The following is a 57,671-nucleotide window of genomic DNA, read 5'->3' on the forward strand; positions in this document are numbered from 1 at the left end:
GTCGGCCATGGCGTACCAGGCGACCACCTCCTCGAAGGGGAAGCCGCGGAAATAGAACTGCACCGGGGTCCAGCCGACGTCGGCGAAGCGGCCGTTGATATGACCGATGGTCTGCTCGATCTGGGTCTGCAGCTCGTTGTAGATGGTCATTTCCCGGGCGGCAGGCACGCAGATGCTGACCAGCGTCACCTTGCCGCGTAGTTCGGGGTTCTCGTCGAGCAGAAGCTCGTAGGCCTGGAGTTTCTCGAGGATGCCCTTGGTGTAATCGAGTCGTTCCACCGACAGGATCAGCTTGACCTTGCTGAACTCTTCTCGCAGCTCGGCCATGCGCGAGCTGGCGCCTTCCTGATTCAATGAATTCTTGATCCGATCGATATCCAGCCCGACCGGATGCGCGCCCAGGCGGACGACGCGGGAGCCGGTATCTACGGCCGTGGTCATGGTCTCGAGGCCGACGGCGCAGCCGTAGGTCAGAAACCGCGGCGCGCAGCTCTGTCGGGACAGCGTGCTCAGCGGCACGACACCGCGGGCGACATCGACGAAGTTCTCGACCTGGCGCGGGATATGGAAGGCGACATAGTCGCACTGCAGCAGGCTGCCGATGATCTCGCGGCGCCACGGCAGCACGTTGAAGACATCCGCCGAAGGAAAGTAGGTGTGATGGAAGAAGGCGATGCGCAGGTCGGGACGCATCTCGCGCAGATAGGCCGGCACCATCCACAGGTTGTAGTCGTGAATCCAGATCAGCGCGCCCTCGGCGGCCTCTTCTGCAGTGCGTTCGGCGAAGGCGCGGTTGACCTCGCAATAGACTTCCCAGTCATCCTCGCGGAAATGCGCGCGTTCCCAGAACGTGTGCAACGTCGGCCAGAACGCCTCCTTGGAGAAGCGCTTGTAGAAGGTATCGACCTGTACCTTGGTCAGCGGCACGCGGGCGGCGGTCAGCAGTGGGTACTGTTTGGCGTCGACACTGGTGTGGGTCACGAAATCCTCGGCATCGTCCTCCTCGTGGATCGACCAGGCGATCCACGAGCCCCGCTGATTGGCGAAGAAGCTCAGCAGCGTCGGGATGATGCCGTTGGGAGAGGTCGGGCGGCGACGCTGGATCTTGCCGTCGACCCGGTACTCTTCGTAAGGCAGCCGGTGATAGACCATCACCAGTTCGGCCTTGCCGGTCTGCGTCTCGTCGCGACGATTCTCCGCCGCCATGCCGTGAGCCCCGAGGAAACCGAAGTGGGCGAACGCTTCGATGATGCCGGCACAGCCCGCTTTTTCGGCGTGCATGACGCGGGTCTGATTCTGTGTCTGCTCGAGCAGGGGCGGTTCCGACCCGCCGACGCAGACCGACTTGAAGCCGGCGGTAAGCATGGCGAGATCGTTCATGGTATCGCCGGCGACCAGTACATCCTCGCTGTCGATCTCCAGCCATTCGACCAGTTTCTGCAGACTGCTGCCCTTGTTGACGCCTTTGGGCAGGAAATCCAGATAGCGCCCGGCCGAGTAGAGCATCTCGCAGCCCAGTTCCGCTGCCAGCCCGGCCAGCGCTTCGTCCCTGGCGCGCTCGGGTGGGCAGTAATAGGAGCAGCGGCGCAGCTGTGGCTCGTCCTGGCGCACCACGTCCGGGAAGCGTTGCATGGCGCTGGCGACACGTGATTCGCCCGGCCAGCGGGTTTCGATTTCGTTCTGCAGTGGCTGGATCGGCTGCAGGCTGTCACCGAAGTAGAGGCTGGCGCCCACGTCGGCGACGATATAGTCCGGTTGCGGTAGCGTGGGGTCGGACAACAGCGGCAGAATCGCCTCCAGGCTGCGGCCGCTGATATAGGCCAGCTTGATGTCCGGATGCGCGGCGATGGTCTGATAGAGACTCAGGCGGGCTTCGGCGTCACCGCCGAGAAAGGTGCCGTCGAGATCGGTTGCAAGTAGCATGTTTTCCTCCTGCCCGGCCTTCGGTGCCGGGGCGATTTTCCCTGCGCGAGCGGTTCGTGCGTTCGTCGAATGACTTGGCATAGGGTCTGTCGCCGTTCCGGCGCGACCGTGCATGAAACGGCAACAGACCCTGGATTCAGGATCAGGCCTTGCCGGCCATCTCGACGATTCGCTGGCGTTCGTGCTCTTCGTAGAAGCTGGGGTCGGCGAACAGATCCTTCTGAATGTCGTCGTACATCATTTCCAGGGCCTGGCTACTGGTCGGTGTCATCGGTTCGAAGTGGGCCGTGTCGCCGCTGACCAGAACCGAAACACGGCGGCGGCGATAAATGGCGTAGCCTGCGAGAAGAACCATGATCGCGGCGATGTAGAGCGGTAACCCCTGGTCGCCGATGTTGTGCATGATCACCCCGGCCAGGATCGGAGCGACGGCGCTACCGGCACCCTGAACGACCAGCATATCAGCTGAGCCGGCCACGATTTCGTCGGGATGCAACTGATCGATCAACTGGGCGACAGCAATCGGATAGATCGAGAACGACAAGCCGCCCCAGATGAAATATAGCCCGAGCAGCGTTATCTGATTGGGCGCGAACGGCATGGCAGCGGCAGCGATCGCGGCGAGCATCACGACATAGGTCATGACGCGGGGACGATCGTGAGTATCGGAGAACCGGCCGATGGGGATCTGCAGCAGGGCGCCACCGACGATGGCGCAGCTCATCACCACGCCGACACCGGCGACATCGAACCCGACACTGCGGGCGTAGACCGGCGTCAGCGTCCAGAACGCGCCCATGGCAAGCCCTGACATCGCCGAGGCAGCAACGGCCAGCGGGGCGAACCCCAGCAGTGCCTTGAGACTGCTCTTGGGTCGGGCGGGGATGACGGGCTGGCTGCGCTTGGTGATCGTGATCGGCAACAGCGCCCAACTGATCAGGATCGACGCGAGCGCGAACAGCAGGAAGCCATCGGGGCTATCCAGGCGCAGGATCTGCTGGGCGATGGCCAGCGCGCCCAGGTTGACCACCATGTAGATGGCAAACACTCGGCCACGCTGATGGCTGGCAGCCTGGCTGTTGAGCCAGCTTTCGATCACCGTCATCAAGGTGATGAAGGAAAGGCCATAGATCACTCGGAGGCCCAGCCACACCCAGGGATTGATGAATATCAGGTGAAGCAGCGCAGCCGAGGCACAGAGCCCGGCACAGAATGCGAAGGTACGGATGTGGCCCATGCGTTTGATCAGCCGGCCGCTGATCCAGGTACCGCCAATGAAGCCGATGAAGTAACCAGACATGATGATGCCGATCAGGCTGGTCGAAAAGCCTTCGTCGGCGCCACGCAGTGTCAACAGGGTATTGATCAGACCGTTGCCGAGCAGCAGTAACGCTACGCTCCCCAGCAACGCGCGGATGGGTCGTAACAACGACCACATGGCTTTCTCCTTGCGGTTGCCCGAGTCATTCCATGCAGTAAGCGTGCCAGGGACGAGGGTGTTCGGGGAAATCGCATTTATTATAATACGATATTATCGAATTAAGATTATAGCCATGACCAATATTATTGGATGGCGTGCACCTGGATGGTGCGCTCTAGCTGACCCGATTCAGCTTAGCAGCCCGACGCCGTGCTGACCGCGACGAATCAAGGCACGCGACGTGTCCACGCCTCGCTGGCGAACTTGTCCTTCGCCAAGGTGTGTGCCGCATCCAGCTCGTCTTGCGTGAGCGATTCCGACATCAGTGTGAAACGGGCGGCGAACGAGTCGATCATGCGCTGAATGATCTCCTCTCGCTCGAGACCGGTCTGGCGCTTGAGCGGATCGACCCGCTTGCCGGCGCTGGCGGTGCCTTTGTCGGAAAGCTTTTCGCGGCCAATCCGCAGCACCCGGGTGAGCTTGTCGGCGTCGATATCGTAGGCCATGGTGACGTGGTGCAGCACCGCGCCGTTGATTCGCTTCTGGGCGGCACCGGCGATCTTGCCGCCCGGCGAGGTGATGTCGTTGATCGGCACGTACCAGGCATTGATACCTATGTCGCCCAGCGCCTGAATGACCCAGTCGTCGAGAAAGGCGTAGCTTTCGACGAAGGTGAGCCCTTGGACCAGCGTTTCCGGCACGATCAGCGACCAGGTGATCGTATTGCCGGGCTCGACGAACATGGCGCCGCCGCCGCTGATACGGCGAACGACCTCGATACCGGCGTCGCGCGCGGCATCGAGATCGACTTCGTTGGCCAGCGACTGGAACACGCCGATGATGATCGCGGCGCGATCCCACTCCCACACGCGCAGTGTCGGGCCGCGGCGTCCCGCCGCCACTTCGCGCGTCAGCACTTCGTCCAGGGCCATGTGAAGGAGCGGTGATTCCGGCTCGCGGTGAATCAGGCCGAACCGGTGATCCCGCCAATCCGAGGTTCGCGAGAGGGCACGACGGATCACGGTAGCGATGGCCGGCACGGACAGCCCGACCATTTCGGTCTGTGACGGAAGCGCGGATTGGATTCTGGCGATCAGGGTATTGGCATCGGCATCGATTGCCGCGCCCTCGAGGGCACCATCGATCGCCTCCAGCGCCTCATCGGGCTCGAGGAAGAAGTCGCCGGACAACTGCACCGAGGCCAACCGACCCTCTCGGACGGTGACGTCCGCCACCAGCAATTTACCGCCCGGTACCTTGTATTCACCATGAAGGATCGCTTCGCGATCATGATCCGACTGCACCATTCTGTCTCCTGGGCCAAGCTGTTCGATGTCGACAGTATAGCCACAAGGTATCTGGCGCCTGACGTGACCGGCGCTCGTTGTCAGAAAGGTGGAGGACTCACGTTGGACCCGGGTGACGGTTCGATGCCCGGGCAGGCGGATCGGCCGGCTTCCCGCCTGCCCCGAGCTGGATTCGACCAACCTGCGGCTTTATTTCCCGATGCAGAAGCTGCCGAAGATCTCCCCGAGCAGATCGTCGGCGGTGAATTCGCCGGTGATCTCGTTGAGGGACTGCTGGGCGTCGCGCAGGTCCTCGGCGAGCAGTTCGCCGGCGGCGGCACCTTCGAGCTGTGCGGTGCCGTTAGTCAGGGCCTGGGCGGCGCGTTCCAGTGCGTCGAGATGGCGGCGGCGGGCGGAGAAGCGCCCCTCCGTGGTGGCATCGAAGCCCATCACCGCCTTCAGATGGGATTTCAGGTTATCCACACCCGCGCCGGTTTCCGCCGATATCCGGATGACCGGAGGCGTTGTGGACAAGTCGAAGTCGCTGCCTTCGCCGCTCTGGTCGATCTTGTTGCGCACCAGGGTCAGCCGGCCGGGATCGGGCAAGCGTTCGACGAATTCCGGCCAGATCTCCACCGGGTCGAGCGACTCCGTCTCGCGACCGTCGACCAGCAGCAGCACGCGATCCGCCTTCTCGATCTCCGTCCAGGCGCGCTGAACGCCGATCCTTTCCACGGCATCCGGCGTGTCGCGCAGCCCGGCGGTATCGATCACGTGCAGCGGCATGCCGTCGAGATGGATGTGCTCGCGCAGCACGTCGCGGGTAGTGCCCTCGATCTCGGTGACGATGGCGCTGTCGCGCTCGGTCAGGCGGTTGAGCAGGCTGGACTTGCCGGCATTGGGACGACCGGCGATGACCACGCTCATGCCCTCGCGCATCAGCGAGCCCTGATTGGCGGCGGCGCGGACGGTCTCCAGCGTCTGCCTCAATGTCGCCAGCTTGGCGGCGACCACGCCGTCGGCGAGGAAATCGATCTCTTCCTCGGGGAAGTCGATCGCCGCCTCGACGTAAAGACGAAGTTCGATAAGCTCGCTGACCAGTTGTGAAACGCGCTGCGAGAATTCGCCCTGCAACGAGCGCAGGGCATTTTCCGCCGCGGCGCGGGAGCTGGCATCGATCAGATCGGCGATCGCCTCGGCCTGGGCCAGATCGAGCTTGTCGTTGAGGAAGGCGCGCTCGGAAAATTCGCCAGGCCGCGCCAGCCGCGCGCCCAGTTGCACGCAGCGTTCCAGCAGCATGTCCATCAGCACCGGGCCGCCGTGACCCTGAAGTTCCAGTACGTCCTCGCCGGTGAAGGAGTTGGGGCCGGGAAAGTAGAGCGCGATGCCTTCGTCGATGACGTTGGCGTCGCCATGAAACGGACCGTAGTGCGCGTAGCGAGGCGTCGGCTGATACCCGAGGATGGTCTCCGCCAAGGCTTTGGCCGACGGCCCCGAGACGCGGACGATACCGACGCCGCCGCGTCCGGGCGGCGTGGCCAGGGCGGCAATGGTGTCCTGTCGGTAGAGCGGCATGTTCATGGCAGTCTCCGGTCTGGGGATCGAGGGTGGCCATTGCCGTTCGGCAAGCCTGGCCGAGTATTGTCCGGGGGCAGGTATCAAAACGCCAGACCCCCGCCGGGGCGGGGGTCTGGAAGTGCGACGAACGTCAGCGTCAGCCTTTGGCTTTCACGGCCTTGCCGCCGCCGGCGTCTTCCTTCAACACCTTGTTGGTGATGAACCACTGCTGAAGGATCGAGATGCTGTTGTTCACGATCCAGTAGATCACCAGGCCAGCCGGGAACCACAGGAAGAAGAAGGTGAAGACGATCGGCAGCATCTTCATGATCTTCGCCTGCATCGGGTCCGGCGGGGTCGGGTTGAGGAATTGCTGAAGCAGCATGGTGCCGCCCATGATGATCGGCAGGATGAAGTACGGATCCTTGGCCGAGAGATCGTTGATCCACAGCATGAACGGCGCATGGCGCAGCTCGACCGACTCCATCAGCATCCAGTAGAGCGCGATGAACACCGGCATCTGAATGACCATCGGCAGGCAGCCGCCCAGAGGATTGATCTTCTCCTTCTGGTAGAACTTCATCATTTCCTGCGACATCTTCTGGCGATCGTCGCCGTACTGCTCCTTGAGCCGCTGCATCTCCGGGCCCATCTTGCGCATCCGCGCCATCGACTTGTAGGCCTTGGCGGCGAGCGGGAACAGCACGATCTTGACGCAGACGGTCAGCAGGACGATGGACCAGCCCCAGTTGCCGATCAGGCCATGGATCTTCTCGAGCAGCCAGAACAGCGGATTGGCCAGGAACCACAGCCAGCCGAAGTCGACGGTCAGCTCCAGATGAGGCGCCACGGCTTCGAGGCGATCCTGCACCTTCGGGCCTACGAACAGCGTCGCGGCGAGTGTCGCCTGCTGGCCGGGCTCGATGGTCTGGTTGGGGCCGGCGAAGGCGGCGACCGTGCGATCGCGATTGTCGACGCTGCCGTAGTAGAGGTTCTGCTGGTCGGCGTCCGGAACCCAGGCAGAGGTGAAGTAGTGCTGGATCATCGCGACCCAGCCGCCTTTCACGTCACGGTTCTGGAAGTTGCCACTGCGAATGTCTTCGAAGTCGACCTTGCTGTAATTCTCGTCCGGAGAGGAGAACGCCGCACCCAGGAAGGAGTGCATACCGACGCCGGAGCCGTTGGTGGGGTCTTCGCTCTGATCACGCGCCAACTGGCCGATGAAGCGTGCGGTGACCGGTTGCTGGCTTTCGTTGTCGATCAGATATTCGACCTTGATGGCGTAATCGTCGCGATTGATGACGAAGCGCTTGATGATGTCGACACCGTTGACGCTACCGTGCAGATCGACGTTGATCGAGTCCTGACCTTCACTGAGCTGGTAGCTGTTCTGATCGGCGGTGAACGGGATGCGACCCGAATGCCCCTCGATCTGCAACCCGGACTTGGCCACGTAGCTGCGCACGTTGTTGTCGCTGAGCAGAACGAAAGGCGTATTGGAATCGAGCGCCTGATCATGGCCGAACAGCGCGGCATAGACGATATCGCCGCCGTTGGGATTGATGCGCAGATCCAGCACGTCGCTCTGGACCTGAATCAGGTTGCTGCCTCGGGCCGGATCGGCGCCGGCGGGCATGTCATCCTGGATCGGCTTGGCATTGCCGTTGCTGTCCGTCGGTGCGGACAGGGCGCTGCCTTCACCATTGTCGCTGTTACCCGATGACGCTGCCATCTCCGGCGCCGGGTTGTTCACGACGTTCTGACCATAGTCTTGATTCCACTGCATGATCAGCAGATAGGCCAGCACGGCCAGCGGAATCACGAAAAGGAGTCGTTTCAAATCCATATAGAGGTCTGCCCGGTAAGGGAATGGGTCAGTGGGCGCCGGGCATCGGCAGTCGACCGGCAAAATTCGCCGGTACGCCCCGGCTTTCGGCGCGGGGGAGTCCGATCAGGATGACGAAGCGTCTTGTCGCGTCTGACGAGCGGACTTTTCCAGGCGCTTCCACATGCCATTGAGCTGGCGAGAGACGCTGGCGTTGTCCAACTCGTGTACCCCTCGCCGAGCGAGTATCACGATATCCACGGCCGGTAAACGATGCTGCTGATGGCGGATGGATTCGCGCACGAGGCGTTTGAGACGGTTGCGGTCGACGGCACGACGCACGTTCTTCTTGCTGAAGATCAACCCGATCCGCGGATGGCCCAACGCGTTGGGACGAGCCAACGCCAGCAATCCTTTACCATGGACCTTGTAAGGAGCGTGGTCGAAAACGTGCTTGTAGTCCCCGGCATTCAGCAGACGCAACTGCCGGGGAAAACGCTGATCGGACACTCGGCGTCCGATCAGGCGCTGAGACGCTTGCGGCCTTTGGCGCGGCGACGAGCAATGACCTGACGGCCGTTCTTGGTGGCCATACGGGCGCGAAAACCGTGGACGCGCTTACGCTTCAGAACGCTGGGCTGGAAGGTGCGTTTCATAGCTGCTAATTCCCAATTAGTTGATTTCTAAAGAAAACGGGTTGAAGCGGGGTGCCCGACACGTTTGCAGGAAGCGGGCTCACTCGACTCAAGAGCGGGAATTCTAGTGAATCCGCGGTGCCGGTGCAATTTTTCCGTGAATTATCCACACCCTGTTACGGGTCAAGCGCGGGCCCTGACGTGTCGGGTCGGATACTCGTGCCGCAACGGATCCGAACTGGGCGACCCCGCGATGATCGGCCTTGGAGGCGTACCGTGGATGACCGTTTCCGAAGTGGGCTTGTCGCTCATGTGGTTAACAACGGGGATAATGTTTGTGGATAAGCTGTTTTTTCCCCTTTATAACAAAGGCCTATGTGTTGATTCAGGTTGTGGGGAAGTTGCGCATTAGCGGTGGGCGGGATGGATGCCTTCGAAGATGAAGGCAAGCGCCTGCAACAGGTTATTCGCAGCTATCACCAGAAAATCCACAGATTTCGGCCTGAAGGACGGCAACTTATCCACAATTGCCTCGAATTTACCCTCGTGTGGATAACCTGGCAGGTCGACGCTACAATGTGCGCCCGTTTTTTCCATTCTCGTTTTCTCAACGTTCGGTGAGGTCGTGTGTCGGTCGCTCTCTGGCAACAATGTCTGAACTCGCTGCAGGATGAGTTGAGCTCTCAGCAATTCAATACCTGGATTCGTCCCCTGCAGGCAGAGGACGGCGAAGTGGACGAACTCTGTCTATTGGCGCCCAACCGTTTTGTCCGTGACTGGGTCAGCGACAAGTACCTGAAGCGAATCAACGAACTGTTGCGTGAGGTCGCGTCCAGCAACAAACCGCCCAAGGTGCGCTTGACGGTGGGAAGTCGCCGGGCAGCCGCGGTCTCTCCGCGAGATCTGGGTGCCCCCGTTTCCGCGCCCAGTCGGCCGCCGCAACGGCCATCCTCGCCCAGTGTGCAGACGGCGACGCGGTCTGACGAGGCGGCCGAGGAAAGACAGGTCGACCGCTCGCGGGAACGGGAAGAGAACGGCCGGCGCGGAGGGCAGCGTCAGGTCCAGGTCGAGGGCAGCCTCAAGCATGGCAGCGGGCTCAATCCCAATTTCACGTTCGAAACCTTCGTCGAAGGCAAGTCGAACCAGTTGGCCCGCGCCGCCTCGCGCCAGGTGTCCGAAAACCCTGGCGGTGCCTATAATCCGTTGTTTCTCTACGGTGGCGTGGGTCTGGGCAAGACCCACCTGATGCATGCGGTGGGCAATCATCTGGCAGGGCTGCGCGACAACGCCAAGATCGTCTATCTGCACTCCGAGCGCTTCGTCGCCGACATGGTCAAGGCGCTGCAGCTCAATGCCATCAATGATTTCAAGCGCTTCTACCGGAGCGTTGATGCCCTGCTGATCGACGATATCCAGTTCTTCGCCGGCAAGGAGCGTTCCCAGGAAGAGTTCTTCCATACGTTCAATGCCCTGCTGGAAGGCGGCCAGCAGATGATCCTGACCTCGGATCGCTATCCCAAGGAGATCAGCGGGGTCGAGGAGCGGCTGAAATCCCGCTTCGGCTGGGGCCTGACGGTGGCGATCGAGCCGCCGGAGCTCGAGACGCGCGTGGCGATCCTGATGAAGAAGGCGGATCAGGCCGAGGTCGATCTGCCCCATGATGCGGCTTTCTTCATCGCTCAGAAGATCCGGTCCAACGTGCGCGAGCTGGAAGGGGCGCTCAAGAAGGTGATCGCCGACTCCCACTTCATGGGCAAACCGATCACCCAGGATTTCATCCGCGAGTCGCTCAAGGATCTGCTGGCGCTGCAGGACAAGCAGGTCGGCATCGAGAACATCCAGCGCACGGTGGCGGAATACTACAAGATCAAGCTCGCCGATCTGCTCTCCAAGCGCCGGTCACGCTCGGTGGCGCGTCCGCGTCAGGTCGCCATGGCGCTGGCCAAGGAGCTGACCAATCATAGCCTGCCGGAAATCGGCGACGCCTTTGGTGGACGCGATCACACCACCGTATTGCACGCCTGCCGCAAGGTCGTGGCCCTGAAGGAAGAGAGCGCGGACATCCGCGAGGATTACAAGAATCTGCTGCGGCTGTTGACGAGTTGAGTCGGCATCCCGCCAACTTCCGCCACCACAGGGATTGCGGGTGGCGCCCGCCGAGGCAAGAATGGGGCGGCGCGGCCCGACGGCTCTCGCCGTCTATTCTCATGATCAGGATCGATCCACCGGTTACTGGATTCGACTTCAGGCTTATTGAACCAACAACGGAGCCCCAATGAAATTTTCCATCTCTCGCGAAGCCCTGCTGCGCCCGCTGACGCTGGTGGCCGGGGTGGTCGAGCGCCGCCAGACGCTGCCGGTGCTCTCCAACGTACTGATCGAAGTGCAGAACGATCAGCTGGCGCTGACCGGTACCGATCTCGAGGTGGAACTGATCGGCCGTGCGACGCCGGAGTTGGTCGACGAGCCCGGCTCGGTGACGGTGCCGGCGCGCAAGTTGATGGATATCTGCAAGTCGCTGCCGGATCAGTCCGCCATCAGCTTTTCGCTGGAAGACGGGCGCGTGGTGCTGCGTGCCGGACGCTCGCGCTTCACGCTCTCCACGCTGCCGGTGGCCGAGTTCCCCAACATCGAGGATGGCCAGAACGACACCACGCTGTCGCTGCCGCGCGGGACGCTGAAGTACTTGATCGACGCGACCTCGTTCGCGATGGCGCAGCAGGACGTGCGCTATTACCTCAACGGCATGCTGCTGGAGCTGGCGAATCACCTGGTGCGCACGGTGGCCACCGACGGGCACCGTCTGGCAGTCTGCGAACGCAGCGCCGATATCGAGATGGAAACCTCGCGCAAGCTGATCGTGCCGCGCAAGGGCGTGCTGGAACTGACCCGCCTGCTCGACGGCAGCGACGAGCCGGTCGAGCTGATGCTGGGCTCCAACCACATTCGCGCCAACACTGGCGAGTTCACGTTCACTTCCAAGCTGGTCGACGGCAAGTTCCCCGACTACGACCGGGTCATCCCCAAGGGCGGCGACAAGGTCTTCATCGCCGAACGCAGCGAGCTGCGCCAGAACCTCGCCCGTACCGCGATTCTTTCCAACGAGAAATATCGCGGTGTGCGCCTCCATCTCGAGGAGAACAACCTCAAGGTGATGGCCAACAACCCCGAGCAGGAAGAGGCCGAAGAGAACGTCAGCATCGAATACAGCGGCGACGCGCTGGAGATCGGCTTCAACGTCGGCTATCTGATCGACGTGCTCAACGTGCTGGATGCCGATCGCATGCAGATGACGCTCTCCGACGCCAACAGCTCGGCCTTGATGGAAGAGCCGGGTGGTGGGGATGCCCGTTACGTTGTCATGCCGATGCGCCTCTGATTAAGGGTAATGCCTGCGCGTGCGAACCACTTTGTTGCACGCCGCTCTCAAAGCTCGCCTAACCCCGTTGTTATGTCTCGCTTTTTGAGCGTCGTGCGCCGCGTGTTTCATCACGCTCGCCGATTACCCGCGAGTGATGGCGAGCTTGGCCATCGCTCGCCAGTTTCTTTGACGTCGGAAGACGGATACCCTCCATGTCGGCTTCGATCCAACTCCCTTTCGCCCTGCAATCCGAGTATCCATGCCGCTTGATCGGTTGAGTTTTCACGGCTTGCGCAACCTGCGCGCCTTCGAGATGGCCCCCGGGCCGCATATCAACCTGATCAGCGGTGCCAACGGCAGCGGCAAGACGTCGCTGCTGGAGGGTATTCACGTCCTCGGCATGGCGCGCTCCTTTCGTACCCAGAAGCTCAAGTCGCTGATCGATCATGACAGCGACGAGATGACGCTGTTCGGGCGGGTGGCCGGCGATCCGCCACTGCCGGTCGGGGTACGCCGCCGCCGCGATAGCGCCGAGCTCGATATCCGGATCAGAGGGGAGCGTGCCGCGCGGATCACCCAACTGGCCGAAGCGCTGCCGCTGCAGTTGATCAATCCCGATGCCTTCCGTCTCCTCGAGGGTTCGCCGGCCGCCCGCCGCGAGTTTCTCGACTGGGGCGTTTTCCACGCTGAACGTGACTTTCTGGACAGCTGGAAGCGGGTCAGAAGGGCCTTGAAACATCGGAATGCGCTGCTCAGACATGATAGAATCGACCTTCAGTCGATACGCATCTGGGAGCGTGAACTCGCACACTGGAGCGAGCAGCTGGATGGTTTGCGGGAACGCTACATGACGCGTTTCGTGCCGGTGTTCGAAGAGACCTTGGCGGCATTGTTGCCGCTGCCGGATCTGACCCTGCGTTATTCGCGAGGATGGGATCGTCAACGGGCGCTGCTGGAGGTTTTCGAGGCCGGGCGCGATACCGATCGCCAGATGGGCTTCACCCAGCAGGGACCACAGCGTGCCGATCTGCGCATCCGCGTCGGCCGCCACCCTGCGGTGGAAGTGTTGTCGCGGGGTCAGCAGAAGCTGGTGGTCAGCGCACTGAAACTGGCCCAGGGGCACCTGCTCGAACAGTTGACGGGGCGCACCTGCCTTTATTTGATCGATGACCTGCCGGCAGAGCTCGACGGCAATCACCGGCGGATCTTCTGTCAGTGGCTCGAGCAGCTCAATTGTCAGGTCTTCATCACCAGCGTCGATCAGGAGGCGCTGGCCGGCGTCTGGCAGCCAAGCACGGATGTGATGGCATCGACACTTGCCGACGGACGGCTGCATTCGGAATGATTTCACCATGGAGTGAGCAATGAGCGAACAGGCCTACGATTCATCGAGCATCAAGGTCCTCAAGGGATTGGACGCGGTGCGCAAGCGTCCCGGCATGTACATCGGCGATACCGATGACGGTACCGGGCTGCACCACATGGTGTTCGAGATCGTCGACAACTCCATCGACGAAGCGCTGGCCGGTCATTGCAGCGAGATCCGGATCGTCATCCATCCGGACGAGTCGGTCACCGTTTCCGATGACGGTCGCGGCATTCCCACCGACATCCACGCCGAAGGCGTCTCCGCGGCGGAAGTCATCATGACCGTGCTGCACGCCGGCGGTAAGTTCGACGACAATTCCTACAAGGTCTCCGGTGGTTTGCATGGCGTCGGTGTCTCGGTGGTCAACGCGCTTTCCGAGCAGCTCAAGCTGACCATCTGGCGCAACAACCAGGTGCACGAGCAGATCTACCATCACGGTGTGCCACAGGCGCCGTTGAGCGTGGTCGGCGAGACCGAGAAATCCGGTACGCAGATCAGCTTCAAGCCGTCGAGCGACACCTTCGCCAACATCGAGTTTCACTACGACATTCTCGCCAAGCGCCTGCGGGAGCTTTCGTTTCTGAACTCCGGCGTGGCCATTCGTCTGGTCGACGAGCGCGACGGGCGGGAAGAGCTGTTTCATTACGAGGGCGGTCTCAAGGCGTTCGTCGATCACCTCAACGTCAACCGCACCGCGCTCAATCCGGTGTTTCACTTCGAGGCGCAGCGCGAGGATGGCATCGTCGTCGAAGTGGCGATGCAGTGGAACGACACTTTCGCCGAGAACGTCTTCTGCTACACCAACAACATTCCGCAGCGCGACGGCGGTACCCACATGGCGGGTTTCCGCGCGGCGCTGACGCGAACGCTCAATAGCTATATCGAAGCGGAAGATATCCAGAAGAAGGCCAAGGTCGCGACGGCCGGTGACGATGCCCGCGAAGGTCTCACGGCCATCATTTCGGTCAAGGTACCGGATCCCAAGTTCTCTTCGCAGACCAAGGACAAGCTGGTCTCTTCCGAGGTGAAGACGGCGGTGGATCAGGAGTTGAGCCGGCAGTTCTCGGACTACCTGATCGAGCATCCCAACGAAGCCAAGGCGATCGTCAACAAGATGATCGACGCTGCGCGCGCCCGTGAAGCCGCGCGCAAGGCCCGTGACATGACACGACGCAAGGGTGCGCTCGACATCGCCGGGCTGCCGGGCAAGCTGGCCGACTGCCAGGAGAAGGATCCGAGCCTCTCCGAGCTCTACCTGGTCGAGGGTGATTCGGCCGGCGGCAGCGCCAAGCAGGGCCGTGATCGTCGTACCCAGGCGATCCTGCCGCTCAAGGGCAAGATCCTCAACGTCGAGAAGGCGCGCTTCGACAAGATGCTCTCGTCCGCCGAGGTCGGTACGCTGATCACCGCGCTGGGCTGCGGGATCGGTCGCGAGGAGTTCAACCCGGACAAGCTGCGTTACCATTCGATCATCATCATGACCGATGCCGACGTCGACGGTTCCCACATCCGCACGCTGCTGTTGACGTTCTTCTTCCGTCAGATGCCGGAACTGATCGAGCGCGGCCACGTGTTCATCGCCCAGCCGCCGCTCTACAAGATCAAGCGCGGCAAGCAGGAGATGTACCTGAAAGACGAGCAGGCGATGACCGACTATCTCACCACCACGGCACTGGATGGCGGCCGCCTCTACGTCAATGCCGATGCGCCGGGCATTGCCGGCGAGCATCTGGAAGCGCTGGTCAATCAGTATCGCGACGTGATGAAGCGCATCGACCGTCTGTCGCGGGTCTATCCCAACGCCGTGCTGCGCAAGATGGTGCATGCTCCCAAGCTCGACGAGAGCAATCTCGACGATCGGGGCACCATGCAGACCTGGATCGATGCGCTGCAGGTCGAGATGGATTCGCTGATCGCCCACGAAGGCGGCCCGCGCTATACCTTCCAGCTCCAGGAAGATACCGAACGCGGCCTGTGGATGCCGAGCGTGGCGCTCACCGCCCATGGCGTGACCACGGATTATGTCTGGGGTATCGACTTCTTCCGCAGCGCGGATTATCGCGCGCTGGCCAATCTGGGCGAGACGCTCGATGGCTTGATCGAAGAGGGCGCCTATATCGCCCGTGGCGAACGTCAGAAGCCCATTGCGAATTTCTACGATGCGCTCGAGTGGCTGATGCTGGAAGCGCAGCGCGGCCTCAGTATTCAGCGCTACAAGGGGCTGGGCGAGATGAACCCGGACCAGCTGTGGGAAACCACCATGGACCCGGGCTCTCGACGCATGCTGCGTGTCTCCATCGAGGATGCCGTCGCCGCCGATCAGATGTTCAACACGCTGATGGGAGACGAAGTCGAGCCGCGACGCGACTTCATCGAGCGTTTCGCGCTGGTGGCCAATCTGGACGTGTAATGTTCCTTTGGCCAATCGAGCCTGATCAACAAAGAGCGGCTCATCCTTCGGGATGGGCCGCTTTTTTGTGCGCTGTTGCAAGGCGAGAGAGGTAGGGTGCGAGAGAAAGATCGAGGAGTTCGGGCCTCGTGATATAGCGCATTAGTCGATACGACTTAGGACGTAGCACCAGGCAATAGTCACCCATAAACCGCATTGCATGCGTGGCGGCGTTATCGAACCGGGATCACAGCGATCGAGTGTGCGTCCATGGTTGTATTGTTAGGTAAACGCAGTTAGGTAATAGTCTTAATTATCCCACTTGGTGCGCCAAATGAGGTGGGTCGTTTCGTAAAAGAACTAGATGTTGCCCCACAAAAAGAGGAATTAAGGGATGCACAGCAATCACAATAGGGCCCTCGTCAATCGTCTGGGATTTGCGCTACTTCCATTCGCTTTGGCGCTATCCACGAATACGATGGCGGCTGATACTTCAACGGATAATCAGGTCGAGGTTCTCAACTGGTGGACCTCGGGTAGTGAAGCCAAGGCGCTGGGCGCATTGAAGGATGGCCTGTCGGATCAGGGCATCGGCTGGAAGAACATGCCGGTAGCTGGCGGTGCCGGTACCAACGCCATGGCTGTGCTGCGCTCGCGTATCACCTCGGGCAACCCGCCGACGGCAGCGCAGGTACTCGGCTACGACGCGCAGGACTGGGCCCAGCGCGATGCGCTGAGTTCGCTCGACGAGGTTGCCAAGGCAGGAAACTGGAACGAAGTCTTTCCGCAGCCGCTGCAGGAATTCGCCAAGTACGATGGCCATTGGATCGGCGCGCCGTTCGAGATCCATTCGACCAACTGGGTCTGGGCCAACAAGTCGCTGATGGACGAATTGGGCATCGAGCAGCCCAAGACCTGGGACGATTTCATCGCCTCGATGAAAAAGGCCAAGGACGCGGGTTATATCGGTCTGGCCTACGGCGGCCAGCCATGGCAGGACTCTACGGTGTTCGAGAACGTGGTCCTCGCGACTGGCGGTGCCGATTTCTATCGCAAGGCATTGATCGATCTCGACCCGCAGGCGCTCGATTCCGCCACCATGACCCAGGCCTTCGATCATCTGCGCGAACTGTTGAAGTACAAAGACGACAATTCTCCCGGCCGCGACTGGAATCTGGCTACGGCGATGGTCATCAACGGCAAGGCGCTCTATCAGATCATGGGTGACTGGGCGAAGGGCGAGTTCCTCAATGCCAACCTCGAGCCGGGCAAGGACTTCATGTGCTTCCGGACGCCAGGCACGCAGGATGCCGTGACCTTCAACAGCGATCTGATGATCATGTTCGATACCGATGACGCCGAACAGCAGAAGATGCAGCAGACCATGGCCAAGATCATCGGCTCACCCGAGTTCCAGATCGCCTTCAGCCAGATCAAGGGCTCGGTGCCGGCGCGCATGGATCTTTCCGCCGACAAGCTGGATGCCTGTGCCCAGAGCGGTTACGAGCAGGTTCAGGCTGCCGCGAAGAACCACACGCTGATGGGCAGCATGGCGCATGGCTACGCCGCGCCGGCGTCCGTCAAGAATGCCGTCTTCGACATCATTTCCTCCTTCGTCAACAGCGACATGCCCAGCGATGTTGCCGCCGAGCAGCTGGCCGCGGCGATACAGAGCGCCACGTCCTGATGATCTGCCCCGCCTCTCGGCGGGGCTTCTCATTCACGAATCGAGAGTGATCCGATGTCCAATGCTTCCCCGGATCGGGACGGTGGAGCGCGGGAGCGCCTTCAGCGCTGGCTGCCGAAGCTGGTGCTGTCGCCATCCTGCGTCCTGGTCCTGTTCTTCGTCTACGGCTTCATCGCCTGGACGAGCTACATCTCGTTCAGCGACTCCGGCATGATGCCGGACTATACCTGGGTCGGGTTGCATCAGTGGTCGCGGTTGTGGACCTCCTGGACCTGGGGCATCGCCCTTCACAATATCTGGGTCTTCGGGCTTCTCTATATCGTCAGCTGCATCGTGCTGGGTCTGATACTGGCGATCCTGCTCGACCAGCGCATCCGAGCCGAGGGCGTGCTGCGCACCATCTATCTCTATCCGATGGCGCTCTCCTTCATCGTTACCGGTACCGCCTGGCAGTGGTTTCTCAATCCCGGCCTGGGATTGGAGAAGACCATGCACGACCTGGGCTGGCAGAGTTTCAGCTTCAACTGGCTGATCGATTCCAACATGGCGATCTATACGGTCGTGATCGCTGCAGTCTGGCAGGCGACCGGTTTCGTCATGGCGATGTTTCTAGCGGGGTTGCGCGGTATCGATGGCGAGATGATCAAGGCGGCCCAGATCGATGGTGCTCCGGCCTGGAAGATCTACGCGCGCATCATCATCCCGCAGTTGCGGCCGGTCTTCCTGAGCGCCGTCGTGGTACTGGCGCACCTGGCGATCAAGAGCTTCGATCTGATCGTGGCGATGACCGGCGGCGGGCCGGGCAATGCCACCGCGGTGCCGGCGACCTTCATGTACTCCTACGCCTTTTCGCGCAACGAAATGGGCATCGCCGCGGCCAGCGCGGTGTTCATGCTGGCGGTGATCGCAGCGCTGATCATCCCCTATCTCTACTCCGAGCTTCGGGAGCCCAGATCATGAGTGCCGCATCTCCTGCCGCACGCCGAGGCGCTGCCACGCGTGTCGTACTGTACGCCATTCTGCTGGTCTTCGCGGTCATCTATCTGATGCCGCTCTATGTGATGCTGACCACATCGTTCAAGACGCTCGAGGAAATCCATCAGGGCAACATGCTGGCGCTGCCCGGCGAATGGACGTTGGCACCCTGGCGGGAAGCGTGGGGAAGTGCCTGTATCGGGCTCGAATGCAACGGCGTCCACGGTTACTTCTTCAACAGCATCAAGATCGTGATACCCGCGGTACTGATCTCCGGCCTGCTCGGCGCCTTCAACGGGTATGTGCTGACCAAGTGGAAGTTTCGCGGCCACAAGATCGTGTTCGGCCTGATACTGTTCAGTTGCTTCATTCCGTTCCAGATCATTCTGTTGCCAATGGCCCGCGTACTGGGGATTCTGCATCTGGCCAACAGCACGGGTGGCCTGGTGCTGGTTCATATCGTCTACGGTATCGGGTTTACCACGCTGTTCTTCCGCAACTTCTACGCCAGCTTCCCGGACGAACTGGTGCGGGCGGCGCAGCTCGATGGCGCCGGCTTCTTCACCATCTTCTTCCGGATACTGCTGCCAGCGTCGGTGCCGATCATTGTGGTCACGATCATCTGGCAATTCACCAACGTCTGGAACGACTTTCTGTTCGGCGTCTCGTTCGCTTCCGGCGATAGCGCACCGATCACGGTGGCGCTCAACAATCTGGTCAATAGCTCCACCGGGGTGAAGGCCTACAACGTCAACATGGCAGCGGCGATGGTGGCGGCCGTGCCGACACTCATCGTCTACATCCTCGCGGGCAAGTATTTCCTGCGCGGGCTGATGTCGGGATCGGTCAAGGGCTGAGGATCACATGAGCTTTCTGCATATCAACAACGTACACAAGCGCTTCGGCGAGACTCACGTCCTGAAAGGGGTCGACATCGCGATCGAGCAGGGCGACTTTCTGGTACTGGTGGGGCCGTCCGGCTGTGGCAAGTCGACGCTTTTGAACATGATCGCCGGGCTGGATTCGATCAGCGAGGGCGAGCTATTGCTCGATGGACGGTGTATCAATGACGTACATCCTTCCCGGCGCGATATCGCGATGGTCTTTCAGTCCTACGCCCTCTATCCGAGCATGACGGTGGCGGGCAACATCGGCTTCGGGCTGGAAATGCGCAAGGTGCCTCGCAAGGAGCGGCGCGAGGCGGTCGATCGGGTCGCCAAGCTGTTGCAGATCGAGAACCTGCTCGATCGCAAGCCGGGTCAGCTTTCCGGCGGGCAACGTCAGCGTGTGGCAATGGGACGGGCGCTGGTGCGCGACCCGCAACTTTTCCTGTTCGACGAGCCGCTCTCGAACCTGGACGCCAAGTTGCGGGTCGACATGCGTAGCGAGATCAAGCAACTGCATCAGCGACTGAAGACCACCATCGTGTACGTGACGCACGATCAGGTCGAGGCGATGACGCTGGCGACTCGCATCGCGGTCATGCGCGCTGGTGAGTTGCAGCAACTGGGGACGCCCCACGAAGTCTACGACGATCCCAACAACCTGTTCGTTGCCGGCTTCATGGGTTCACCCTCGATGAATCTGGTGAAGGCGCGAATCGTCGAGCACGATGGTGTACTGGTGGCACAGGTGGCAACGGGCGATACGACACTGGCACTGCCCATCGTGCGCGATCGTGAAGCGCTGAGTGACTGGTGTGGGCGCGATGTCATCCTGGGATTGCGGCCGGAGGCGATCACCGATCCGGCCAGCGCCAATCATCGCGATGGCAACATTCACGAAGCGGAGCTGCCGGTCGATCTGATCGAGCCGACCGGGGCGGACCTGTACGTGGTCACCACGCTCGGCGACGCCAGCGTCAACGCGCGCATGCGTCCCGGCACACCGTTGCGGCCGGGAGAACGGACTCGATTCGCTTTCGACGTCTCACGAATGGTGGTGTTCGATCCCGAGTCCGAAAGACGAATCCGCGATGAACAAATGATCGATTCGGCGCTAGAGGAGACGGCCTGACAGGGAAAAGAAGGCGGAGGGAAGGAGAGGCATCGCGAGTTCAGTCAGCGCTGTTGCCCGACGAATTCGCGAATGCCCTCGGCCAGGCGCCGGCCCTGGCGTTCCAGTGATTCGCCTTCGACCATGCCGACGCCCAGTATCAGGCCGCGTCGGTGATCGCCGGTAGCACAGACCCGGCTCAGCGGACGGGTGATCAGATGCTGTCGAGTCAGCAGCGCTTTCGACAAGCGCTCGTCGTCCAGCGTCGGCGAGAGCGCCAGGCTCAAGCTGATGTTGCCGGCCGGTGGTGAAACGCCAATGACTCCGGGCGTGCCGACGAGCAGATCATGTAGCCGCTGTTGACGCCGAAGATATTCGCTCGCCATGCGGCGGCACCAGCCATCCAGATCGCCATCATCGATGAACGTGGCGAGCACTGCCTGATCCAGCAGCCGACCTTCGCGAAAGACGCCGGTACGTACCCGGTTGATCGCGTCGCTCAGGCCTCTCGGTACCACCAGGTAGCCCAGCCGCAGACCCGGAAACATCAGCTTGGAAAACGATCCGATCAGGATCTGGTTGCCGGCGTCGGGGTCGAACGCCAGCTCCCGGTGATGGCCGTCACCGAATTCATAGTCGTCCTCCAGTATCCAGTCCGGTCCGAGGCGTCGGATGAGATCATGTTTGTGAGCGTTTACTGACCTCACGCCCAACGGATAATGGTGAGATCCGGTGAAGTAGAGCAACCTGGGACGAGTCCGTGGCAGGGTCCCGGCGTAGCCTTGCTGCGGTTCCCAGATGGCGTGTTCGATGGCGAGGCCGCCGGCCTGGAAGACGTTGCGAGCGCCCCAGTAGAACGGCGAATCCATGACTACGCGATCTCCGTTATCGGCCAGTGTCAGCGCGCACAGCTGCAGGCCATGGTGGGCGCCTTCGGTGATTACGATCTGATCCAGCGCGCAGTCGATACCTCGCCATCGCGCCAGGTAGCCGGCGATGGCGCGTTTCAGGGGACCATAGCCACCCGAGGCGTAGGAGAGCAGCAGCGTATTGTGGGGCACGGTGATACGCGAGTAGAGCTGGCGCCAGCGGGCGATCGGGAAATGCGCGATATCGGGGACGCCAGGCACGAAGGCGCCGCTTTGCAGCGGGCTGGCACCGACATCGCCGAGAATGTCGTTGGCACGGCGAGAGGTCGGACCGATATCGGCCATCTCTCGCTCCCGCGAATGCAAGCGTTGACTCACCCAGGTGCCGCGGCCGTGGTCGGTAACCAGCTGACCTTGGCGGGTCAGGTTCTCGATGACACCGGCAAGCGTGTTGCGAGCCACGCCGAGTTCGGCGCATAGCGCCCGATGGCCAGGCAATCGCTGACCATCCTGCCACTCGCTGTCGATCAGCCTCAGCAAGGTCTGTTCTAGGCGGCAATGCTTGGTCAGATGACGCGGCTGGGCCTGATAAACCTGCGCGATGCGATCCAGCGCCCGGCGGCGGTCGTCCATGGTCTCTCCCTCGCGGACGCGGAAAGGTTCGGATTATGCGTGGGGAGCGGTAGGTGGTCTACAGTCGTGGAGAAGTGGTCTAGTCCCGGCGAGGCGCCGGGGTGGTAGCGTGGCGTCAGGGCCGAGCACTGGGTTGCTCCAGAAACGATCGGCTTATCAATAACAACCTGAAGAGAATTCCGTCATGTCGAACGCTTCTCAACCTCCGGAGTTCGTGCGGGTCCTGGCTCGTGCGGACGTTCTGGCGCTGGCCTTTGGCGCCATGATCGGCTGGGGCTGGATCGTCCTTACCGGTAGCGCCATTCTCGACGGCGGCAGCGTGGGCGCCATGCTCGCCTTCGTGATCGGCGGTATTGCCGTGCTGCTGGTGGGACTGACCTATGCCGAACTGGCGTCTGCCATGCCGCAAGTCGGTGGCGAACACGTCTACAGTTATCGTGCGCTCGGCCATTTCGCCTCGTTCGTCTGTACCTGGAGCATCGTGCTGGGCTACGTCAGCGTGGCGTCGTTCGAGGCGGTGGCGCTACCCACGGTGTTCGAGCATCTGTTTCCCGGTTACGCCGTCGGTGATCTGTGGGCCATCGCCGGCTGGGAGGTCAAGGCAACCTGGGTCGCGGTCGGTGTGATCGGCTCGATCGTGATGATGGCGGTCAACTATCTGGGGATCTCCACCGCCGCGCTGCTGCAGAAAGTCGTCACCGGGCTGATTCTGGTGGCGGGGGTGATGTTCGTGACCGGGTCGCTGTTCACCGGTGATGGTGGCAACATGCAGCCGCTGTTCGCCAGCGGTGAGCATGGCGCCTTCGGCGGCATCGTGGCGGTACTGGTGCTGGTGCCGTTTCTGTTCGTCGGCTTCGACGTCATTCCCCAGGCGGCGGAAGAGATCAACCTGCCGTTCCGGGACATCGGCAAGGTGCTGGTGCTTTCGGTCATCATGGCGGTGTGCTGGTATACCCTGATCATTCTCGGTACCAGCCTGATGCTCGACAACGAGGCGCTGCAGGGCAGTTCGCTCAGCGTACCGGACGCGATGACGGCAGTATTCGATGCTTCCTGGGCCGGCAATCTGATGGTACTGGCGGGCATTGCCGGGATCATTACCAGCTGGAACGCGTTCTACATCGGTGGCTCGCGGGCGATCTACGCACTGGCCCATTCCGGCATGCTTCCCGCCTTCCTCGGCAAGCTGCATCCCCGCTACAAGACACCGACCAACGCGATCATCCTGATCGGCGTGCTCTCCACCGCTGCCCCCTTCTTCGGCCGCCCGGCGCTGGTATGGCTGGTCGATGCCGGCGGGCTGGGCATCGTGCTTGCCTATCTGTTCGTGGCGCTGTCGTTTGTGATTCTGCGCTATCGCGAACCTGACATGCCGCGTCCTTACCATGTCGGTGCCGGCAAGCTGGTCGGCGTGCTGGCGGTGCTGCTGTCGCTGGGCATGACCTGTCTCTACCTGCCGGGCAGCCCGTCGGCGCTGACGCCTGTCGAGTGGTCCATCTTCGGCGCCTGGATGATCGCCGGATTGGCCCTGTACGGATGGGCTCGACGGCACTACGGTCGAGAGATGGGCGATCGTTTGATCAAGGCGGCCTACGACAACCAGTCGTAGGTCGGCATCCCGATTTTCATGGCGCGCCGCCTGCCGAAGCCGACGACGACGCGCAATCCACGTTAGCGGCACGAGGTGCCGCGTCAGGAGGAGTGTTCCATGACGAGTAAATCCATGAGCAATGCGGAACTCAACGAGCTCAAGCAGCGCTATGTCGCCAACGGGGCGGCAAGCCCCGCCGGCCAGTTCGCCGCTCGTGCGGAGAACGCCGAGCTGTGGGACGAGGATGGCAAGCGTTTCATCGATTTTGCCGGTGGTATCGGCGTGCTCAACATCGGCCATCGTCATCCGAAGGTGGTCGAGGCGGTCAAGGCGCAGCTCGACAAGGTGATGCATACCTGCCAGACCGTCATGCCGTACGAGGGGTACGTGCGGGTGGCTCAGAAGCTCAGCGAATTGACGCCGGTACGCGGCCACGCCAAGGTGATGCTGGCCAACTCCGGCGCCGAGGCACTGGAGAACGCGGTCAAGGTGGCACGCGCCGCTACCGGCCGTTCCAGCGTGATCTGCTTCACTGGCGGCTACCATGGCCGGACGTTCATGACCATGGCGATGAACGGCAAGGTGGCGCCGTATCGTAACGACTTCGGTCCGATGCCCGGCCAGGTCTATCGCGCGCCCTATCCGGTGCCGTCGATCGGCGTCAGCGAGGAAGAGGCGCTGCGCCATCTGAAGATGACGCTGAAGACCGACGCCAACGTCAACGACACCGCGGCGATCGTGATCGAGCCGGTGCTGGGCGAGGGCGGCTTCCATGCGGCTCCCGCGAGCTTCCTGAAAGCGATCCGCGAGATCTGCGACGAGCACGGCATCCTGATGATCGTCGACGAGGTGCAGTCCGGCTTCGGGCGGACCGGCAAGCTGTTTGCCATCGAGCACAGCGGCGTCGAGCCGGACATCATGACCATGGCCAAGAGCATGGCGGACGGCATGCCGATCTCCGCGGTCGTGGGGACGGACAAGGTGATGGATGCGTCCGGCGGCAACTCGCTGGGCGGCACCTATACCGGCAGCCCGGTTTCCTGCGCTGCGGTGCTGGCGGTGCTGGAAGTGTTCGAGGAAGAGCGCATTCTGGAGAAGAGCCAGGCGCTGGGCGAGAAGCTCAGGGCACGTTTCGACAAGTGGCAGCAGGAGTACTCAAGCGTCGCCAACGCGCGCAACCTGGGCGCCATGGCGGCATTCGATCTGGTCAGTGGCGAGAGCGGTGCGCCGAACGCAGAGCTGGCCGGCAAGCTGTGTCGCGAGGCGCGCGAGCGTGGCCTGATCCTGCTCTCCTGCGGTCTGTATGCCAACACGATCCGCTTCCTGATGCCGGTCACCATCAGTGACGAGGTGCTGGAGGAGGGGCTGGACCTGATCGAAAAGATGCTGAGCGAATTCGGCGCCTGATCGACAGCCGCCGTCCGTTGACGGGCGGTGGTGGTCATCACAAGAAACCGACACTGGCGACCAGTGTCGGTTTTTTCATGAAGGCCTGCCTGCACGCGGATGTCAGTGACCGCTTACTTTTCCTGCTGGCCGGCATCCCGCTGCATGTCGATATGCGGGATGCCGTCCTCCACATAGATCTCGCCGACCGGCTCGAAACCGTGACGACCGTAGTAGGCTTGTAGATGTGCCTGGGCGGACAGCCGGGCGTGGCGTCCCGGCCAGAGCGATTCGATTCGCATCAGTGCGGCTTGCAGCAGATCATGGCCAAGACCGTTGCCGCGGTGGTCGGGATCGATGACCACGCGACCGATGGAAACGGGCTTATCTCTCTCCTCCGGCACCTTGAGACGTAACGTCGCCGCGAGATGATGCTTCGTCAGCACCCTCAGATGATGCGTCGAGGCGTGCAGATCGTGGCCATCCAGCTCCTGGTAAGGACACTGCTGTTCCACCACGAATACAGCTACCCGCAACGACAGCAGCGCATAGAGTTCGCCGGGATCGAGCTCGGGGCCGGTCTGCCATGTCCAGTCGTATGATGCCATCTGTCTCTTCCCTCGCCGCCGTTCAGCCATCATGATCGAAGCGCTTTATCTGGATATGGACATCTGAATATGGACGATACGTATCCAGGCATTCGAAACGGCATCTTACGCAGCGCCTCGAAAAATGTCAGTGGCGATGATTCTTGGGAGAGCGATGACGACATGAGCAATCTGGCAATCGATTACGACGACGTGGTGGCGGCGCACCGGCGGCTGGAGGGAATCGCGCATCGAACACCGGTGCTGCGCTCGACGACGGCAGACGATCTTGTCGGCGCGTCGCTTCACTTCAAGGCGGAACATCTCCAGCGTATCGGCGCGTTCAAGTTTCGGGGCGGTTACAACGCCATCAACCAGTTCGACGCCGCACAGAAGGCTGCCGGCGTCATCGCGTTCTCCTCGGGCAATCATGCGCAGGCGATCGCGCTGTCGGCCAGGCTGCATGGCATTCGCGCCGTCATCGTCATGCCGGAAGATGCCCCGGCGATCAAGATCGCTGCCACGCAGGGGTATGGTGCCGAGGTGGTTCTCTACGATCGCTACACCCAGGATCGTGAAGCGCTGGGTCGCGAGCTCGCCGAGGCCGAGGGTCTGACACTGATCCCGCCGTTCAACCATCCCCACGTGATGGCCGGGCAGGGCACTGCCGCCAAGGAGCTGTTCGATGAAGTTGGTGAGCTCGATACGCTGCTGGTGCCTCTGGGGGGCGGCGGGCTGCTCTCCGGTTGTGCCACGGTCGCCAGGGCGCGATATCCCCATTGCCGTGTGATCGGGGTCGAGCCGGAAGCCGGCAACGATGCGCAGAGAAGCCTGGCCAGCGGCGAGATCGTTTCCATCGCCACGCCGCGCACCATCGCCGACGGCGCCCAGACCCAGGCCTTGGGCAGCCTGACGTTCCCGGTACTTCGAGAGTGCGTCGACGACATCGTTACCGTGAGCGATGCCGAGCTCGTTCATGCCATGAGCTTCATGGCCGGGCGGATGAAGCAGTTCATCGAGCCGACCGGTTGCCTGGCGGCGGCAGCGGCCCTGAGTGGCCGGGTGGCCGTCGAGGGGCAGCGGGTAGGAATCATCCTGTCCGGAGGGAACGTCGACCTGAACCGGTTCGCCGAGCTGATTCAGGGCGCGAAGGAATAGCCCACATGAAACACATCGCTGACGACACGTGACTGACCATGTGGCTGACAGAGAAGCGGCGGGCATGCCTGCTGTCGATCTCCTCAGGACAGGCCCGCCGCGATGATCGACGGGGCAGCCGTCGACCTCAGGCGCTCCGATGCCATCGGAACGCCTGGTCAGATAGTTAGAAGAATCCCATGGGATTGATGTCGTAGCTGATCAGCAGGTTCTTGGTCTGCTGATAGTGCTCCAGCACCATCTTGTGGGTTTCGCGACCGACGCCGGATTTCTTGTAACCCCCGAAGGCGGCATGGGCCGGATACTGGTGATAGCAATTGGTCCATACGCGGCCAGCCTGAATGCCACGACCCATGCGGTAGGCGCGGTTGATGTCGCGGGTCCAGACGCCGGCGCCGAGGCCGAATTCCGTATCGTTGGCAATGGCCAGTGCTTCCGCTTCATCCTTGAACGTCGTGACCGACACCACCGGCCCGAAGATCTCCTCCTGGAACACCCGCATCTTGTTGTTGCCCTTCAGCAGGGTCGGCTGAATGTAGTAGCCGTGGGATAGCTCATCGCCAAGTGACTCCCGCTCGCCGCCGGCCAGGAATTCGGCGCCTTCGCCTCGTGCCACGTCCATATAGGACATGATCTTGTCGAACTGCTCTTGCGAAGCCTGGGCACCGACCTGGGTTTCGGTATCCAGCGGATGGCCGCGCTTGATCTTCTTGATCCGTTCGATGACACGCGACATGAACTCGTTGTAGATGCTTTCCTGGACCAGGGCGCGAGAAGGGCAGGTACAGACTTCGCCCTGATTGAGGAAGCCCATCACCAGGCCTTCGGCACACTTGTCGATGAACGCAGGCTCTGCGGACATGACATCCTCGAAATAGATGTTCGGCGACTTGCCGCCCAGCTCCACAGTCGAGGGAATGATGTTCTCCGCAGCGCATTTCATGATGTGCGAGCCGATGGGCGTGGAACCGGTAAAGGCAATCTTGGCGATGCGCTTGCTGGTGGCGAGTGCCTGCCCGGCCTCTTCGCCGTAACCGTTGACGATGTTGATCACACCTTTGGGCAGCAGGTCATGAATCATCTCGATGACCTTGAAGATCGAGACCGGGGTCTGCTCGGCCGGCTTGAGCACGACGCAGTTACCCGCGGCCAGTGCCGGCGCGAGCTTCCAGGTAGCCATCAGGATCGGAAAGTTCCAGGGGATGATCTGGCCGACGACGCCGAGCGGCTCGTGGAAGTGATAGGAGGCGGTGTTCTCGTCGATCTCGGCAGTGGTCCCTTCCTGGGCACGAATGCAACCGGCGAAGTAGCGGAAGTGGTCGATGGCCAGCGGGATATCGGCGGCCAATGTCTCGCGTACGGCCTTGCCGTTGTCCCAGGTTTCCGCGACGGCCAGCATTTCCAGATTCTGCTCCAGACGATCCGCGATCTTGAGCAGCAGCGTTGAACGTTCCTGAACGGAGGTTTTGCCCCAGCCGGGGGCAGCCTTGTGAGCGGCATCCAGCGCCAGGTCGATATCCTTCTGGCTGGAACGAGCGACCTCACAGAAGACTTCGCCGGTGACTGGCGTGATGTTCTCGAAATATCGTCCCTCGGTCGGTGGTATCCATTCACCGCCGATATAGTTGTCATAGCGCTTCTCGAACTGGGTGATGGCGTCCGAGGTATTCGGGTTGGCGTAACGCATGGTGAGGTGCTCCTGTTGAATCGGTGACCGATTGCTGGATTTCTCTACCAATTTGCGCCCCTTGATGCGCTCTCGCCATTACGCTTTAGGCGACCCTGATGACGCGTAGCCCTTCGACCAATGATGAACGGTCAGGCAGTGTCGCGGTGTTACTATGAACCGTGTGGTTCAACGACCTAAGGAGGGTCTGACCATGTTGCAGACTCGAGATCAATCGACTCAGAATCGCCCGCTGGCCGACGACAGCGGCTGCTGCCAGATGAGTTCGATCAACCTGCTCGATGATAGCGTCTCCACGCAGAAGGAAGTTCAGGATCGCAACGTGCTTCAGCTGTATCTGCTGACGGTTCAGGTGAGAGCCTTGATGGATGTGGCTTGTCACCAGGGCCATGCCTCGTTTCTCACAGAGCGTTTGCGTTACCACACAGAGCAATTGGAATCCCAGTTTTCCAATCTGGTGGATAAGCACAAGGGTGCATCCTATACGCGGCATTTCTATGCACAGCAGCAACAGCGCTTCGACACCGAGATCGAGAAGATCATCAGTGCACTGGAATCGCTGGGCGAGAAGTACAAGAACGACTCCTCCCGGTAAGCCTCTTTCTTTCGAAGCCCGGCGCTAGTATCACTCTATCGCACCGGGCTCTATTCAATCTCAATGATCCCTCGCTTCCAGCTCGGAAGCTATTCGTTGATCAGGCTTGATCGCCAGGTCAGATATTGGCGCGCTGCGCTTTGAGGAAATGGATGCCTGGTTTCACGTGAAACAAAGTCGTAGACGTGTTCCACGTGAAACAAGCACTTATCGAGAAAGCGTTCATTTACTGCTTACTGAGAAGAGGTGCCGGTTTTAATCTGACTCAGAAAATCATTACAGGGTGTCGTTTCGTCCGCGCTTGGCGAGACCAGCGCCAGCAGTGCCGCGGCGGGAGTCGCCACGGTTCCCAGGAACGCGCCCACAGCGCCTCGAGCCAGCAGTGATCCGGTGTCGACGCCCGGAGACGGGTTCTTGAGCGTACCTTTCACATAAAGTGGCGAGCGTAGCGTGAAGACACGTGCTCCCTTGCTTTCCGGTTCGATGGTGAAATCCAGCGCTTCGGTGGCGAAGTTGACGGTGCCGTCGATCTTGATCAGCGCATTTTCAGTATCGATCAGAAAGAAGCGGGTTTTGGCCAGTCCATCGGTGACTTCCAGATTGGTTGCCGCACAGTTGATATTGACCTGTTCATCTCCGAACAGTTTGCCGACCAGGTAGTTGCCGACATTGAGGCCTGCCAGTTCCATCAGGTTCTGACTGATAAGGCCATCATTGACCAGCATCTGCAGGTCACCATTGCTGGTGCCCAGAATGCTGGCAACGGAATTGCCGGTGCCACTCAGCGTGGCGCCCCCGTTGAGTTCTCCGCGGCTGTTCTGCATCAGCTCAACGTCGGGAAACAGACGGCTCAGCAAGAGATGGCGGATATGCATGTCCACGCGGCTCTGCATCGGCTCTTGGCTACCGTCGAGTCGTACCGTGGTATTGAGATTGCCTCCCGCGACGCCGAACCGAAGCGGGTCTAGCAGAATCTCCCCGTTCTCCAACGTGATATGTGTATAGAGATCCTCCAGAGGCAGCGAGTCGCCATGCTCGATGCGCTGCGCGGTGAATTTCACGTTCGCATCCATCGTCTTCCATTGCGCCGTATCGAACTCTTCGACCGGAAGCAGCTTGTCTTCCGGCTGCTGGCTGGCTTCTCCTCGGTCTGCCTTTTCCGCATTCGAGTCGGCACCGATCAGCGGGGCGAGATCGGCAAAGCGCAATTGCTGCGAAACGACCTCGCCCTCCAGCGATGGCCGTGGTTCGCCCATCTGGTAGGTAAGGTCGCCATGAATGTCGCTGTCTCCAATCTGTCCGTCGAAATTGCGATAACGAAAGGAGAGCGCTTCTTGGGTATCGAGATTGGCTGTCAGATGGCCTTGGGTAGAGTAGGGCGGTGTGTCGGGCAGAGTCACGCCAATGATCCCGTAAAGATCGCCCAGGTTCTGGCCGGCAAATTGCAGATCCATATCGATTTTCTTGGGCGCTAACGGGTCGATCAAGGTGCCATTGACGGACACCCGGGTTGCTCCCGCTTCTACTGTAGCTTGAAGGGGGTAGGGTGCATCGCGAAGGCGCAAGGCATCCAGTCCGCCGAGCCGGCCTTCTCCGTCGAAAGCCTGATTCTGATATTCACCTTCGGCCTTCCAGCCAAATACGTAATCGGCGACATCTCGATCCCCGACGGCTTGCCGAGCGGCACTGCCTTTCTCCGCAACGTCATTGAAGGCGATGGGCTCGCCGAGGAGTCGGACCGTGGCATCGGCGGTTGCCGTCAGTACGGCGTCATCGTAGTGAACGTTCACCGGATCGAAAGCGATATCTCCGACATCGACTGTCCAGCCGCTGTCGCTGTTCGAGGGTTCGGCTGCCGTATCCTGCTCACCGTTTCCGAGCGCAAATGTCCAGTTGTTCTTGCCGTTTTCAAGACGGACCAGAGAAGCCTCGGCACCCGAGAATTGGATATGGGGAATGGAGACCGTCTTGTCCATGAGCGGGAGCAGGGAGAATTCGATATCCAACGAGGCGAGGCTGAGCAGATCTTCGTCGGTGACGGCTTCCGGACTACCGACATGGATATCCTCGGCGTGGATATGAGGCCATGGAATCCAGCTGCGCCAACCGGATTCATCTTCCGGGGACGCCCAGGACAGATCGAGGTCGCCTTCGATGGCGAAGGGCCTGTGAATGGCTGCCGAGACGCGCTCGTTGATCGTGGGCTTGAGCCGGTTCCAGTCGAATGTCACAAAGACGACGATTAGCGCTATGAGTGACAACAAGACGATCGCTACTACGGCTAGCGCAATCTTCTTCCCCAATGTCATGGCCCTGTTTCCATCCTTGAAGTGTCTCTCCAAGGATAGTCGAGGCTGAGCATGACGTTGGGATCAGTTGCGGGAACTCGGGAAAAACCGATGTTTCACATGAAACATTCGCCAGGCTGGAGAGGCGCCGTTGTGGAGAAGCGGCGTTGTTGGCTTACGAGCTCTGATTCAGCAGACGGCTGGTGAAATCTGCCAGATCGTTACAGATCCAGGTGTCGGCAAGCGTGTCGTCCAGCTCGTGCCGAGAGCGTTGCCCTTTGCCGGTAAGCACCAGTGCCGTCTGGCAACCGCTGGTAATGCCTGCCTGAATGTCACGCAGGCTATCGCCGACCATCCAGCAACCCTCCAGCGTCTGCAAATGCAATCGACCCTTTATCCGTTCCAGCAGGCCGGTACGCGGCTTGCGGCAAGCGCAGTCGTCGGATGGGAGGTGGGGGCAGTACTCGATCGCTGCGATCTTCCCGCCGGCTTGTTCGACCAGCGAGCGTAATCGATCGTGAATTTGCTCGAGCGTCCGGATGTCATAGTAGCCTCTTCCAATGCCGGACTGGTTCGTGGCAATGGCGACTGTCCAGCCGTTCTGGTGCAGCCGCGCGATCGCTTCAATGGCGCTGGGATAGGGGTGCCATTCCGACAGCGATTTGATGTAGGCATCAGAGTCTCGATTGATGACGCCATCGCGATCGAGTATGACGAGCTTGACCATGTGCAATCGTGCTCTGAGAAAAGAGAAGCCGATTATCGGATGTCATGCTGCGAGACGCAAAAGCCTCTCGTGTTTCACGTGAAACAAACATTCTGTGCATTCAGTCATGTAGTGGAGACCAGGCTCGCAAAGGCTGGCTTAGAAGGGAGCGCAAAAGAGAGCTAGAACGAGAGGTCGATTGGCAGCCAAAGCCAATATCGCTATCCCGGCGACCTCGCTTGGAATGTGGAACCGCCGGGAAATAGCCGAACGCACCTATGGCGCGACGGGGAGCGCCCGCTTGTGTGCGGTTCGGTCGAAGGTGCGGATAATCAGATCTGCTGCGTCGCGGCCGACTTCCTTGCCCTCGAGAAAGTCATCGATCGTATCGTAGCTTACGCCTAACGCCTCTTCGTCGGTGCGTCCCGGTGAGAGCGACTCGAGATCGGCAGTAGGGATCTTGTTGACCAATGCTTCAGGACCATCAAGCTCGCTCAGAAGCGCTCTGACCCGGCGCTTGGTGAGTCCTGCCAGTGGGGTGATGTCACAAGCGCCGTCCCCATGTTTGGTGAAGAAGCCCATGACGGCTTCGGCGCCATGATCTGTTCCTACGACCAAGCCGTTGTGCGTTCCTGCTACGGCGTATTGCGCCATCATCCGCGCTCGCGCCTTGATATTGCCATGCACGAAGTCGCGTTGGTACTCATTCTGAAAAGCGAGCTTCCCCGTTTCAAGGCTCGCAAGCAAACCATCGGCACAGGGCTTGATATCGACATCGAGCTGTTGATCGGCGCGAATGTAGTCGATCGCGGCCTGGGCGTCGTCCTCGTCATGCTGATCGCCATAAGGCAGGCGCATCGCATAGAAGGTTGCCTCCCCGCCACGGTCGCGAAGGCGCTCGGCGGCAAGCTGACATAGCCGGCCAGCGGTGGTCGAATCGACGCCACCGCTGATACCCAGCACCAACGCTCGAGTACCGGTTTTCTCCAGGTAGCGCACCATGAAATCGATACGGCGTTCGACTTCTCGGCGTGCATCGAATGTCGGCTCGATGCCCAGCGATTCGATGATCTGTTGTTGGGTCGTTGCAGTCATTGTCTGCTCCTGGGAGTGATGATGAGTGGCGCCATGCAATAGCTTGGCAGGCAGGGCGTCATGGTGCCAATGTCACTGGCTACCGATAGCCGTTTCGGCACCTTGGCTTTCAGCATGGTAGTGCGTCAGTCGCTCCAGTGAATAGCGCGCGGCGGCGAGTCTAACGTCGTTGCGACCACCGTCGAAGCGGCGTGTTTCGCAGTAGACGCTGTCGCCTTCACCCGTGCGGAAGGCCCAGGCAAAGCAAACCGTACCCACGGGCGTGCCGTCCTCCGCCGGCTCTGGCCCTGCGATACCGGTATTGGCGATCGCCACGTTCGCCTGCGTGTAGTCGAGTGCGCCAATCGCCATCTCGCGAGAGAGTGTTTCGCTGGTCATCGAGTGCTTTTCGAAAATCTCGTCATCGATCTTGAGATAACGCTGTTTGGCCTGCGGCGAATAGACCACAAGGCCGCAGTCCACCAGACTGCCGGACCCCGGAACACTGGCGAATTCCGACAGGATCAGGCCGGCAGTACAGGACTCGGCAGTGGTCAGCACGAGCCCTTCCTTCTGCATGTAATCGATCAGCGAGCTGATCATGGCATCATTCTGATCGGCCATGGCGTCCTCCTGAAATTTGAGTCTGAGCTTCGTGGAATTCTGACAATACGCCAATGGCGTGCCGCTGTTATTAACGGAGATCAGTGTCTTCGCGGGCATCGAGAACTATTACCCAGCGGAAACGACGACATAGCCTCTGATAGACATGAGGCGATCGAAGCTTTGTGATGTTTCACGTGGAACATCGATTATCGAGCAGCGAGTCTGAGTTGCAGGGCCGATGCGGTGAGGAATGGGAAGAACAGGAAAGCGGAAAAGGGGAGAGAATAAGAACGCCCGACGCTTGGCCGGGCGAATGTTTCACGTGAAACGAAAGATTGGCGCTACGATTGCAGCTCGGCGATGTCTGCGACCTCCAGGAAGAGCGCCTGCAGGCCAGCCAACAATGCCAGTCGATTGGCGCGGACGGCGTCATCCTCGACGGCGACCATCACGTCATCGAAGAAATGATCCACCGGTGCGCGTAGCGTGGCCAGGATATCGAGGGCCTGCGCGTATTCGGCTTCTCGGAACAGCGGTTCGACCTGGTCGCGGCAGTCGCTGATGGCGTTGGCCAAGGCGATTTCCGCTTCCTCGGCGAGAAGGTCGCCGTTCACCTCGATACTGCCGTCATGCTGCTGCTTGGACAGGATATTCGACACGCGCTTGTTGGCCGCAGCCAAGGCAACGGCTTCCTCGCGCTGACCGAAACGGTGCACGGCACGCAGGCGGCGGGCGAAATCCAGCGGACGCGTTACCGGGCGGGTACGTACCGCCAGATAGACGTCGACCGGTAATCCCTCGTCCTGCGCCCAGGCGCGGAAACGATCGAGCATGTAAGTCAGGACATCGTCGACCAGGCCTTCCGCCTTGGGCAGGTCCCGGTGCTGGGAGGCCGCCAGTTCCAGCAGCTCGCGCAGATCGAGATCCAGCTCGCCCTTGATCAGGATATTGAGCACGCCGATGGTGGCCCGGCGCAGGGCGAACGGATCTTTGGCGCCCGTGGGACGCTGGCCGATGCCGAAGATGCCGGTCAGCGTGTCCAGACGATCCGCCAGCGCGATCGACAGTCCGGTGGATGTCCTGGGGATCTCGTCGCCGGCGAAGCGGGGCAGATACTGCTCATGGATGGCTTCGGCCACGGCTTCCGGTTCACCGTCGTGGCGCGCGTAGTAAGTGCCCATGATCCCCTGCAGTTCGGGGAACTCGAGCACCATCTCGGTGACCAGGTCGCACTTTGCCAGTTGGGCTGCGCGCGCGGCTGCCTGGGAATCTCCGTCGATCTTGCCGGCAATGAAGCGGGCGACGACTTCGGTACGGGCGGCCTTGTCGGCGAGCGAACCGAGTTCGCGCTGGAAGACGACATTGGCCAGCGACTCGCGGCGGCTCTCCAGCGTCTGCTTGCGATCGGTCTCGAAGAAGAAGGCGGCGTCGGCCAGACGCGGGCGAATGACCTTTTCGTTGCCGTAGATGACCTGCTGCGGATCTTCGCTGTCGATGTTGGCCAGCGTGATGAACTGCGGCTTGAGCTTGCCGCCGGCATCGAGCAGGTGAAAGTATTTCTGGTTGGCCTTCATCGAGGAGATCAGGCACTCCGCCGGCACTTCGAGGAAGCGTTCATCGAAGCTGCCGGTCAACGCTACCGGCCACTCGACCAGTCCGTTGACTTCTTCCAGCAGGTCTTCGTCGATGACCGCCTGGGCGTCATGCACTTCCGCCTCGGCCAGTACCTGCTCGCGGATACGTTCGCGACGGCGCTCGAGGTCCACCAGCACGTAGGCATTTTCGAGCGCGGTTTCGTAGTCGTCCGCATGGGCGAGCTCGATCGGCGTGGGGGCGTGAAAGCGATGGCCCCGGGTCGTGCGGCCGGACTCCAGACCCAGCACGCTGGCCGGGACGATCTGGTCGCCATAGAGCAGAACCAGCCAGTGCACGGGGCGTGAAAATTCGATGCGCGAGGCACCCCAGCGCATGTTTTTGGGAACCGGCAGGGCATGAATGGCGGAATTGACGATCGCCGGTAGCAGCGCCTCGACGGTATCTCCCTGCTGCTGTTCACGATAGCCGAGCCAGGTCCCCTTGTCGGTCTCCAGGTGGATCAGTTCATCGACCGTCACACCGCAGGAGCGGGCGAAGCCTTCGGCCGCCTTGGTGGGCTGGCCGTCCTTGAAGGCTGCCGCCAGCGCCGGGCCACGCTTCTCGACCTCACGATCCGGCTGCTTGCCGGCGAGGGCTTCGATACGGACGGCGAGGCGGCGCGGGGAGGCAAGCGCATACGCCTCGCCATGGGGAACTTCGGCATCGTCGAGACCCTTGACGATGCCGTCGCGCAGAGCAAAGGCGAGTTTGGCGAGTGCGCCCGGCGGCAGCTCTTCGACGCCCAGTTCGATCAGTAGGGTGTTGACTGCCATGCTCATGCGTCTCCCTGAGTGGTTTCTGACGGTTCCTGCAGCAGCTCGCGGCGCAGGGCTTCCGGCGCCATCGGGAAGCCTGCAGCCTCCCGTGACGCGTAGTAGGCGTGGGCAACCTCGCGGGCCAGCGTACGCACTCTCAAGATGTAGCGCTGACGCTCGGTAACCGAGATGGCGTGGCGCGCATCCAGCAGGTTGAAGGTGTGCGAGGCCTTGAGCACCTGCTCATAGGCCGGCAGCGGCAGATTGGCCTCGAGCAGCTTGTTGCATTCGGTCTCGCAATGGTCGAATGCCTCGAACAGATAGGGAACATCGGCATGTTCGAAGTTGTAGGCCGACTGCTCGCGCTCGTTCTGCAGGTAGACGTCACCGTAAGTGACGCGGGTCCCGTCGGGAGCGATCGTCCATACCAGGTCGTAGACGCTGTCGACGTCCTGCAGATACATGGCGATACGTTCGAGACCGTAGGTCAGCTCGCCGGACACCGGGTAACACTCGATCCCGCCGGCCTGCTGGAAATAGGTGAACTGGGTGACTTCCATGCCGTTGAGCCAGACTTCCCAGCCGAGCCCCCAGGCGCCGAGCGTGGGCGATTCCCAGTTGTCCTCGACGAAGCGGATATCGTGGACTCGCGGGTCGATACCCAGACGCTCCAGCGAGCCGAGGTAGAGATCCTGCAGATCCTTCGGCGAGGGCTTCAGCACCACCTGGAACTGATAGTAGTGCTGCAGGCGGTTGGGGTTTTTCCCGTAGCGGCCATCGGTGGGTCGGCGCGACGGCTGGACATAGGCGGCGTTCCAGCTCTCCGGGCCGATCGAGCGCAGGAAGGTGGCCGGATGAAAGGTGCCGGCACCCACTTCCATGTCGAGTGGCTGCAGCACGACACAGCCCTTTTCCGCCCAGTATTGCTGAAGGGCCAGTATCAGCCCCTGAAAGGTTTTCGCATCTGCCGTCGAGTCTGTCATTGACTGCGCACCGTTGCCCATGAATTCGTGAGCCGCCAAGTATACAATTAGCGCTCAATCGGTTATAGGCACCGCTGCCAATCGGCGTCGAGCGGGTTCGCGACGGTTTTCGCAGCGGCGGCGGCTGCATTCGACGACCGAGTCGAGACAAGAGGAAAGCGACATGATCGTAGTCACCGGCGGGGCCGGCTTCATCGGGGCCAATCTGGTCAAGGCACTCAACGCGCGCGGCCACCAGGACGTCATGGTGGTCGACGATCTCAGCGACGGCACCAAGTTCGTCAATCTGGCGGACTGCACGCTGGGCGATTATCTCGACAAGGACGATTTCCTGGCGAGAGTGAAGGCTGAACTGTGTGGTGAGATACGAGGCGAGATCGGCGGTCTGCCGCCGATCGAGGCGATCTTCCACGAAGGAGCCTGTTCGGATACCACCGAATGGGACGGCCGCTTCATGCTGGAGAACAACTTCGAGTACTCCAAGGTGCTGCTCGAGTATTGCCAGGCCAAGCGCATTCCGTTTCTCTACGCCTCTTCCGCCGCCACCTACGGGGGCAGCGAAGTGTTCGTCGAGGACCCGGCTCACGAGAAACCGCTCAATGTCTACGGCTACTCCAAGCTGCTGTTCGATCAGTACGTCCGCGCGCGCTGGGACGATTTCGACTCGCAGGTCGTGGGCTTTCGCTACTTCAATGTCTATGGCCCGCGCGAGCAGCACAAGGGCAAGATGGCCAGTGTCGCCTACCACCACCACACGCAGGTCCAGCGCGGGGAGAATCCCAAGCTGTTCGGCGCCTGGGACGGATTTGATGCCGGAATGCAGAGCCGTGACTTCGTCTATGTGGGCGACGTGGTCGACGTCAACCTGTGGTTCCTGGATAACCCCGAGATTTCCGGCATCTTCAATCTGGGCACCGGACGCGCCGAGCCGTTCAAGGCGATCGCCGAAACCGCCATCGATTTCTATTCGCGCAACCAGGGGGTCAAGAGCGAGATCGAGTACATCGATTTTCCCGACGAACTCAAGGGGCGCTACCAGAGCTATACCCGTGCCGATATCGGCCGGTTGCGCGACGCCGGCTATACCGCCGAGTTCAAGACGGTGCGCGAGGGCGTTTCCGCCTATCTGGAATGGCTGAATGGCTGATACCGCGGCGGTCAATGCCAAAGCCGGGCCGCGTCTCCTCGTCGTTGGCCCCTCCTGGGTCGGCGACATGGTCATGGCGCAGAGTCTGTTCATCACACTCAAGCAACGCCACCCGGACGCGACGATTGGTGTGCTGGCGCCGGGCTGGTCGCTGCCGATCCTCGAGCGCATGCCGGAAGTCGACGAAGCCATTGCGCTGGACGTGAAACATGGCGAGTTCGGCTGGAAGACCCGGCGTGAGATCGCAAGCTCCCTGAAGGGACGTTTCGATCATGCCATCGTGCTGCCGCGTTCGCTGAAGTCGGCGCTGGTGCCGTTTCTGGCCGGCATCCCGCGCCGGACGGGGTTCACCGGCGAACAGCGCTACCTGTTGCTCAACGACCGCCGCAAACTCGACAAGGCGGTCCTGAATCAGACCGTCAAGCGCTTCGTCGCACTGGGGCTCGATGCCAAGGAAGCCGTACGCGGCAACTTCGCCCTTCCCCATCCAAGGCTCAGCGTCGACTCTCGGCATCAGGACGAGCTGCGGGAGTCGCTCGGTCTGGGAGAGCGTCCCGCCATCGGCATGATGCCGGGGGCCGAATATGGGCCGGCCAAACAGTGGCCGCTCGAACATTTCCGCGAACTCGCCGAATCCCTGATCGGCAGGGGATATTCGGTCTGGGTCATGGGCGGGCCAAAGGACGCCGAGGCCGGTGCGGTCATTACCGAGCGTCTCGAGCACGCTCACAATCTGTGCGGCAAGACCCGGCTGGCGGATGCCGTCGATCTGCTCGCTGCCTGTAAGCAAGTGGTCACTAACGACTCGGGGCTGATGCACGTGGCTGCAGCCGTCGGCACGCGTATCCAGGCGCTCTACGGCTCGTCGTCGCCGATCTATACACCACCGTTGACCGACAACGCCTATATTCATTATCTAGGTCTTTCCTGCTCACCCTGTTTCGAGCGCACTTGCCCGCTGGGGCACCGCAACTGTCTTAAGCAGATGGTGCCCGATAGAATCGAACAAGCGATTCAGGGATCACCGATAGACGGCTGCCGGTGAGGCCGGCCATTGCCATAATCATCGAGAGCGACCATGGTGCTACTGACTGCCAAACGAAAGCGCAAGTTGCGCTCGGCGCTTCGTTTCCTGCACTACCGCATGAAGAACGTATGGTCCTCCCGGCAGGTCCCTTCGAGTGGCGAGCGACTCATCATCTCGCTGACCACCCATCCGCCCCGTATACGCCAGGTCTTTGCCACGCTGGAATCTCTCTGCGAGCAGGATATCGAAGCATTCGATGTCCATCTCTATCTTTCGCGGCGCGACAAGGAAGCCGTCGGTGACCTGCCAAGGTCACTTCAGCGCCTGACGCGACGTGGTGTGAAGATCGTCGTGACTGACATCGACTTGCGTTCCTACGACAAGTTGGTGCATGCGCTGGAAGCATATCCGCAAGCGACGATCATCACTGCCGACGATGACATGCTGTATCCCTCGGATTGGGCAAGGCGCCTGGTAGATGGCGCAAATCGGTTTCCCGGCTGTATCGTCTGCCACCGTGGCCATATGCTCTGTGAGAGCTCGCCGGGCTCGGGTGAAATTTCCTATAAAGAGGTCAGGACCCGTCAGGATCCGGGCGCCATGCAACCCAACTTCGCACTGATGCCGACTGGTAGTGGTGGGGTGCTGTATCCGCCAGGAGTACTGGACCCTATGGTTTTCGACGTCGAAGCCTTTCAGGCCCTGGCACCCAATGCCGATGATATCTGGTTCAAGATGGCTTCTCTCAAGGCGGGAACGCGCTGCGTGCGGGTCAATTCACGCAATGTCGACTTCCTGTCCACGCCAGCATCCGGGGAGTCGGCCTTGCATGAAGACAACGTCAAACGCGGTGGAAACGACAGGCAGTTTGCCAATTGCCTTGCTCGCTACCCGGAGCTCAAGTCGCTGATCTTCGAGTCTCGCGACGATCTATCGGGCGATGACCCGCTACATACATAGAACGGTGAATACATGTCCCAACGAGTCCTGCTGGTCGTCCGCAAACTGAGTATCGGCGGCATCGAGCGTGTCACCGTCAACCTGGCCAACGTGCTGGCGAGAGAGGGTCACGACGTCCATGTGCTGGTGCTCAAAGGCGGCTACGAACTGGCACCGGACCCTGCGGTGACGGTCCATCGGATGGATTTCGACAAGGCCTTTCGCAAGACGGGGCTGGGACTCGTGTACGACCTTTTCACGCGGGCATTGTTGAAACCGCTTCTGCCGGGTTCGGGATTCCTGTGGCGGGGCTGGTATGGCGGTTCCTACCTCGAGCGCTTCGTGGTCAGGCTCGAAAGGGAACATGGCCCGATCGACCGTGTCATCATGCGTGGACAAGGCGCTTTCGAGACGGTCTGGTCCTGGCGGGACCCGCGTCTATGGCAGGTAACCGTTTCCTGGCCTGGCGATTATGGCAGCCGGCTCAAGGGGATATATCTGCGCAAGCTATACGAGGGCAAGCAGGTAATCTGCAATACGCCCAACGTACGCGAGCAGCTCGAGCGTCAGCTAGGACACTATGATATCCGGCCCAAACGCTGGGCCACCATCATGAACCCCTGCGACATCGAGGCCATCCGCCGCCAGGCCGACGAGCCTGTCGAGCTGCCCGCCAGGCCCTTTATCGTCCATGTCTCTCGACTGTCCGACGTCAAACGTCAGGAGTGGCTGATTCGTGCCTATCTGAAGGCCGATATCGATGAAGATCTGGTCATTGTCGGCGACGGCCCCAAGCGTGAAAGTCTCGAAAAACTGGTCGGCGAGCTCGGCGCTCGCGAGCGCATCCATTTCGTCGGCAGTCGACCCAATCCTTACCCCTGGATGAAACACGCTCGACTTTTCGTATTGAGCTCGCGCAGTGAAGCGTTCGGTATCGTGCTGGCAGAGAGCATGATCTGCGGCACGCCATGTGTCGCCGTGGATTGCCCGGGTGGCGTGCGCAACGTGTTGATCCATGATCAGGCCCGATTGATCGCGGAAAATTCTATAGAAGGACTGGCCGTGAAGATTCGTGAAGGGATGAAGAATCCGCCATCGATCGAGGCGGATCCCGAGCTGATTGAGCGTTTCCGTGATACCCGCATCATGCAGCAATTCCTCGACTTGCCAACGACCTAGACGGAGCCATGTCGACACGAAGAGCCGGATACGGGATTTACAGCTAATTGTATAGCATGCTTATTAACGTGGTATGCTATACAGAAGAAGAACAGCGTTTGATAATTCCGCTTTTTCTGTACTCGAACGTGTAGGCTTTCATGGTGCGCGCTTCACAAAACCACTCGCCTTCTCCTCCGCGCCTGCCCGTCGAGGATGTAGCGTTTCGCGATTTGCTCGACCCCCGCATGAAGTGGGGGATCCGGCGTGCGCGCCTACAGGCGAGTTTGAAAGCGGCTTTTCAGCGCAGCGTTGGCGAGACAGTGGAAGAGTCTCTGTTTCGGCGCTGGGCCACCGGAAAGGCAGGCTGTCGGTGGGCTGAGCGCCGCGGCCTGCCACGGCGATCGATCGAAGCGAGATTGGGGCAGGCGTTAATCGTGCACGTCGATCCCCGTGCGCTGATTCGCGACTTCAATGCCAAGGGAATCGGTGGCAAGCGCCCATCGTCTTCCGCCTTCATCTGGGACGGCGAATGGGATCAGAGCCGCGGCGACCTGCGTCGCGGCTCTCGTTATCGCTTCATCAGCGATCTCGACGAGCACAGGGACGATCTCAGCCAGACCGAGCGCTTCCGCCAGTACCGTTCGCGGCTCGAGTCGGGGTATCCCTGGTCTTCCTATCAACAGGGCATTCTGCTCGATACGGAAGAAAAGATAATGGCCTACCTGCGGACCTACCTGGGCTTTCTCGACGATATGGCGGCTCACGGATTCAATGCCGAGCTGGGAAAAGACGATCTGGGTGTCGCGGTCACCCGTGACGGCCGGCTGCTCAAGATCAATCGCGGCCTGCACCGCTTGGCGATGGCTCAGCGCCTGGGCCTGGCATCCGTCCCCGTGGTCGTTCGTGCCGTCCACCGCGACTGGTGGGAGCGCGTGGTCGAAGGGGAGCGAGGGGAGACGGCACTGGCTCGAGTCGCCGAGGCGTTGCAGCACACCACCCCCGAAACCCGGCCGGGCAAACGGGATCCTGGCGAGGACCTGGGGCCCATCGAGTGGCCGGCGCCGCGCCACCCGGACCCATGTGCGGACGGCCTCAGTTGACGCCGTTCCAGAGCCGCTCCTGCAGAAGATTCTCGCTGCGCATGCGCTGATTCATTTCTTCCAGCGAATAACGTTCCACCAGCGTCGGGATCGACGAGAACAGCGATACCCCGAGCCCGGCCCGATGGTCAGGAATGGTGTAGTTCATCGCTTCCAGTAGCGTCGGCAGCACGTCCACCATGCTGGCTGGCCGCTCGATGACGCGGGGGCGCAGGCCGTTGCCCAGCATCATCAGGGTGTTTTCCCGCTCCTCGGCAATCAGATCCTCCCAGGCGGAGTTCTTCATCGAGAGGTGATCGCTGGCCACCACGACCAGCGTATTGTCCAGCAGCCCTTCGGACCGAAGCCGCTCGATGAAATTCCTGACCAGCCAGCCGGTACATTTGATCGAGTAGAGAATATCGGTCCCGTCGAAGGGGCCCTGATTGTCGATACAGGATTGCGACGGATTGCCGAACGGTGGGTGTCCGGCCAGCGTCAGACCGAAGAAGGCGTAGGGCTTGCCGCTGTCGTGCAGGTGCCGGATACGCTTCTCGGCCAGGCCGAGCAGCGTGTCGTCATAGAGCCCCCAGTCGTTGAGGTAACCGGCGGGGGCCTTGTCTTCCAGTTCGTCGCGACCCAGCGCCGTATCGAAGCCGTGGCCCTGATAGAACTTCGCCTTGCCGGCAAATTTCGTGCTGGCGCCGCCCATGTAGGTCAGGTCGTAACCCCGCGCGTGGAGCAGGTCGCCGAGACAACTGACGCCAGGGAGCACGTCCGACAGCGGCTCGAACTGGTTGTCGTGCATCAGTCCCGCCGGCATCAGCGGCACTCCGCACTGGCTGGCGACCATGCCGGCCATCGTCCAGCCCGTGTTGTCGAGCTGCTTGACGCCGCGAAAGACCACGCCTTCCTTGCCCAGCTGCGCCAGATCCTCGTAAGCGTTACCGAAGCGTTGGGTATCGCTGTAGGTGCGCTCGGTGCTCTCCATGTAGATATAGATCAGGTTTGGCGGCTGGCGCGGCGCGGCGACGATTTCCGGTGGCTGGTAACGGTCGTTGAGCCAGGATTCGTCGTCGTCGATCGCCGAAGCGCCACGAAGCGACAACCCGAACAGCAACGGGTTGAAGGCGAGCAGAAACAGGCTCAAGACCCGTTCCCACAAGCGCCAGCGATGGTCGGCCCGCACCAGCCAGGTCACCGCCATCAGCATCACGATGGCCGCCATCGTGTAGATCACGCCGGCAATCTGGCGGTCGGTACTGCCGTTCTCCTCGATGCCGGCCTGCAGGTGAAAGATCACCGCGCCCAGGTCGAGTTGACCGAAGCTGTCGTCGAGATAGATATAGACCCACCACAGCACCAATGGCAGCAGCGACCATGGCCACGCCTTGCGCTGCGTGGCGCGCTGAGAGACATGCCCCCAGCGGAAGTGATAGCCGATAGCGAGCCAGCCCAGCGTGATGGCGACGGGCGTCCACCATGGCAGTACACAGACCACCATGATGGCGTAACCGATGCAGAGGCCGATATAAGTGAGTGCACACCAGCGTCGAGTGTTACGAGAGATGGTCATGACGCGCTTCGATCCGTGAACGTCGTGTTCTACCGGTGCCGGGTCCGGGCACCGCATGAGGAGTCGTTATGACTCTATCATGACGAATCCAAGACAAGCAGGTTAGCGACGAGTTCCCGGCGCTATCGTGAACTTCGCAATGCCAGGTCGTCGGCATGGCGTTCCATGGCGAGCTCGATCAGGCGTGTCACCAGCGCCGGATAAGTCATGCCGCTCGCCTGCCACAGCTTGGGATACATGCTGATGCGGGTGAAGCCCGGCAAGGTGTTGATCTCGTTGACGACGACCTTGCCTTCCGGCGTGAGGAAGACATCGACCCGAGCCAGGCCGGCGCATTCCAGCACCTGGAACGTGCGCACCGCGAGCTCGCGGATCGCCTCGCTGGCATCAGAATCGATATCGGCGGGGACGGCGATCCTGGCTGCATCGTCGTCGATATACTTGGTGTCGTAGGAATAGAAACCGCCCTCGACCACGATCTCGCCGCAGACGCTCGCTTCGGGGGCGTCGTTGCCCAGCACCGCGCACTCGATTTCGCGTCCGACCACGGCGGATTCGACCAGCACCTTGTGATCGAATGCCAGGGCCAGGGCCAGCGCCTGCTGGAACTCGGCTGCGTTCTCCACCCGGCTGACGCCGACCGACGACCCCTGGTTGGCCGGCTTGACGAACAGCGGCGTGCCCAGCTCGTCGCGCAGGGCGTCGAAATCGGCGCTGGCGGCCGTGCGGCGGGTCAGGGTGACGAAAGGTGCCACCGGGATGCCGGCATCGCGCAGCAGGCGCTTGGTGACGTCCTTGTCCATCCCGGCAGCCGAGCCGAGCACGCCGGAACCGACGAAGGGCAGATTGGCCATGCGCAGCAGCCCCTGCAGCGAACCATCCTCGCCCAGCGTGCCGTGAACGATGGGGAAGACCACGTCCAGCTGGTTCAATGCCCCTTGAGACGCCTCGGTGGCGATCAGCTGCCGGTGCTCGCGGCCGGGCACCAGGGCGATATCGCCGGCGGACGGGTTGAGCGCAATGCGTCGAGGGTCGTCGGCATCGAGCAGGAAGTCGGCCGCATCGTTGATATGCCACTGGCCCTGCTTGTCGATGCCGATGACCGTGACCTCGAAACGCTCGCGATCCAGCGCATCGACGATGTTCCTGGCCGATTGCAACGACACTTCATGCTCCGCCGATTTGCCGCCGCAGATGACGCCAACCCGAATCTTGCTCATAGTTCTGCTCCACTTCGCTAACGATCTCGACGCCGCTCGGCTGCGGCCTGTCGGGCGTCATGATGCCACGTTCCCGCTGTGTAAGTATTGCCCGGGCAGGCCGAATACCGGCTGCCTCGCTCAACCGGCGAATCAGCGGGCAGCGAGGCGGCGATAGAGGGCGAGATAGGCTGCGGCCATGGCCTCGGGGGTGAAGTCGGCGAGACGCTGTCCGGCAGCCGTGGCCAGGCGTCGGCTGCGCTCGGGATCTTCCAGCAGAGCCATCAGCGCCGTTGCCAGCGCCTCCGCATCACCGGGAGGCACCAGCAGCCCGCTGACGTCGTCCTCGATCAGGTCCGGAATGCCGTCGACATCGCTGGCCACGATCGGCACGCCGTGGTCCATGGCATCGAGCAGCGTCGAACCGAGCCCTTCGTTGCGTGAAGGAAACGCGAACAGCGTCATGATCTCGAGATAATCGCCGACGTTCGGCCGGAAGCCTTCCCAGATCACGTTATCCAGATCCGCGCTCTCGGCCTTCAGCGCTTCGCCATCGGCGCCATCGCCGAGCAGCAGGAAGCAGACGTCCGGATGCGTCTCGCGCAACTGTCGCGCTGCCTCGAGCAGTACCCGCTGCCCCTTGTGGCGATCCACCAGCGCGCCGATATGGCCGATCACCCGGCGTCCGGCGAAGCGCTCGCGCAGCTTCGCGACCTCGGTCGGGTCGCTCGGCTGGCCGGAAAGCACGCTGGGAATACGGGCAACGGGGCACCAGTCCCGCTGGCGAAGATGGGTTTCGATCACCGAGGAGATCGCCACGGCGGTCGCCGCGCCGCGATAGGTCCAGCGGTTGAAGCGCTTGTCCTTGACCGGCTGCGGGACACGCCGGGTCAGGATATACGGCGTTCCGCGCAGGTGACGTTCGACCCACGCCCAGTGCACCGCCTTGGCCTCGTGAGCGTGGGTCAGGCTCGCGCGCGGGCGGTGGGCGTGGCCGGCCAGCGCATGATCGGCGTCGATCAATTCGATATCCGTGTCGGCCAGCGCCGCGCGCATCGGCGAGTCGCGCCGGCAGACCAGGCTCTGTTCCACGCTGCCTTGTTCATCGTCGATTCGAGCCAGTGCCTCGATCAGCAGCAACGTCTGGCGCTCGCCGCCGCGGAAGCCTCGGGCGAGATTGACGTGACGGATATGCAGCGGTTCGCGTGGCATCGATTCACCAGATCCGGTCGAAATCTTCGGCGTCGCGAACCTTCGCGTCGCGTTGGAATTCGAGCAGCTTGGCGTATTTCAGGTAGGCGTTGATCGCCGCCGACAGCGCGACGGAGACGCCATCGAGCCCGCCGAGGAAGCCGCGCTGAAAGACGTATTTGCGCACGAAGGCGTTGGCGCCATGCAAAAACGGTGAGAAGGCGTTGGCCCGCTTGCCCTTGAGATACATGATCTTGGCGGCGCGATTGGAGAAGCGGCCGCTGGCCTTGCCGAACAGTTCGCCGAGGTTGGCGAACGAATAGTGTTCCAGATCGGCGTCCAGGCGCCGCGGATGCGTCGCCTGCACGGAAGCATGCTGGCGGCTCTCGGAAAATCCGGTGCGATCGCGATCGAAGAGCCGAATGCAGTAGTCCGGATACCAGCCGCAGTGGCGGATCCAGCGGCTGCCGATGAAATTGCGGCGACGCAGCGCGTAGGCGTCGTGGTTGCCCTCTCCGTTAGACTCGGCATCCAGATCGAGCGCCTGGATGGCCGCCACGGCGTCGTCGGTGAGCCGCTCATCCGCATCCAGCGACAGCACCCAGCGGTGGCTGGCGGCACGCGGGCCGACGTTCTTCTGCGGGCCATCGCCCAGATAGGGCTGGTGAATCACGCTGGCGCCGAACGCTTCGGCCCGGGCCACGGTGTCGTCGCGGGAGCCGGAGTCGACGACGATCAGTTCATCGCAGACTCGCTTCAGCGACGCCAGGCAGGCCTCGATGTTGTCGGCTTCGTTGAGCGTAATCACTACGCCGGTGATGGCGGCCATGAGCGGTCCTGTATCGTCGGTGGATAGACCTATCGAAAACGACAGCGGGCGTCGCGACCCGCTTCGTCGCGACGCCCGGTGATCGGGCTCCGGATAGCGCCTCGGTCATTGTAGCGCTGACAGGGCTATCGATAGAACTGACGGAACCACTGCATGGCTTCGAACACCGCCGGGGAGAATTCGGCGTCGTCGATCGGCTTGAGCTGCCGATCCACGATATCCCACTGCCCGGTGCCGTCGACCACGGTGATACGGTCCGGCTCGACGATTCCGTAATCGATATAGCTGCTGGACTGTATCCAGGGGTGATCGATCCCGGGAGCGAGAAGATCCTTGCCCATGGCGTAGTCGGAGAGCGGGTTGGTGCAGCCCAGGGCATGTCGCATCAGCATTGGCGCGACGTCGAGATGGCTGGTCATGCCCTCGACGCGGCCGGGCTCGACGCCGGGGCCATTGACGATCATCGGCACGAGGACCTGCGGCGAAGCGAAGTTGCTGTTGTGGCCCCAGTAGTTCCTGCCGAAATCGTTGAACGACTGACCGTGATCGGCAGTGACGACCAGCATCGTGTCGTCCCACTCGCCCTTGGCCTTGAGATCGGCGATCACCCGACCGAGCAGTTCGTCATCGTAGTGGACCGAGTTGCGGTGACGATTGAAGTAGGGTGTTGGATCGGTATCGGGGCCCAGATCGAGATAATCCATTCGCTTGACCGATGGCTGATACGGCTGTTCGGCGTCGTCGGGCACGTCGTAACCGTGGGGCGCATCGTAGAACAGCATGCCGAACCAGGGCGAATCGTCCTGCTGCTCCTGCTGATCGAGCCAGTCCAGCCAGTCCTCGGTCATCTTCTGGTCCCGGCCCGCCGGCGAATTCCCCGGTGTGCTCAGCCGCAGCGGACTGACCGACGAGAAGATCGTGCGATCGAAGCCGACACCATCGAGGCTGGCCGACGAGAAGATGCCCATCGCATAGCCCTGCTTCTGCAACTGGGTGATCAGCAGCGGCGGCGTTTGGGTATCGTCCAGGTAGGCGTAGTAGTTGCCGGTGAGCCCGTAGAACAGGCTCATGGTGCCGTTACGGGTGGCGTTACCGCCACTGTAATGGTCGAGGTAGCGCCGGCCGCTGTCGTTCAGTGCGGCATAGAGATTCGGCGTGTTCTCGGGGCCATATTCATCGGCGCGCCAGGAGTCGATCAGCACCACCAGGACGTTGGGCGGAGCCTCGGCCTGGCAACTGAGCGGGTTCCTGGGCCAGTCGAGATTCTGTGCCTGCTTGGTGTCGATATCGGCACGCTCGGCGCGAGCCGCGCGGGGATCCAGCCAGCCGTGCTTCTCCATGAAGTCCTTGGCGGTGGCCGGGAACAACAGCGGATAGATGCCGACCTGCTGGGTCACGCTGCGCTGATAGCGGGCGTCGGCGACGACGTGCAGGGCGTGGCTGGCGATCAGCGTCACCAGGATCGTGCCGCAGGCGAGCCCTGCCGGCAGCCGCTGGCCGCGCCTGCCCACGATCAGACGATGCGCGAGCCAGCCTTCGAGTGCCAAGGCGACAGCCACGCAACCCACGACCACCAGCCAGGTGGAGGTGGCGAAACTGAAGATCTCGCCGTTCTTGTCGTTCAGGAACAGCGACACCATGAAGGCATTCACGTGGAAGCGATACTGGGCATAGACCACCGTATCCAGCAGCAGCGCGCTCAGGCCCAGCGCGCCAAGCAGCGTGGCCGGCAGCCATAGCCAGCGTGCCCTCGTCACGACGGCCAGCACGGCTAGCGGCAGCCAGCCCAGCAGCACCAGCATGCCGAAGTGACCGATCCAGGTCAGGATCAGATAGGCGATTCCCATGGGATCATGGGGAATAGCAAGATAGGGTACGTAACGCAGGGCGATCAGCCAGACGAGCGGTAGTTGAAACAGGGCGAAAAGCAGGGTGCTGCGCCAACGGCGCCTCAGCGTGTCTTGCATGCAGGGTCAAACCTTATCGTGATCCGCCGGAACGTTCCGATAGCCATCGACGAGGGCGGTGAAAAATGGTTCCGCGTTGGCGGGCGAGAAACGCAGGAGAGAGCGCTTGAGCCGTAACAGATTGCGCTGGCGCCAGGCGCCTTCCGGGCGCAGTCGACAGCGGTCGAAATCTATCAGCCAAACCTTATCGTCGGCTGAAACGAGCAGATTGCGCGCATTGAGATCGACGTGGTCGAGACCGGCATCGTGAAACCGCCGAATGGTGGCACCGACATCGGCGAGCAATCGCGGCGAGGCACTTGCCAGGCGCTCTGCCAATGCCTGGCTCTTTGGCAGGCGCTGGGTGATCAGCGCGGCGCGATAGGTGATGCCGCGGCGTACCACGATCGCTGCTATCGGCGCCGGTACCGGCAGCCCCTGCTCGAACAGGGCGCGTGTCAGGCGCATTTCACGGAAGCCGCGGGTGCGCTCGAGTCCCGTCCAGAGATAGTCGGCCTGGCTGACCTTGGCCGCCATGCCGCCACGGCGATAAGGCCGCAGCACCCAGTGATGGTCGTCCACCGCGAGAAACTGGCTGGCACCGCGTCCGGGCGCCGAGCCGACCACCAAGCCACGTTCGGCCCAGGCATCCGGGTCGAGCCAGGCTTCACCGAACGCAGGTAGAATCGGCAGGTCAGGCTGAGCGAGACGCGCAGGATCGTATAAGATATGGGCGTCCCGATGATGATAGGTCGATAACGACATGACCGATCCTTGACGTTGGGCCTGATGCGTTTGAATCGTAGCTGGCCGGCGAAAAGAGACAGGATAGACGGCAACGAGCCGTTGGGGCGCATTGTAACCGGACAACCCCGTCACCGCATGTCGGCGTTTCACGCCGCCCGGGACCCATCGAACATCGCAAGGAAGCTGTCGTGACCGAAGATTCGCAAGCGCCGTTAGCCGTGATCGCCATTCGTCAGGTGGAAAAGAGCACCGGCGCCAGTCGCAACGCTTTCGAACAGGCCATCGCACTGAAAGCGCTGGGCTATCGCGTGGCGATCCTTGCCGAGCGCGGCCGGCGCGAGCTGGCGGAAGCGGCCGGCGCCGAGCTGGTTCGGCTGAAACGGTGGCCGTTCAAGGGGCCCTTTCGGCGCTTCTGGTTCAATCGTCGGGTACAGGCCTGGTGTCGGCGTCATCGACCAGCGATGCTGGTCAGCCATGGTGATGTCGAGACGCCTGATGTCGTTTACATGCATAACTGCGTCCACCTCGCCAGCCAGCGCATCCATGGGCGCGATCTACCGCCGGGCCATGAAGTTGCCGCGATTCACGATCACGTGCTGAAAGGGGGCAAGTTCCGCCGCCTGGCGGTCAATTCGCGCATGATGGCTAATGATTTCCGCGATCGCTACGGCATCGACGAGTCGCGAATCGAGATCAGCTATCCCGGCTACGACCCCGAGATATTCAACCTCGAGCGGGCCACGGCAGGCCGCCCCGTGCGGCGACGTGAGCTGGGCATCGAGAACGACACTCGGCTGATCGGCCTGATCACCTCCGGCAACTTCACCAAACGCAACGTGGCGGGGTTCGTCGAGATGGCGGCCGGGCTGGAGCAACGCCTGCCCGGCCGGTGCCGCTTTCTGGTCGTGGGCAAGGACGACTTTTCGCCCTATCAACGCCAGGCCGAACAGGCCGGCGTTGCCGAGCGCTTCATCTGGCGTACCACAGTCAGTGACGTCGAGACGCTCTACGGTGCGCTCGACATATTCGTTCTGCCGGCCCATATCGAAGAGTTCGGACGCGTCTCGCTCGAGGCGATGGCCTGTGGCACGCCGGTATTGCTTTCATCCACCACCGGTGCCGCCGAGCTGCTCGAGGCCGACCACGCCGACCTGATCCTGGAAAGTCGGGACACCAAAGCCTGGGTCGATCGTCTCGAGCGGATGCTGGAGGAGCCAGGTCTCGACTCTCTGGGAACAGCGCTTTCGACGCTGGTAGACGGTTATTCCTATCAGTCTCAGACCGAGAAACTGAAGACCTCGTTTCGAGGGTTGTAATGGTAATTCTCGCTAGTCCGCGATAACCCATTAAAAGGCACTATAGGAAGCGAAGGAAAAGCGTACGTAGCCAGTTTCGACGTAGAGCCGCCTTTTGCTTCTCATAGTTTTGTTGCCAAAAATTTTCGTCCTTCACCCGCTTTGCCTTGGTCAAGGCCCGATAGGCCATGATATCGCTGGATGCTCTCGCCTCTGGCTGTTGTTGAGATATCATGGGATAAGTGCCATAAGCTTTGAACTTGCGACAATATAAGCCATCAATGGCTTTTCCTTGATAGGTCATTTGGCTCAGGCGTTCGCAACCTTTTCGCGACAAAATATAAGCTTGAGTTCCCGTCAATCGGCAGCGCACCACATTCATGAAAGGGATAATCCACATTCTACCAAGCATGCCGCCCAGATAAAAAAGCTCCGGATTTCTGAGTTTCAAAAATAGATTCAACCGCTTTATTTGTTTTTGGGATGTCGGTAGCAATGTTGCGTCGTCTTCAAGTATTAATACTCGGTTATACCCTCTTTCCAAAGCAATTTGGGCGCACATTAGATGGGAGTTAAAACAGCCGCGCTCGCCATTTTCGTGGTCACGCTCAACAAGAATGAATTCGATTTTGTTTTCAAGCGATAAAAATTCTTTGCGTAGTAATTCTCTGCGATCTTCTCTTTCCTTGATGCTTATGCAAAAAACACCGTCAACGTTCAGTGATATTTTTCCTTGGGCTTTTTCTAAAGACATGGTTTTCTCTGGTAGGTCTAAAACGTTCAACTACATCAAGGGCAATAGAGAGGGACAGCGACACTTCAGTGGCATTCCTGAATTTTGCTGCAACGCGGCGTTGAATACAATGACTAGTTGACTACGGGGTGCCTTGCTTTCGTATGCTCGGCGCGTTATGTCAGAAGACACCTGCTATAACTGGAAAGCCAAGTTCGGTGACGATGCTGGAAACAAAGCGGCTGAAGATACCTGAGAACGAAAGCTCAAGCTGCTATTGACTGAACAGATGCTCGATTTGGTTACCATGAAGGAATTGCTCAAAAGATGTGACATCCGCCGCGAAGCACGAGACAGTTGCGTGCTGAAGATATCTTTCGTGATGCGCTGCGCAATCGCTACCTGGATACATGTCTACAATACGGTAACGGCTGCATTTGGTTCCAAAACCAAGCTTCAGCGACTTTATGTATAAAAGCTAACAGCAGTGCCAGTTGCCATCAAAGCTAGCTGGCCCAAGTTACTGAATGAAAGTTCGGCGGTATGTCGTGTCAACAGTAAGAATCTCAAGGCGCTTCGCGTTGTCTGGAAAGGCTGCTGGCTAGGGTAGCCGAACCGCTTGGGCACGGTTGATCTGGAATACGCCATCCCTGCCATGACTTTCCCTTCAAATGTGTGTGCATGCCGTATAGCGTGGGCGTCTCATGTCGACTTGCGCAGACTTCGGTTCAGCTCCCACGGTCAACTTCCGTTAGAATGAGTGCTTTACCCAATGGGAATTCGGTCAACCCCATGAAGCATTCTCTGCCAGAGCAGCCTCGACACATCGGCATCCTGCGCCTGTCCGCGCTGGGCGATGTCTGCAATCTGGTCCCTACGGTGCGTGCCTTGCAGCGCCAGTGGCCCGAGGCTCGCATCACCTGGATCGTCGGCAAGGCCGAGTACAGTCTGCTGGATGGGCTCGATGGCGTCGATCTCGTCGTGTACGACAAATCCACCGGGTTCAAGGGCATGCGCGAGATATGGCGCCAGCTCGCGGACGTGCGTTTCGACGTGCTGCTGCACATGCAGCAGGCGTTGCGGGCCAGCGTGCTGTCGCTGGGCCTCAAGTGCGATGTCCGCGTGGGCTACGACAAGGCGCGGGCCAAGGACTGGCAGCACTGGTTCACGCATCGCCAACTGGCGCCGAATCCACGGGCGCATGTGTTGGAGTCCTTCATGGATTTCGCACGGCTGCTGGGCGTCGAGGATACATGCCTCGACTGGTCGCTGCCGGTGCCGAAGGCCGCCTATGACGAGGCCCGCCAGTTGACCGGCGATCAGCCCTATCTGGTCATCAGCCCTTGTGCCAATCCGCGCCTGCGCAATTTCCGCAACTGGTCGGCGGAGGGCTATGCGGCGGTCATCGAGCACGCCTGGCAGCGCCATGGCCTGAGAACCGTGATGAGCGGCGGCGGCAGCCCGCAGGAGCGCGACATGGGCGAGCAGATCCGGCGCTTGTGTCCCGATATCGAGAACATCGACGCCATCGGCCGCACCTCGCTCAAAGGCTTGCTGGCCCTGCTCGATCGCGCCCGCGTGGTGATCGCGCCGGATTCCGGCCCGGTTCACATGGCCAATGCGCTCGGCACACCGACGCTGGGACTGTACGCCACCACCAACCCGGATCGTGCGGCGCCGTATCTGTGGCGGGACCATGTGGTCAATCGGTACCCTGATGCCGTTCGCCGCTATCTGAAAAAGCCCATCGAGGCCGTCAGCTGGGGCACACGCGTGCGTCACGCCGATGCCATGGCGTTGATCACGCTGGACGACGTGGTCGAGCATCTGGATCGGCTGATAGCCGCAACGAGCGATACTGCCCAGGCCGAAGACGTAACGGAGCCCCCGCATGAAGATTGATCTGTCGCAACTGGAGCATGCCCGCCTGCTAGTGGTGGGTGATGTCATGCTCGATCGATATTGGCACGGCGGCACGTCACGTATTTCTCCCGAGGCGCCGGTCCCGGTGGTCAAGGTGGAAGACGCCGACGATCGCCCGGGCGGGGCGGCCAACGTGGCACTGAACATCGCTTCCCTGGGAGGACAGGCCAGCCTGGCCGGAGTGGTCGGAGACGATGACAATGCCGGCCATCTCGAGCGCGCGCTGGAAGCCGCCAATGTGAGTGCTTACTTTCACCGCAGCGCCGACGTGCCAACGATCACCAAGCTACGTGTCATGAGTCGCAACCAGCAGCTCATTCGTCTCGACTTCGAGTCGCCGCTGTGGAATGTCGATACCACGCCGCTGATCGAGAAGGTCCAATCGGCGTTGGGTGATGCCGATGTGGTGATCCTGTCCGACTACGGCAAAGGCAGCCTCAACCGGGTCGAGGTATTGATCGCCGCCGCCCGGGCCGCCGGCAAGCGGGTGCTGGTCGACCCCAAGGGCAGCGATTTCAGCCGCTATCGCGGTGCCAGCGTGATCACCCCCAACCTGACCGAATTCGAGGCGATCGTCGGGCCGTGCGCCAGCGATGCCGAACTGGCCGAGAAGGGCGAGCAACTGCGGGCGACACTGGAGCTCGAAGCGCTGCTGGTCACGCGCAGCGAACGCGGCATGACCCTGATCCGGGAGGGTCTCGCGCCGCTGCATCTGCCGACCCATGCCCGCGAAGTCTTCGACGTGACCGGTGCCGGCGATACGGTGATCGGCGTGCTGGGGCTGGCGCTGGCGGCCGGCCACGGCTTCGGCGAAGCGGTGATGCTGGCCAATCTCGCTGCCGGCCTGGTCGTGGCGAAGCCCGGCACCGCGGTGCTCTCGGTGGCGGAGCTCTACACCGCGCTTCACGGCGACAGCCTCGCCGAGTACGGCGTCATCGAGGAAAAGCCGCTCATCGGCGCGGTGCGTGCGGCTCAGGCAAGAGGCGAGCGCGTGGTGATGACCAACGGCTGCTTCGACATCCTGCACGCCGGCCACGTGGCGTATCTGGAGCAGGCCAAGCGCCTGGGCGATCGCCTGATCGTCGCGGTCAACGACGACGCCTCGGTGGCGCGGCTCAAGGGGCCCAAGCGGCCCATCAATACCCTGGCGCGCCGGGCCCAGGTGCTGGCGGGGCTGGCGGCGGTGGACTGGGTGGTTCCCTTCAGCGAGGACACGCCGGCGCGGTTGATCGAGGCGATCCTGCCGGACCGGTTGGTCAAGGGCGGCGACTATCGCCCCGAGGATATCGCCGGCGGCGAAGCGGTCATCGCCAACGGCGGTGAAGTGCTGGTGCTGGGCTTCGAGGATGGTGTGTCGACCACCACCATGATCGACACCATTCTCGACCGCGAGCGCTGAGCCGCGGTGCGTTCCCGTTCCGGACGATCGTCGCGACTCGCGCGCTGGCTCTACTCGCTGACGATCACGCTGCTCTCACCCCTGATATGGTGGCGGGTATGGCGTGAGTGGGCGCCCACTCACAGGCGCCGAGAACGCCTGGGTTTCATTCAGGTCAGCGGGAGCCGCCCGCGTCTCTGGCTGCACGCGGCCTCGGTGGGGGAAGTCGTCACGGCAACGCCTCTGATTCGGGCGTTGCTGGAGGATCATCCGGATCACGACCTCGTCATCACGACCATGACCGCCACGGGCGCCGAACGTGTCCGCCAGACGTTCGGCGATCGAGTTACTCACCATTTTCTCCCGCTGGACTTTCCCGGTAGCGCGCGGCGCTTCATCGCGCGGTTGAATCCACGCCTCGCGATCATCGCCGAGACCGAGCTCTGGCCCAATCTGCTGGCGGCCTGTCAACGGCGGAACGTGCCGGTGGTGGTCGCCAACGGTCGCTTGAGTGCGGGCGCCTTTCGCCTCTACCAGCGCTTCGGCGCGCTGAGCCGAGGCATGCTCGAGACGATCGCCTGGATCGGTGCCAAGTCGGCGCTGGATGCGGCTCGTTTCGTCGAGCTGGGTGCGCCATCGGCACGAGTGGCCGTCACCGGGGCGTTGAAGTTCGACCTCGACGTGGACGAAGCGACTCGGCAGGCCAGCCGGCAATTGCGGGCAAGCTGGGGGCCGCGGCCGGTCTGGATCGCGGGCTCCACCCATCCGGGCGAGGAGGATCAGGTGTTGATCGCCCACGCCGCGCTCAGGCGCCGCTTCCCGGACGCGCTGTTGATCCTGGTGCCACGCCATCCGCAGCGTTTCGACGAAGTGAATGCTCACTGTCTTAAGGCGGGCGAGCGGGTGCAGCGTCTGAGCGCCGGCCCTGCGCTGACCGCTTCGACGACCCTGCTGCTGGGCGACACCATGGGCGATCTGATGGAGCTCTACGGCTGCGCGGATGTGGCCTTCGTGGGCGGATCGCTCTCGCCGATCGGCGGGCATAACCTGCTCGAGCCGGCGGCGCTGGGCGTTGCCGTGGTCAGCGGCCCCCATCTGGACAACCTGCGCGAGATCGCCGATACCCTGGCGCAGAGCGATGCGCGAGTTCAGGTCGAAAACGGCCAGACGCTGGGAGAGATCCTCGTGGCCCTGCTGAGCGACGACGTGCGTCGACACGAGCTGGGCGAAGCGGGGCGAGCGGTCGTGGCCGCCAATCGCGGTGCGCTGGCACGAACGCGAGCAAAGATCGCTGCACTTCTGAACGTTTCGTAACGTTATCCAGGGGAATCACCGAAGGCTTGGTCTGTCAGAAAAAAGCTCGGCCCGTCAGAAGCGTGTCAGATATGACTGCGACAATCTTCCCAGGGCTCGGACCTTTTGGCTGATGGATGTTCCCGTATGTATCTTCGCCCGGTTCAGGGAAGGCACGCTCGAGCCCTACGTCCACTACGTGCCGCTGGCCGATGACTGCAGCGATCTGGAAGCCAAGATGGATTACTACATCGCTCATCCCGACGAAGCGTAGGCGATCGTGCGCAATGCCAACGCGCACGTGGCACAGTTTCTCGATCCGCGTCGCGAACGGCTGATTTCGCTGCTGGTGATGCACAAGTACTTCGTGCTTTCCGGTCAGTTCGCCGCTGAGCCCTCGCCGCTACGGCTGGACTCGGGGTTCAGCGTCAATGCAGCGAGAAACAACTGGGCGTGACGATCCGCCAGTGCCTTGAGATCGCGGTCGTAACCCCCGCCGATGACGGCGGCAACGGGAATGCCCAGGTCGCGACACCGCGCGAGGACGAACCGGTCCCGGCGGAAAAGCCCCTCGGTACTCAGCGAGAAATGCCCCAGCCGATCACCGGCGTGCACGTCGGCGCCGGCGTCGAACAGCACGAACTGCGGCCGGAAATCGCTCAGGATCGGATCGAGTTCCCGGGCGAGGCAGCGCAGGTAGGCGTCGTCGCCGGTCCCCCTGGATAGCGCGACGTCGCGATCGCTCTGGACTTTCTCGAAGGGGAAGTTGGCCTCGCCATGGATCGAGAACGTGAAGACTCTCGGTTCATGGCGGAAGATCCAGGCGGTGCCGTCGCCCTGATGGACATCGCAGTCGACGATCAGAATCCGCTCGAGACGATGTTCGGCCAGCAGGTCATGTGCCGCGACCGCCAGGTCGTTGAGCAGACAGTAGCCGCTGGCACGATCGGCATAGGCGTGATGGGTGCCGCCAGCGCTGTTGAGCGCCAGGCCGGTTTCCAGCGCCGTCTGCACGGTGGCCAGCGTGCCGCCCACTTCCAGCAAGGTGCGTTCGACCAGCGCCGGCGACCAGGGAAAGCCGCTGGGCGTGCGTCGGGTGGTCGCGATTTCGCCCAGGTAGAATCGCTGCAGGTAATCTGCGGTATGAGTGCGCAGTAGCGCCTTGCTACTCGCCGGGCGCGGCGTCATCCAGCGAACCTCGTCGAGAGCATCGAACCCCAGCGTCGACAGGCG

At 61.5% G+C, this 57,671-nt stretch carries 46 protein-coding genes (1 of these 46 running past the window's edge); 22 read left to right on the plus strand and 24 right to left on the minus strand.

The features are described 5' to 3' along the window. The 7 genes from ggpS to rpmH all read right to left on the minus strand — a co-directional run. Window positions 1-1,923, minus strand: a 1,923-nt coding sequence (gene ggpS / locus DOM32_RS12245; RefSeq protein ID WP_110634859.1) for a glucosylglycerol-phosphate synthase, incomplete at its 3' end; no start/stop codon positions are given. Window positions 1,924-2,065: 142 nt separating this feature from the next. Next, on the minus strand, window positions 2,066-3,448 hold the full coding sequence (locus tag DOM32_RS12250; RefSeq protein WP_338095128.1) for an MFS transporter: 1,383 nt from the start codon (window positions 3,446-3,448) through the stop codon (window positions 2,066-2,068). A 122-nt stretch (window positions 3,449-3,570) separates the two neighbouring features. Continuing rightward, window positions 3,571-4,650, minus strand: coding sequence for a lipoate-protein ligase LplAB (locus DOM32_RS12255; protein WP_110634865.1), 1,080 nt, complete (start codon window positions 4,648-4,650; stop codon window positions 3,571-3,573). Window positions 4,651-4,839: 189 nt separating this feature from the next. Further along, complete coding sequence (gene mnmE / locus DOM32_RS12260) at window positions 4,840-6,210, minus strand: tRNA uridine-5-carboxymethylaminomethyl(34) synthesis GTPase MnmE (protein ID WP_110634868.1); 1,371 nt, start codon at window positions 6,208-6,210, stop codon at window positions 4,840-4,842. Window positions 6,211-6,343: 133 nt separating this feature from the next. Further along, window positions 6,344-8,032, minus strand: coding sequence for a membrane protein insertase YidC (yidC, locus tag DOM32_RS12265; protein WP_071232453.1), 1,689 nt, complete (start codon window positions 8,030-8,032; stop codon window positions 6,344-6,346). Window positions 8,033-8,137: 105 nt separating this feature from the next. Continuing rightward, window positions 8,138-8,521 (minus strand): ribonuclease P protein component, encoded by a 384-nt coding sequence (gene rnpA, locus DOM32_RS12270; protein WP_083387420.1) that lies wholly within the window; start codon window positions 8,519-8,521, stop codon window positions 8,138-8,140. 11 nt (window positions 8,522-8,532) lie between these two features. Further along, on the minus strand, window positions 8,533-8,667 hold the full coding sequence (gene rpmH / locus DOM32_RS12275; protein ID WP_019019264.1) for a 50S ribosomal protein L34: 135 nt from the start codon (window positions 8,665-8,667) through the stop codon (window positions 8,533-8,535). A gap of 606 nt (window positions 8,668-9,273) precedes the next feature. Here rpmH and dnaA point away from each other — a divergent pair. From dnaA to DOM32_RS12320, 8 genes are all read left to right on the plus strand, one after another. After that, window positions 9,274-10,752: a chromosomal replication initiator protein DnaA gene (dnaA, locus tag DOM32_RS12285; protein WP_071232451.1), complete on the plus strand. Its 1,479-nt coding sequence runs from the start codon at window positions 9,274-9,276 to the stop codon at window positions 10,750-10,752. Window positions 10,753-10,921: 169 nt separating this feature from the next. After that, on the plus strand, window positions 10,922-12,025 hold the full coding sequence (gene dnaN, locus DOM32_RS12290) for a DNA polymerase III subunit beta (protein WP_071232450.1): 1,104 nt from the start codon (window positions 10,922-10,924) through the stop codon (window positions 12,023-12,025). A gap of 241 nt (window positions 12,026-12,266) precedes the next feature. Next, on the plus strand, window positions 12,267-13,352 hold the full coding sequence (gene recF / locus DOM32_RS12295) for a DNA replication/repair protein RecF (protein ID WP_110634871.1): 1,086 nt from the start codon (window positions 12,267-12,269) through the stop codon (window positions 13,350-13,352). A gap of 19 nt (window positions 13,353-13,371) precedes the next feature. Next, window positions 13,372-15,786, plus strand: coding sequence for a DNA topoisomerase (ATP-hydrolyzing) subunit B (gene gyrB / locus DOM32_RS12300; RefSeq protein ID WP_071232448.1), 2,415 nt, complete (start codon window positions 13,372-13,374; stop codon window positions 15,784-15,786). 457 nt (window positions 15,787-16,243) lie between these two features. After that, on the plus strand, window positions 16,244-17,452 hold the full coding sequence (locus tag DOM32_RS12305; RefSeq protein WP_110635020.1) for an ABC transporter substrate-binding protein: 1,209 nt from the start codon (window positions 16,244-16,246) through the stop codon (window positions 17,450-17,452). A gap of 54 nt (window positions 17,453-17,506) precedes the next feature. Further along, window positions 17,507-18,412, plus strand: coding sequence for a carbohydrate ABC transporter permease (locus tag DOM32_RS12310; RefSeq protein ID WP_071232447.1), 906 nt, complete (start codon window positions 17,507-17,509; stop codon window positions 18,410-18,412). Next, a complete protein-coding gene (locus tag DOM32_RS12315; RefSeq protein WP_071232446.1) occupies window positions 18,409-19,284 on the plus strand; it encodes a carbohydrate ABC transporter permease in 876 nt (291 codons plus the stop codon). The genes DOM32_RS12310 and DOM32_RS12315 overlap by 4 nt, the downstream gene beginning before the upstream one ends. Window positions 19,285-19,291: 7 nt before the next feature. Next, complete coding sequence (locus tag DOM32_RS12320) at window positions 19,292-20,443, plus strand: ABC transporter ATP-binding protein (protein ID WP_110634874.1); 1,152 nt, start codon at window positions 19,292-19,294, stop codon at window positions 20,441-20,443. 44 nt (window positions 20,444-20,487) lie between these two features. Here the strand turns inward: DOM32_RS12320 and DOM32_RS12325 are convergent, their stop codons facing one another. Then, entirely contained in the window at window positions 20,488-21,924 is a 1,437-nt protein-coding gene (locus tag DOM32_RS12325) for an aminotransferase-like domain-containing protein (RefSeq protein ID WP_110634877.1), read from the minus strand. Between the two features lie 184 nt (window positions 21,925-22,108). Between DOM32_RS12325 and DOM32_RS12330 the strand changes: the two genes are divergently transcribed. Both DOM32_RS12330 and gabT read left to right on the plus strand, forming a co-directional pair. After that, window positions 22,109-23,533 (plus strand): APC family permease, encoded by a 1,425-nt coding sequence (locus tag DOM32_RS12330; protein ID WP_110634880.1) that lies wholly within the window; start codon window positions 22,109-22,111, stop codon window positions 23,531-23,533. Between the two features lie 114 nt (window positions 23,534-23,647). Continuing rightward, window positions 23,648-24,922 (plus strand): 4-aminobutyrate--2-oxoglutarate transaminase, encoded by a 1,275-nt coding sequence (gabT, locus tag DOM32_RS12335; protein ID WP_110634883.1) that lies wholly within the window; start codon window positions 23,648-23,650, stop codon window positions 24,920-24,922. Window positions 24,923-25,035: 113 nt separating this feature from the next. Here the strand turns inward: gabT and DOM32_RS12340 are convergent, their stop codons facing one another. Beyond that, window positions 25,036-25,509: a GNAT family N-acetyltransferase gene (locus tag DOM32_RS12340; RefSeq protein ID WP_110634886.1), complete on the minus strand. Its 474-nt coding sequence runs from the start codon at window positions 25,507-25,509 to the stop codon at window positions 25,036-25,038. 162 nt (window positions 25,510-25,671) lie between these two features. Between DOM32_RS12340 and DOM32_RS12345 the strand changes: the two genes are divergently transcribed. Then, the gene (locus tag DOM32_RS12345; protein WP_110635023.1) at window positions 25,672-26,646 is read left to right on the plus strand and encodes a threo-3-hydroxy-L-aspartate ammonia-lyase; all 975 of its coding nucleotides are present in this window, start codon (window positions 25,672-25,674) and stop codon (window positions 26,644-26,646) included. A 166-nt stretch (window positions 26,647-26,812) separates the two neighbouring features. On the opposite strand, the gene exaC is transcribed toward DOM32_RS12345, so the two are convergent. Beyond that, entirely contained in the window at window positions 26,813-28,333 is a 1,521-nt protein-coding gene (gene exaC / locus DOM32_RS12350) for an acetaldehyde dehydrogenase ExaC (protein ID WP_110634889.1), read from the minus strand. Between the two features lie 193 nt (window positions 28,334-28,526). On the opposite strand from exaC, the gene DOM32_RS12355 reads away from it, so the two are divergent. After that, window positions 28,527-28,928 (plus strand): hypothetical protein, encoded by a 402-nt coding sequence (locus DOM32_RS12355; protein WP_071232440.1) that lies wholly within the window; start codon window positions 28,527-28,529, stop codon window positions 28,926-28,928. A gap of 233 nt (window positions 28,929-29,161) precedes the next feature. Here the strand turns inward: DOM32_RS12355 and DOM32_RS12360 are convergent, their stop codons facing one another. From DOM32_RS12360 to glyQ, 6 genes are all read right to left on the minus strand, one after another. After that, a complete protein-coding gene (locus DOM32_RS12360; protein ID WP_071232439.1) occupies window positions 29,162-31,237 on the minus strand; it encodes an AsmA family protein in 2,076 nt (691 codons plus the stop codon). 154 nt (window positions 31,238-31,391) lie between these two features. Continuing rightward, complete coding sequence (gene gmhB / locus DOM32_RS12365; RefSeq protein ID WP_071232438.1) at window positions 31,392-31,943, minus strand: D-glycero-beta-D-manno-heptose 1,7-bisphosphate 7-phosphatase; 552 nt, start codon at window positions 31,941-31,943, stop codon at window positions 31,392-31,394. Between the two features lie 255 nt (window positions 31,944-32,198). Further along, a complete protein-coding gene (gene nadE / locus DOM32_RS12370) occupies window positions 32,199-33,056 on the minus strand; it encodes an ammonia-dependent NAD(+) synthetase (protein ID WP_277354962.1) in 858 nt (285 codons plus the stop codon). 33 nt (window positions 33,057-33,089) lie between these two features. Next, on the minus strand, window positions 33,090-33,620 hold the full coding sequence (locus DOM32_RS12375; RefSeq protein WP_071232436.1) for a CinA family protein: 531 nt from the start codon (window positions 33,618-33,620) through the stop codon (window positions 33,090-33,092). A 323-nt stretch (window positions 33,621-33,943) separates the two neighbouring features. Beyond that, complete coding sequence (gene glyS, locus DOM32_RS12380; RefSeq protein ID WP_110634895.1) at window positions 33,944-36,010, minus strand: glycine--tRNA ligase subunit beta; 2,067 nt, start codon at window positions 36,008-36,010, stop codon at window positions 33,944-33,946. A 2-nt stretch (window positions 36,011-36,012) separates the two neighbouring features. Continuing rightward, entirely contained in the window at window positions 36,013-36,975 is a 963-nt protein-coding gene (gene glyQ, locus DOM32_RS12385; protein ID WP_110635029.1) for a glycine--tRNA ligase subunit alpha, read from the minus strand. 163 nt (window positions 36,976-37,138) lie between these two features. Between glyQ and rfaD the strand changes: the two genes are divergently transcribed. The 5 genes from rfaD to DOM32_RS12410 all read left to right on the plus strand — a co-directional run bounded on the left by rfaD (window position 37,139) and on the right by DOM32_RS12410 (window position 42,349). Continuing rightward, window positions 37,139-38,122 carry an ADP-glyceromanno-heptose 6-epimerase gene (gene rfaD / locus DOM32_RS12390; RefSeq protein WP_087720318.1) on the plus strand — a complete coding sequence of 328 codons (984 nt, stop codon included), beginning with the start codon at window positions 37,139-37,141 and terminating at the stop codon, window positions 38,120-38,122. After that, entirely contained in the window at window positions 38,115-39,167 is a 1,053-nt protein-coding gene (waaF, locus tag DOM32_RS12395) for a lipopolysaccharide heptosyltransferase II (protein ID WP_110634898.1), read from the plus strand. The genes rfaD and waaF overlap by 8 nt, the downstream gene beginning before the upstream one ends. A 33-nt stretch (window positions 39,168-39,200) precedes the next feature. Beyond that, entirely contained in the window at window positions 39,201-40,109 is a 909-nt protein-coding gene (locus DOM32_RS12400; RefSeq protein WP_110634901.1) for a hypothetical protein, read from the plus strand. Window positions 40,110-40,121: 12 nt separating this feature from the next. Beyond that, complete coding sequence (locus DOM32_RS12405; protein WP_110634904.1) at window positions 40,122-41,267, plus strand: glycosyltransferase; 1,146 nt, start codon at window positions 40,122-40,124, stop codon at window positions 41,265-41,267. 416 nt (window positions 41,268-41,683) lie between these two features. Continuing rightward, window positions 41,684-42,349: a hypothetical protein gene (locus DOM32_RS12410; RefSeq protein ID WP_244179909.1), complete on the plus strand. Its 666-nt coding sequence runs from the start codon at window positions 41,684-41,686 to the stop codon at window positions 42,347-42,349. Here DOM32_RS12410 and DOM32_RS12415 read toward each other — a convergent pair. The 6 genes from DOM32_RS12415 to DOM32_RS12440 form a co-directional block, all read right to left on the minus strand. Next, the gene (locus tag DOM32_RS12415; RefSeq protein ID WP_110634910.1) at window positions 42,342-43,904 is read right to left on the minus strand and encodes a sulfatase-like hydrolase/transferase; all 1,563 of its coding nucleotides are present in this window, start codon (window positions 43,902-43,904) and stop codon (window positions 42,342-42,344) included. The two genes, DOM32_RS12410 and DOM32_RS12415, sit on opposite strands and share 8 nt — an antisense overlap. Before the next feature lie 122 nt (window positions 43,905-44,026). Continuing rightward, window positions 44,027-45,124, minus strand: a complete 1,098-nt coding sequence (gene ddlA / locus DOM32_RS12420; RefSeq protein WP_110634912.1) for a D-alanine--D-alanine ligase — start codon at window positions 45,122-45,124, stop codon at window positions 44,027-44,029. A 132-nt stretch (window positions 45,125-45,256) separates the two neighbouring features. After that, window positions 45,257-46,315, minus strand: a complete 1,059-nt coding sequence (locus DOM32_RS12425; RefSeq protein WP_110634915.1) for a glycosyltransferase — start codon at window positions 46,313-46,315, stop codon at window positions 45,257-45,259. A 4-nt stretch (window positions 46,316-46,319) separates the two neighbouring features. Further along, complete coding sequence (locus DOM32_RS12430; RefSeq protein WP_110634917.1) at window positions 46,320-47,123, minus strand: glycosyltransferase family 2 protein; 804 nt, start codon at window positions 47,121-47,123, stop codon at window positions 46,320-46,322. A 125-nt stretch (window positions 47,124-47,248) separates the two neighbouring features. Next, a complete protein-coding gene (locus DOM32_RS12435) occupies window positions 47,249-49,090 on the minus strand; it encodes a DUF3413 domain-containing protein (protein ID WP_110634920.1) in 1,842 nt (613 codons plus the stop codon). Window positions 49,091-49,096: 6 nt separating this feature from the next. Continuing rightward, window positions 49,097-49,834, minus strand: a complete 738-nt coding sequence (locus DOM32_RS12440) for a 3-deoxy-D-manno-octulosonic acid kinase (RefSeq protein WP_110634923.1) — start codon at window positions 49,832-49,834, stop codon at window positions 49,097-49,099. Between the two features lie 170 nt (window positions 49,835-50,004). Between DOM32_RS12440 and DOM32_RS12445 the strand changes: the two genes are divergently transcribed. Continuing rightward, entirely contained in the window at window positions 50,005-51,132 is a 1,128-nt protein-coding gene (locus DOM32_RS12445) for a glycosyltransferase family 4 protein (RefSeq protein ID WP_110634926.1), read from the plus strand. 40 nt (window positions 51,133-51,172) lie between these two features. On the opposite strand, the gene DOM32_RS12450 is transcribed toward DOM32_RS12445, so the two are convergent. Further along, window positions 51,173-51,865: a glycosyltransferase family 25 protein gene (locus DOM32_RS12450; protein ID WP_110634929.1), complete on the minus strand. Its 693-nt coding sequence runs from the start codon at window positions 51,863-51,865 to the stop codon at window positions 51,173-51,175. Between the two features lie 771 nt (window positions 51,866-52,636). Between DOM32_RS12450 and DOM32_RS12455 the strand changes: the two genes are divergently transcribed. From DOM32_RS12455 to DOM32_RS17795, 4 genes are all read left to right on the plus strand, one after another. Further along, window positions 52,637-53,746, plus strand: coding sequence for a glycosyltransferase family 9 protein (locus DOM32_RS12455; protein ID WP_110634932.1), 1,110 nt, complete (start codon window positions 52,637-52,639; stop codon window positions 53,744-53,746). Next, window positions 53,736-55,166, plus strand: a complete 1,431-nt coding sequence (hldE, locus tag DOM32_RS12460) for a bifunctional D-glycero-beta-D-manno-heptose-7-phosphate kinase/D-glycero-beta-D-manno-heptose 1-phosphate adenylyltransferase HldE (protein WP_110634935.1) — start codon at window positions 53,736-53,738, stop codon at window positions 55,164-55,166. The genes DOM32_RS12455 and hldE overlap by 11 nt, the downstream gene beginning before the upstream one ends. 6 nt (window positions 55,167-55,172) lie before the next feature. Continuing rightward, a complete protein-coding gene (gene waaA, locus DOM32_RS12465) occupies window positions 55,173-56,459 on the plus strand; it encodes a lipid IV(A) 3-deoxy-D-manno-octulosonic acid transferase (RefSeq protein WP_110634938.1) in 1,287 nt (428 codons plus the stop codon). Window positions 56,460-56,571: 112 nt separating this feature from the next. Further along, the gene (locus DOM32_RS17795) at window positions 56,572-56,712 is read left to right on the plus strand and encodes a glycosyl transferase family 90 (RefSeq protein ID WP_157957075.1); all 141 of its coding nucleotides are present in this window, start codon (window positions 56,572-56,574) and stop codon (window positions 56,710-56,712) included. Window positions 56,713-56,816: 104 nt separating this feature from the next. Here the strand turns inward: DOM32_RS17795 and DOM32_RS12475 are convergent, their stop codons facing one another. Beyond that, window positions 56,817-57,671, minus strand: the 3' portion of a protein-coding gene (locus DOM32_RS12475) for a histone deacetylase family protein (RefSeq protein ID WP_071232419.1). The gene runs 93 nt beyond the window's last position; 855 of the gene's 948 nt are visible here — the last part of the coding sequence; its start codon lies beyond the right edge, outside the window; its stop codon occupies window positions 56,817-56,819.

Source organism: Salinicola salarius, assembly GCF_003206135.1.
Taxonomy (GTDB): Bacteria; Pseudomonadota; Gammaproteobacteria; order Pseudomonadales; family Halomonadaceae; genus Salinicola; species Salinicola salarius.

Coding starts and splice junctions, on each gene's coding strand:
- DOM32_RS12340 (WP_110634886.1), bottom strand. CDS start 25,509: ATGGCATCATACGACTGGACATGGCAGACCGGCCCCGAGCTCGATCCC.
- DOM32_RS12405 (WP_110634904.1), top strand. CDS start 40,122: ATGTCCCAACGAGTCCTGCTGGTCGTCCGCAAACTGAGTATCGGCGGC.
- hldE (WP_110634935.1), top strand. CDS start 53,736: ATGAAGATTGATCTGTCGCAACTGGAGCATGCCCGCCTGCTAGTGGTG.
- DOM32_RS12400 (WP_110634901.1), top strand. CDS start 39,201: ATGGTGCTACTGACTGCCAAACGAAAGCGCAAGTTGCGCTCGGCGCTT.
- yidC (WP_071232453.1), bottom strand. CDS start 8,032: ATGGATTTGAAACGACTCCTTTTCGTGATTCCGCTGGCCGTGCTGGCC.
- DOM32_RS12310 (WP_071232447.1), top strand. CDS start 17,507: ATGTCCAATGCTTCCCCGGATCGGGACGGTGGAGCGCGGGAGCGCCTT.
- exaC (WP_110634889.1), bottom strand. CDS start 28,333: ATGCGTTACGCCAACCCGAATACCTCGGACGCCATCACCCAGTTCGAG.
- gabT (WP_110634883.1), top strand. CDS start 23,648: ATGAGCAATGCGGAACTCAACGAGCTCAAGCAGCGCTATGTCGCCAAC.
- DOM32_RS12440 (WP_110634923.1), bottom strand. CDS start 49,834: ATGTCGTTATCGACCTATCATCATCGGGACGCCCATATCTTATACGAT.
- ddlA (WP_110634912.1), bottom strand. CDS start 45,124: ATGAGCAAGATTCGGGTTGGCGTCATCTGCGGCGGCAAATCGGCGGAG.
- DOM32_RS12315 (WP_071232446.1), top strand. CDS start 18,409: ATGAGTGCCGCATCTCCTGCCGCACGCCGAGGCGCTGCCACGCGTGTC.
- DOM32_RS12345 (WP_110635023.1), top strand. CDS start 25,672: ATGAGCAATCTGGCAATCGATTACGACGACGTGGTGGCGGCGCACCGG.
- rfaD (WP_087720318.1), top strand. CDS start 37,139: ATGATCGTAGTCACCGGCGGGGCCGGCTTCATCGGGGCCAATCTGGTC.
- recF (WP_110634871.1), top strand. CDS start 12,267: ATGCCGCTTGATCGGTTGAGTTTTCACGGCTTGCGCAACCTGCGCGCC.
- dnaN (WP_071232450.1), top strand. CDS start 10,922: ATGAAATTTTCCATCTCTCGCGAAGCCCTGCTGCGCCCGCTGACGCTG.
- DOM32_RS12360 (WP_071232439.1), bottom strand. CDS start 31,237: ATGACATTGGGGAAGAAGATTGCGCTAGCCGTAGTAGCGATCGTCTTG.
- DOM32_RS12255 (WP_110634865.1), bottom strand. CDS start 4,650: ATGGTGCAGTCGGATCATGATCGCGAAGCGATCCTTCATGGTGAATAC.
- DOM32_RS12425 (WP_110634915.1), bottom strand. CDS start 46,315: ATGCCACGCGAACCGCTGCATATCCGTCACGTCAATCTCGCCCGAGGC.
- DOM32_RS12325 (WP_110634877.1), bottom strand. CDS start 21,924: ATGGACGACCGCCGCCGGGCGCTGGATCGCATCGCGCAGGTTTATCAG.
- rpmH (WP_019019264.1), bottom strand. CDS start 8,667: ATGAAACGCACCTTCCAGCCCAGCGTTCTGAAGCGTAAGCGCGTCCAC.
- gyrB (WP_071232448.1), top strand. CDS start 13,372: ATGAGCGAACAGGCCTACGATTCATCGAGCATCAAGGTCCTCAAGGGA.
- DOM32_RS12455 (WP_110634932.1), top strand. CDS start 52,637: ATGAAGCATTCTCTGCCAGAGCAGCCTCGACACATCGGCATCCTGCGC.
- DOM32_RS12355 (WP_071232440.1), top strand. CDS start 28,527: ATGTTGCAGACTCGAGATCAATCGACTCAGAATCGCCCGCTGGCCGAC.
- glyQ (WP_110635029.1), bottom strand. CDS start 36,975: ATGACAGACTCGACGGCAGATGCGAAAACCTTTCAGGGGCTGATACTG.
- DOM32_RS12330 (WP_110634880.1), top strand. CDS start 22,109: ATGTCGAACGCTTCTCAACCTCCGGAGTTCGTGCGGGTCCTGGCTCGT.
- waaF (WP_110634898.1), top strand. CDS start 38,115: ATGGCTGATACCGCGGCGGTCAATGCCAAAGCCGGGCCGCGTCTCCTC.
- glyS (WP_110634895.1), bottom strand. CDS start 36,010: ATGGCAGTCAACACCCTACTGATCGAACTGGGCGTCGAAGAGCTGCCG.
- DOM32_RS12320 (WP_110634874.1), top strand. CDS start 19,292: ATGAGCTTTCTGCATATCAACAACGTACACAAGCGCTTCGGCGAGACT.
- DOM32_RS12430 (WP_110634917.1), bottom strand. CDS start 47,123: ATGGCCGCCATCACCGGCGTAGTGATTACGCTCAACGAAGCCGACAAC.
- DOM32_RS12435 (WP_110634920.1), bottom strand. CDS start 49,090: ATGCAAGACACGCTGAGGCGCCGTTGGCGCAGCACCCTGCTTTTCGCC.
- DOM32_RS12450 (WP_110634929.1), bottom strand. CDS start 51,865: ATGTCTTTAGAAAAAGCCCAAGGAAAAATATCACTGAACGTTGACGGT.
- DOM32_RS12305 (WP_110635020.1), top strand. CDS start 16,244: ATGGCGGCTGATACTTCAACGGATAATCAGGTCGAGGTTCTCAACTGG.
- DOM32_RS12375 (WP_071232436.1), bottom strand. CDS start 33,620: ATGGCCGATCAGAATGATGCCATGATCAGCTCGCTGATCGATTACATG.
- mnmE (WP_110634868.1), bottom strand. CDS start 6,210: ATGAACATGCCGCTCTACCGACAGGACACCATTGCCGCCCTGGCCACG.
- DOM32_RS12415 (WP_110634910.1), bottom strand. CDS start 43,904: ATGACCATCTCTCGTAACACTCGACGCTGGTGTGCACTCACTTATATC.
- gmhB (WP_071232438.1), bottom strand. CDS start 31,943: ATGGTCAAGCTCGTCATACTCGATCGCGATGGCGTCATCAATCGAGAC.
- DOM32_RS17795 (WP_157957075.1), top strand. CDS start 56,572: ATGGATGTTCCCGTATGTATCTTCGCCCGGTTCAGGGAAGGCACGCTC.